The 57,671-nt window shown below is 51.1% G+C and carries 47 protein-coding genes, 1 pseudogene and 1 riboswitch (1 of these 49 running past the window's edge); of the genes and pseudogenes, 5 read left to right on the top strand and 43 right to left on the bottom strand.

Annotation, left to right across the window (positions count from 1 at the left end):
* Window positions 1-2,110: the 3' portion of an alpha-amylase family glycosyl hydrolase gene (locus tag PGL02S_RS24925; protein WP_036640869.1), read on the top strand. It extends 32 nt beyond the left edge of the window; the window shows 2,110 of its 2,142 coding nt (coding positions 33-2,142); its start codon lies off the left edge, out of view; it ends in the stop codon at window positions 2,108-2,110.
* A 12-nt stretch (window positions 2,111-2,122) separates the two neighbouring features.
* On the opposite strand, the gene PGL02S_RS28415 is transcribed toward PGL02S_RS24925, so the two are convergent.
* The 30 genes and pseudogenes from PGL02S_RS28415 to PGL02S_RS24790 all read right to left on the bottom strand — a co-directional run bounded on the left by PGL02S_RS28415 (window position 2,123) and on the right by PGL02S_RS24790 (window position 36,098).
* Entirely contained in the window at window positions 2,123-2,281 is a 159-nt protein-coding gene (locus PGL02S_RS28415; protein WP_155984613.1) for a hypothetical protein, read from the bottom strand.
* A 244-nt stretch (window positions 2,282-2,525) separates the two neighbouring features.
* Window positions 2,526-4,562: a methyl-accepting chemotaxis protein gene (locus PGL02S_RS24920; protein WP_036640870.1), complete on the bottom strand. Its 2,037-nt coding sequence runs from the start codon at window positions 4,560-4,562 to the stop codon at window positions 2,526-2,528.
* A 117-nt stretch (window positions 4,563-4,679) separates the two neighbouring features.
* On the bottom strand, window positions 4,680-5,522 hold the full coding sequence (locus tag PGL02S_RS24915; protein ID WP_006208296.1) for a sugar ABC transporter permease: 843 nt from the start codon (window positions 5,520-5,522) through the stop codon (window positions 4,680-4,682).
* A complete protein-coding gene (locus tag PGL02S_RS24910) occupies window positions 5,522-6,835 on the bottom strand; it encodes a sugar ABC transporter permease (RefSeq protein WP_006208295.1) in 1,314 nt (437 codons plus the stop codon). The genes PGL02S_RS24915 and PGL02S_RS24910 overlap by 1 nt, the downstream gene beginning before the upstream one ends.
* A 97-nt stretch (window positions 6,836-6,932) precedes the next feature.
* Window positions 6,933-8,243 (bottom strand): sugar ABC transporter substrate-binding protein, encoded by a 1,311-nt coding sequence (locus PGL02S_RS24905; protein WP_006208294.1) that lies wholly within the window; start codon window positions 8,241-8,243, stop codon window positions 6,933-6,935.
* 644 nt (window positions 8,244-8,887) lie between these two features.
* Window positions 8,888-10,156, bottom strand: coding sequence for a phosphoribosylamine--glycine ligase (gene purD, locus PGL02S_RS24900; RefSeq protein WP_036640872.1), 1,269 nt, complete (start codon window positions 10,154-10,156; stop codon window positions 8,888-8,890).
* Window positions 10,157-10,196: 40 nt separating this feature from the next.
* On the bottom strand, window positions 10,197-10,358 hold the full coding sequence (locus PGL02S_RS28410; protein WP_157659627.1) for a hypothetical protein: 162 nt from the start codon (window positions 10,356-10,358) through the stop codon (window positions 10,197-10,199).
* 139 nt (window positions 10,359-10,497) lie between these two features.
* Window positions 10,498-12,045, bottom strand: a complete 1,548-nt coding sequence (gene purH / locus PGL02S_RS24895) for a bifunctional phosphoribosylaminoimidazolecarboxamide formyltransferase/IMP cyclohydrolase (protein ID WP_036640874.1) — start codon at window positions 12,043-12,045, stop codon at window positions 10,498-10,500.
* A gap of 148 nt (window positions 12,046-12,193) precedes the next feature.
* Window positions 12,194-12,805: a phosphoribosylglycinamide formyltransferase gene (gene purN, locus PGL02S_RS24890; RefSeq protein WP_036640875.1), complete on the bottom strand. Its 612-nt coding sequence runs from the start codon at window positions 12,803-12,805 to the stop codon at window positions 12,194-12,196.
* Window positions 12,805-13,845 (bottom strand): phosphoribosylformylglycinamidine cyclo-ligase, encoded by a 1,041-nt coding sequence (gene purM / locus PGL02S_RS24885; protein WP_036640876.1) that lies wholly within the window; start codon window positions 13,843-13,845, stop codon window positions 12,805-12,807. Before purM ends, purN begins: the two co-directional genes overlap by 1 nt.
* 115 nt (window positions 13,846-13,960) lie before the next feature.
* Window positions 13,961-15,439: an amidophosphoribosyltransferase gene (purF, locus tag PGL02S_RS24880; protein WP_006208288.1), complete on the bottom strand. Its 1,479-nt coding sequence runs from the start codon at window positions 15,437-15,439 to the stop codon at window positions 13,961-13,963.
* On the bottom strand, window positions 15,424-17,667 hold the full coding sequence (gene purL / locus PGL02S_RS24875; RefSeq protein WP_036640877.1) for a phosphoribosylformylglycinamidine synthase subunit PurL: 2,244 nt from the start codon (window positions 17,665-17,667) through the stop codon (window positions 15,424-15,426). The genes purF and purL overlap by 16 nt, the downstream gene beginning before the upstream one ends.
* Window positions 17,645-18,334, bottom strand: a complete 690-nt coding sequence (gene purQ / locus PGL02S_RS24870; protein WP_036640878.1) for a phosphoribosylformylglycinamidine synthase subunit PurQ — start codon at window positions 18,332-18,334, stop codon at window positions 17,645-17,647. Before purQ ends, purL begins: the two co-directional genes overlap by 23 nt.
* A 4-nt stretch (window positions 18,335-18,338) precedes the next feature.
* Complete coding sequence (purS, locus tag PGL02S_RS24865; protein ID WP_006208285.1) at window positions 18,339-18,584, bottom strand: phosphoribosylformylglycinamidine synthase subunit PurS; 246 nt, start codon at window positions 18,582-18,584, stop codon at window positions 18,339-18,341.
* Window positions 18,585-18,633: 49 nt separating this feature from the next.
* Window positions 18,634-19,524 (bottom strand): phosphoribosylaminoimidazolesuccinocarboxamide synthase, encoded by an 891-nt coding sequence (locus tag PGL02S_RS24860; protein ID WP_036640879.1) that lies wholly within the window; start codon window positions 19,522-19,524, stop codon window positions 18,634-18,636.
* 272 nt (window positions 19,525-19,796) lie between these two features.
* Window positions 19,797-21,092 carry an adenylosuccinate lyase gene (gene purB, locus PGL02S_RS24855; RefSeq protein WP_006208283.1) on the bottom strand — a complete coding sequence of 432 codons (1,296 nt, stop codon included), beginning with the start codon at window positions 21,090-21,092 and terminating at the stop codon, window positions 19,797-19,799.
* A gap of 3 nt (window positions 21,093-21,095) precedes the next feature.
* The gene (purK, locus tag PGL02S_RS24850; RefSeq protein WP_036640880.1) at window positions 21,096-22,283 is read right to left on the bottom strand and encodes a 5-(carboxyamino)imidazole ribonucleotide synthase; all 1,188 of its coding nucleotides are present in this window, start codon (window positions 22,281-22,283) and stop codon (window positions 21,096-21,098) included.
* The gene (gene purE / locus PGL02S_RS24845; RefSeq protein ID WP_036640881.1) at window positions 22,280-22,765 is read right to left on the bottom strand and encodes a 5-(carboxyamino)imidazole ribonucleotide mutase; all 486 of its coding nucleotides are present in this window, start codon (window positions 22,763-22,765) and stop codon (window positions 22,280-22,282) included. Before purE ends, purK begins: the two co-directional genes overlap by 4 nt.
* 190 nt (window positions 22,766-22,955) lie before the next feature.
* Window positions 22,956-23,057, bottom strand: a riboswitch (purine riboswitch).
* 564 nt (window positions 23,058-23,621) lie between these two features.
* A complete protein-coding gene (locus PGL02S_RS24840; protein WP_036640884.1) occupies window positions 23,622-24,056 on the bottom strand; it encodes a universal stress protein in 435 nt (144 codons plus the stop codon).
* 129 nt (window positions 24,057-24,185) lie between these two features.
* Window positions 24,186-24,449, bottom strand: coding sequence for a DUF1294 domain-containing protein (locus PGL02S_RS24835; RefSeq protein ID WP_036640885.1), 264 nt, complete (start codon window positions 24,447-24,449; stop codon window positions 24,186-24,188).
* Between the two features lie 223 nt (window positions 24,450-24,672).
* A complete protein-coding gene (locus PGL02S_RS28405; RefSeq protein ID WP_006208278.1) occupies window positions 24,673-24,810 on the bottom strand; it encodes a hypothetical protein in 138 nt (45 codons plus the stop codon).
* Between the two features lie 103 nt (window positions 24,811-24,913).
* Window positions 24,914-27,049: a DNA topoisomerase III gene (locus tag PGL02S_RS24830; protein WP_036640886.1), complete on the bottom strand. Its 2,136-nt coding sequence runs from the start codon at window positions 27,047-27,049 to the stop codon at window positions 24,914-24,916.
* Window positions 27,050-27,111: 62 nt separating this feature from the next.
* Entirely contained in the window at window positions 27,112-28,278 is a 1,167-nt protein-coding gene (locus PGL02S_RS24825; RefSeq protein WP_036640930.1) for a bis-aminopropyl spermidine synthase family protein, read from the bottom strand.
* Between the two features lie 427 nt (window positions 28,279-28,705).
* Window positions 28,706-29,374, bottom strand: a complete 669-nt coding sequence (locus tag PGL02S_RS24820) for a sigma-70 family RNA polymerase sigma factor (protein WP_063455986.1) — start codon at window positions 29,372-29,374, stop codon at window positions 28,706-28,708.
* Window positions 29,375-29,668: 294 nt separating this feature from the next.
* The gene (locus tag PGL02S_RS24815; protein ID WP_051449226.1) at window positions 29,669-30,490 is read right to left on the bottom strand and encodes an MBL fold metallo-hydrolase; all 822 of its coding nucleotides are present in this window, start codon (window positions 30,488-30,490) and stop codon (window positions 29,669-29,671) included.
* Window positions 30,491-30,580: 90 nt separating this feature from the next.
* Entirely contained in the window at window positions 30,581-32,509 is a 1,929-nt protein-coding gene (locus PGL02S_RS24810; protein ID WP_036640887.1) for an ABC transporter permease, read from the bottom strand.
* Window positions 32,484-33,254 (bottom strand): ABC transporter ATP-binding protein, encoded by a 771-nt coding sequence (locus PGL02S_RS24805; RefSeq protein WP_036640888.1) that lies wholly within the window; start codon window positions 33,252-33,254, stop codon window positions 32,484-32,486. The genes PGL02S_RS24810 and PGL02S_RS24805 overlap by 26 nt, the downstream gene beginning before the upstream one ends.
* Window positions 33,255-33,625: 371 nt before the next feature.
* Window positions 33,626-34,606: a sensor histidine kinase gene (locus PGL02S_RS24800; protein ID WP_036640890.1), complete on the bottom strand. Its 981-nt coding sequence runs from the start codon at window positions 34,604-34,606 to the stop codon at window positions 33,626-33,628.
* Window positions 34,603-35,301, bottom strand: a complete 699-nt coding sequence (locus tag PGL02S_RS24795) for a response regulator transcription factor (RefSeq protein ID WP_036640891.1) — start codon at window positions 35,299-35,301, stop codon at window positions 34,603-34,605. Before PGL02S_RS24795 ends, PGL02S_RS24800 begins: the two co-directional genes overlap by 4 nt.
* Before the next feature lie 63 nt (window positions 35,302-35,364).
* A pseudogene (locus tag PGL02S_RS24790) lies at window positions 35,365-36,098 on the bottom strand (acyl-[acyl-carrier-protein] thioesterase).
* 205 nt (window positions 36,099-36,303) lie between these two features.
* Here PGL02S_RS24790 and PGL02S_RS24785 point away from each other — a divergent pair.
* The gene (locus tag PGL02S_RS24785; RefSeq protein ID WP_006208269.1) at window positions 36,304-36,561 is read left to right on the top strand and encodes a GlsB/YeaQ/YmgE family stress response membrane protein; all 258 of its coding nucleotides are present in this window, start codon (window positions 36,304-36,306) and stop codon (window positions 36,559-36,561) included.
* 169 nt (window positions 36,562-36,730) lie between these two features.
* Here PGL02S_RS24785 and PGL02S_RS24780 read toward each other — a convergent pair whose 3' ends face one another.
* Window positions 36,731-37,624 (bottom strand): SDR family oxidoreductase, encoded by an 894-nt coding sequence (locus PGL02S_RS24780; protein ID WP_036640893.1) that lies wholly within the window; start codon window positions 37,622-37,624, stop codon window positions 36,731-36,733.
* A gap of 129 nt (window positions 37,625-37,753) precedes the next feature.
* Between PGL02S_RS24780 and PGL02S_RS24775 the strand changes: the two genes are divergently transcribed.
* A complete protein-coding gene (locus PGL02S_RS24775) occupies window positions 37,754-38,707 on the top strand; it encodes a helix-turn-helix transcriptional regulator (protein WP_036640895.1) in 954 nt (317 codons plus the stop codon).
* A 95-nt stretch (window positions 38,708-38,802) separates the two neighbouring features.
* Here the strand turns inward: PGL02S_RS24775 and PGL02S_RS24770 are convergent, their stop codons facing one another.
* The 12 genes from PGL02S_RS24770 to PGL02S_RS24715 all read right to left on the bottom strand — a co-directional run bounded on the left by PGL02S_RS24770 (window position 38,803) and on the right by PGL02S_RS24715 (window position 54,935).
* Window positions 38,803-39,774, bottom strand: coding sequence for a ring-cleaving dioxygenase (locus tag PGL02S_RS24770; protein WP_036640897.1), 972 nt, complete (start codon window positions 39,772-39,774; stop codon window positions 38,803-38,805).
* A gap of 376 nt (window positions 39,775-40,150) precedes the next feature.
* The gene (locus PGL02S_RS24765) at window positions 40,151-41,749 is read right to left on the bottom strand and encodes a response regulator (protein ID WP_036640899.1); all 1,599 of its coding nucleotides are present in this window, start codon (window positions 41,747-41,749) and stop codon (window positions 40,151-40,153) included.
* 23 nt (window positions 41,750-41,772) lie between these two features.
* Complete coding sequence (locus PGL02S_RS24760; RefSeq protein WP_036640901.1) at window positions 41,773-43,116, bottom strand: ABC transporter substrate-binding protein; 1,344 nt, start codon at window positions 43,114-43,116, stop codon at window positions 41,773-41,775.
* A gap of 17 nt (window positions 43,117-43,133) precedes the next feature.
* Window positions 43,134-44,855, bottom strand: a complete 1,722-nt coding sequence (locus tag PGL02S_RS24755; RefSeq protein ID WP_036640903.1) for a cache domain-containing sensor histidine kinase — start codon at window positions 44,853-44,855, stop codon at window positions 43,134-43,136.
* A gap of 80 nt (window positions 44,856-44,935) precedes the next feature.
* The gene (locus PGL02S_RS24750; protein WP_006208262.1) at window positions 44,936-45,799 is read right to left on the bottom strand and encodes a carbohydrate ABC transporter permease; all 864 of its coding nucleotides are present in this window, start codon (window positions 45,797-45,799) and stop codon (window positions 44,936-44,938) included.
* Window positions 45,796-46,752, bottom strand: a complete 957-nt coding sequence (locus PGL02S_RS24745) for a carbohydrate ABC transporter permease (RefSeq protein WP_036640906.1) — start codon at window positions 46,750-46,752, stop codon at window positions 45,796-45,798. Before PGL02S_RS24745 ends, PGL02S_RS24750 begins: the two co-directional genes overlap by 4 nt.
* 119 nt (window positions 46,753-46,871) lie before the next feature.
* On the bottom strand, window positions 46,872-48,215 hold the full coding sequence (locus PGL02S_RS24740; RefSeq protein WP_006208260.1) for an ABC transporter substrate-binding protein: 1,344 nt from the start codon (window positions 48,213-48,215) through the stop codon (window positions 46,872-46,874).
* A 325-nt stretch (window positions 48,216-48,540) separates the two neighbouring features.
* A complete protein-coding gene (locus PGL02S_RS24735; protein ID WP_173937148.1) occupies window positions 48,541-49,521 on the bottom strand; it encodes a ketoacyl-ACP synthase III in 981 nt (326 codons plus the stop codon).
* Between the two features lie 248 nt (window positions 49,522-49,769).
* Window positions 49,770-51,086 carry an MBL fold metallo-hydrolase gene (locus PGL02S_RS24730; protein WP_036640911.1) on the bottom strand — a complete coding sequence of 439 codons (1,317 nt, stop codon included), beginning with the start codon at window positions 51,084-51,086 and terminating at the stop codon, window positions 49,770-49,772.
* Entirely contained in the window at window positions 51,083-52,753 is a 1,671-nt protein-coding gene (locus tag PGL02S_RS24725; RefSeq protein ID WP_036640934.1) for an ABC transporter permease, read from the bottom strand. The genes PGL02S_RS24730 and PGL02S_RS24725 overlap by 4 nt, the downstream gene beginning before the upstream one ends.
* Window positions 52,754-52,814: 61 nt before the next feature.
* Window positions 52,815-53,879 (bottom strand): ABC transporter substrate-binding protein, encoded by a 1,065-nt coding sequence (locus tag PGL02S_RS24720; RefSeq protein WP_006208256.1) that lies wholly within the window; start codon window positions 53,877-53,879, stop codon window positions 52,815-52,817.
* Window positions 53,880-53,900: 21 nt separating this feature from the next.
* Complete coding sequence (locus PGL02S_RS24715) at window positions 53,901-54,935, bottom strand: ABC transporter ATP-binding protein (protein ID WP_006208255.1); 1,035 nt, start codon at window positions 54,933-54,935, stop codon at window positions 53,901-53,903.
* Window positions 54,936-55,124: 189 nt separating this feature from the next.
* Here PGL02S_RS24715 and PGL02S_RS24710 point away from each other — a divergent pair, with 189 nt between their 5' ends.
* Both PGL02S_RS24710 and PGL02S_RS24705 read left to right on the top strand, forming a co-directional pair.
* Window positions 55,125-56,021, top strand: a complete 897-nt coding sequence (locus PGL02S_RS24710; protein WP_051449228.1) for a LysR family transcriptional regulator — start codon at window positions 55,125-55,127, stop codon at window positions 56,019-56,021.
* 151 nt (window positions 56,022-56,172) lie between these two features.
* Complete coding sequence (locus PGL02S_RS24705) at window positions 56,173-57,048, top strand: hypothetical protein (RefSeq protein WP_051449227.1); 876 nt, start codon at window positions 56,173-56,175, stop codon at window positions 57,046-57,048.
* The last annotated feature ends 623 nt before the right edge of the window (window positions 57,049-57,671 follow it).

Genomic DNA, 57,671 nt, shown 5'->3' with positions numbered 1-57,671 from the left:
AGCCCTTAGCTTATCCCTTACCTTGAGCCTGTTTGGCCCAGCATACGCGGCCCCGGATACTTCGGTATCCAACAAGCAGAATTTCAGTACGGATGTCATCTATCAGATTTTTACTGACCGTTTCTCCGACGGCAATGCTTCCAACAACCCGACCGGGTCTGCCTTTGACGGTACCTGCACCAACCTTAGACTGTACTGCGGCGGTGACTGGCAAGGAATCATCAACAAGATCAACGACGGCTATCTTACCGGAATGGGCGTTACCGCCATCTGGATCTCCCAGCCGGTTGAGAATATCTACAGCGTCATCAATTATTCCGGTGTTAACAACACCGCTTATCACGGCTATTGGGCCCGAGATTTCAAGAAGACCAACCCGGCTTACGGCACGATTGCCGATTTCCAGAATCTTATCACTGCCGCTCATGCCAAGAACATTAAAGTCATCATTGACTTTGCTCCTAACCATACATCTCCCGCCTCCTCTGACCAGCCTTCATTCGCAGAGAACGGCAAGCTGTACAACAATGGCACCCTGCTCGGGGGATACACAGGCGATACGCAAAATCTGTTCCACCATAACGGAGGCACCGATTTTTCCACGACAGAGAACGGGATTTACAAAAACCTGTATGACCTAGCTGACCTGAACCATAACAACAGCACGGTGGACACCTATCTGAAGGACGCCGTCAAAATGTGGCTCGATCTTGGCATTGACGGCATTCGGATGGACGCCGTGAAGCACATGCCGTTCGGCTGGCAGAAGAGTTTCATGGCCACCGTCAACAACTACAAGCCGGTCTTCACCTTCGGCGAATGGTTCCTGGGCGTGAATGAAGTAAGCGCCGAAAACCACAAATTCGCTAACGAATCCGGCATGAGCCTGCTTGATTTCCGATTCGCCCAGAAGGTTCGTCAGGTATTCAGAGACAACACGGACAATATGTACGGTCTGAAGTCCATGCTGGAGGGTTCAGCGACCGATTATGCCCAAGTGGAGGATCAGGTAACGTTCATCGACAACCATGATATGGAGCGTTTCCACGACAGCAATGCCAACCGACGGAAGCTGGAGCAAGCCCTGGCCTTCACACTCACTTCCCGTGGCGTGCCAGCCATCTATTACGGAACTGAACAATATATGGCCGGCGGGAACGATCCCAACAACCGGGCACGGATCCCTTCTTTCTCCACAACGACTACAGCTTACCAAGTGATTCAAAAGCTTGCGCCTCTGCGTAAATCAAACCCGGCTATCGCTTATGGAACGACGCAGGAGCGTTGGATCAACAACGATGTGCTGATCTATGAACGCAAATTCGGCAACAGCGCAGCTGTCATCGCTGTGAACCGTAACGTGAACACGCCAGCCTCGATTACAGGATTGGCCACCTCGCTTCCTGCCGGGAACTACGCGGATGTATTGGGCGGACTCCTGAACGGTAATTCACTTACCGTCAGCTCCGGCGGGGCTGCTTCCAACTTCACGCTGGCAGCAGGCGGCACGGCAGTATGGCAGTACACAACAGCGACTACAGCTCCAACCATCGGACATGTAGGACCGATGATGGCAAAACCGGGCGCAACCGTCACCATTGACGGCCGCGGCTTCGGCGCAAGCAAGGGTACCGTGTACTTCGGAACGACAGCCGTTACAGGCGCCAACATTACAGCTTGGGAAGATACGCAGATCAAAGTGAAAATCCCAGCGGTTGCCGGTGGCGTATATAACATCAAAATCGCAAACAGCGGTGGCGCTTCAAGTAATGTGTATGACAACTTCGAAGTACTGACCGGAGATCAGGTCAGTGTCCGCTTTGTGATCAACAATGCAACAACCGCTCTCGGGCAGAACGTGTACCTCTCAGGCAGCGTAAGCGAGCTCGGCAACTGGGACCCAGCCAAGGCCATCGGCCCGCTGTACAACCAGGTCATCTACCAGTACCCAACCTGGTATTATGACGTCAGCGTGCCTGCCGGCAAAACCATTGAATTCAAATTCTTGAAGAAACAAGGCTCAACGGTAACATGGGAGGGCGGAAGCAATCACAGCTTCACTGCTCCAGCCAGCGGCACGGCAACGGTCAACGTGAACTGGCAGCCGTAAGCCCCTAATGGGCTAGGCTATTTTCGCAGACTCCATATCAAGCCCACCGGCTCCGGGATTATTCCCGGAGCCGGTCTTCGTGCAGCTAACGACGCGCATCGCGGACAACAAAAATGAGCCGATGAGGGTATTGCCCTTCATCGGCTCGATATTATTACCCTCTATATCCACACCCCGAGAGTAAATTGCTTTTATTGCAATGAGGGTGCAGCGAAATGCATACACAGAGGCGAGGCTTCAACGGAGCAGGCGGAATCATGCTGGAGAAACGAAGTGGTCCCCTTTATCCCCGGAATTCATCATTAGATATGATCTCAATAGAATTCCGGGGATAACAGGGATCGGAAGCATGATCCGTATGCAAAGTGCTGCACGGCCTTCACATCATGCAATGCACATGGTTAACCAAAGCTATTTACGTCCTGAACTTCACCAAGGACTGCCGCAAGCTCTCCGACAGCTCCTCCAATCGCGAGGACAGAACAACCAGCTTCTCGCTTACCTTGAACTGCTCGGATGACATCGAAGCGACCTCCTCTGTGGCGGCACTGGTCTCTTGTACGATCGAGCTTGCCTCCGAGATGGAGTCGGTCAAAGTGAGCTGGGATTCGATCAGGCCCTCTATGGCATGAGTCGATTCGCTAATCTCGGTTAAGAGGGTATCCATCTCGTGCCGCACATTATCGAATACCCCCTGCGCTTCCTGTACCGAATGCAGCTGTTCGTCAAAGAGCGGCGATGCCGACGTTAACGCGTCGACGGAGCCCTGCACTTCCGTCCGTATATCCAGGATCATGGCGCCCACCGTCTGGATCGATTCCTTGGAACGGTCCGCCAAGCTTCTCACCTCATTAGCTACGACCATGAAGCCGCTGCCTGCTGCCCCGGCCCGGGCTGCTTCAATGGTAGCGTTAATGGACAACACGTTGGTCTGATGTGTAATCTCCGACATCAGTTCCAATATTCTGTGAATCGACGAGGTATTATCCTTCAGCTTCTCCGCATTCTGAACGATGGCCCGGTTCACCTGATTGATCCGCGTGGATTTCTCTACCAGACTGTCCATATGCAGTGCGCCTTCTCCCGTCACCCGAAGTACGCGATCCGCTGCGGCCTCGATCACTTGATTGGAATCTGAAACCTTGCTCATCTGGACCCCGATGTTCTCGGCCAGCTGATTCTCCCGTTCGGCTTCCATGGCGAGACTTCCGCTGCCCTGCGCAATCTGCTCCATCGCTGCCGCAATTTCGCCAGCTGTGAGTGAGGTTCCTCTTGACGCTTCTGCCAGTTCCTCCGCGGTAGCCAGCACTTCCTTCGCGGAAGCATTCGTCTGGTCAACCAGGGCTGAGATTTGCCCCATCATCTGGTTGAAGCTGTGGCCGAGGCGGCCAATCTCATCCACACGCTGAAAATCTGTCCGAACCCTCAGATTTCCCTGCTCCCCCTCTTCCATCAAACTGCACATCTGATTCAGTGGACGGCCGATAGTGCGCATCATATAGTATCCGATCAGCACTGCAACCAGAATCGCAGCTGCAATGACAACAAGCGTTACGGTCAGCAGCTTGTCTGTAGCTTTCACGAAATCACTGACAGGAGCAAAGCCAACCATGTACCAAGGAGCCGTCTTCAGAGGCGTATACACGACCATCTGCTCATTCGCAGTATAATAGGTCCCTCCTTCTGCAGCACCTTCAGGAACCGTAATGGTGGACGGCTGCATTAGTTGCGCCGGATCCATATCGTGTACGATTCGGTTATCTGCGGCAACAATTCGCATTTGCCCGTTATGCCCTATTTTTAAATTAGCCAGCACCTCTCCCACGGCCTGATCCTTAATATCCATCAGGAGGACGTATTGCGCATTTGGATTTTTGAGGTTTTTCAGCAATCTCCCCATTGTCATGGTGGGGCTTATCTCATTCTCCATAAATCCTTTGGTTTCCGTAGGGAACCATACCGGCTCGCCATCAGCTTGAATGATCTGGTCGATTTTGGATTTGATGCTGTCCGCAGAAGACAATCCCAACAAACCTGTAGAATTATAGGAGCCTTGTGCACTTAGACTGGGTGCCACCAGGCGCATGCCCTGCATACGACCATCCGAAGAGGCCGTCCCGTTAAGTTTCTCACGGATACGGTTCTCGGCCTCTGTTTTCTCCCGAATACCGATGTCTGAAGAACTGACCGTAACCAGATCCTCACGAAGCACCGTATCCAGCGCCCATTGACGGGAAGTGGCTTCATACTGGGACAGCAGAAAATCCAGCTTGTCCGCCGCCTGCATCATCTGACCCGATGTCGCTTCAGACACCTGATCCATAACTGTATCCTTGGATATGAAATACGATAACAACCCCAAGGCCGAAGATAACAGCACAATTGTTGCAAAAAAGATAACAAACAGCTTCATTCCGACTGCCCTAAATTGAAAGCGCCTTGCCATGTTCATATGTATGTACCCCCTGCGTAGCATTCATAAAATACGAAAAGACACAGCAAGCGGTTACCGGCTGTGTCTCTTCGCTGTTCTGTCTATCTTTAGGTCTGATGATGAGTCCGTTGCATGTTACCCTTTGCTTGCACCTGCCGTCATACCGTCCACCAGCAAACGCTGCAGGAAGATAAACAGAATGGTGATCGGCAGCGCGATAAGCACTGAGGCTGCTGCGAACAGAGTAAAGTTACTGTCCTGGGTGGAGTTGACGAGATCCCACAGACCAACGGCAAGCGTCCAGTTTTCTTTAGTCCGGAGCACAAGTCTGGCAAAGATAAAGTCTACCCACGGTCCAACAAACATCGTCAAGCCCATATACGTAATCATTGGCTTCGACAACGGCAGAATGATTCTGCGGAAAATTTGGAAGTTGGTTGCTCCGTCGATTTTCGCCGCTTCATCCAAGCTTCGCGGTATCGTATCCAGGAAGCCCTTCATGATCAGCGTTCCGCCCAGAGGCGCCCCTGCGGCATACACAATAATCATAGCTGCATGTGTATTCAGCAGATCCAGAGAGTTCAGCAAAATGTACAGTGCGATCATACTCATGAAGCCGGGGAACATCCCCAGCACAAGAATGGTCGATAGTGCATTTTGCCGACCCTTAAACCGGAAGCGGGATACGGCATAACTTGTAAGCAATACAAGAATGGTCCCGATAATCATGGAGAATACCGCTATTTTCAATGTGTTCATATACCATGTACCAAACAGGAAGCTTTGGGATGTGAACAACTCTTTATAGTGACTAAGTGTAAATGATTCTGGAATCAGAGTCTTGCTGTACAATGACTTTCCGGGACGGAAAGAAGCCAGAACAATCCAGAGCGCCGGGTAAATACAGCCGATCGCGATGATAACAAGTGTAATATAACTTGCCGTCAGGCGAATCGCATTTCTCGTTTTAATTCCCATTATTGGATCATATCCTCCTCTTTAAATGATCTGGTTCGGCGATAATTGTAAATCGAGAAGGACGCAATAATCATGAAGATGATAATACCGATTGCCGATGCCATACTGTATCTCTGCTGATCCAAAGTCAGCTTGTAGAGCCAGGTAACCAGCAGGTCCGTAGCTCCCGCGTACTGATAATCTCCCACAACCGGGTTACCGTTCGTCAGGAGGAAGATCAGGTTAAAGTTGTTGATATTACCGGCGAATTGCGTAATCAGAACCGGTGCGGTTGAGAACATGATCATCGGCAGGGTGATGATTTTAAACTTCTGGAACCCGGTTGCCCCATCCACGTCTGCGGCTTCGTAGAGATCCTTCGGAATCGTAGTCAGGACACTCATGACCAGGAGCATGGATACAGGTATACCTACCCACATGTTTACGATAATAACGGTGAATTTTGCCCAGATCGGATCTGTCAGCCAAGGCAGGCCTTCCAAACCGAAATATCTTAAGTATTGGTTGATCGGTCCGAACTGCCCGTTAAACATATTACGCATAACGAGCAATGAAATCAGCTGCGGAATTGCGTATGGAATGATCAGAATAACGCGCCATACGCCTTTGAAGCGAATTCCTTTTTGCTGAATAAGCAGTGCAACGAGCACCCCGCCAAAATACGTGGTTACCGTTGCAAGCACCGCCCAAATGATCGTCCAGGTCAGAACGCCGAAAAAGGTATGGCTCCACGATTTCAATGCAATCAGATTCGTAAAGGTTTGGAAACCAACCCAGTCTACCAGATTTGCCGGTGGCAGGTTGTTCGGAGCAGAATAGTTCGTGAACGCCAGCAAGACCATGAAGATAATCGGCATGACAGTAAAGAATAAAATACCGATGGCAGGCAGGGTCAGGAATGATTGGGCGAATTTCCACTCAAAAATATAATAAAGGGTCTGTCTGAAATTGTTGGGTTTCACACCCTTTTCCCTTTGTTTTCCAGCATTATATGCGTTTCTGATATTGGCATAGTAGCCAAGCAGAAAAATCGCAAACAAAATCAAAGTGATAAGACCTTCAATCAACAGGTTGATGGAATGGTCTCCGGCAACCATCTGAGTTAAGCCGTTCACCTTCTCTAAATGACTTCCCTGTTCCCCTAACGATATCATTCCCCAGATAGCATCACCCAGGTTGTTTATGAAGTAGTACAGACTGAATACACCTACGATAAGTAAAAGAACGCCTTTGATCCATTGCCGGTTGTAAAGCTGACCCAGACCCATACAGATGGCTGATAATATGGCCGCTGTCATACGATGTTGACGCATGCTCCCTCCATTCTCCTCTCCATATAATCGAGGAATCACCCGCCGGTTGTTCGGCGGGTGAACTTCTTCATCTTTCTCGTATTATATAAGAACGCTATTACTTAGCAGCTCCACCACTGTTAAGATCTTTAACTTGACTCACAGCTTTATCCAGTGTTTCTTTAACGTCTTTGTTGTTATCCCAAATCTCAGCCAGTGCAGCGCCTACAGGAGACCATACGTTAGCCATTTCAGGAACGGATGGCATCGGCTGGGAAGATTTGAACTGCTCCGTGAATGCCGATACATACTCGTCATTCTTGATTTGATCGTCTTCTTGAGCTTCATTGTTTGTTGGAACCGATCCAACCAATGCGCTCAGCTGCAATTGAGCTTCCTTGGAAGTTGCAAAGTCAGCGAACAGACGAGCCGCTTGCGGATATTTCGAGAATGAGCTTACGTACCATGCTTTGATACCGGAGAACGATACGGCAGGCTGTCCGCCAATCGTTGGGATTGGAGCAACGCCGAGTTTGTCGCCAAGCGCTTCTTTGTATCCGCCAAGTTCCCAAGGTCCGTTGATGTCCATAGCCAGGTCGCCGGCTGTGAACAATCCGCGCTTGATATCCGGTGTAATGTCGCCAGATTTAACGGGAAGAATTTCTTTCAGGCTAGCGTATACTTCCATACTCTTAACCGCGCCGTCATTGTTAAGACCGATATCGTTGACATCTGCACCGCCGTTACCGAAGATGTATCCGCCGTTGGAAGCAAGGAACGGATATGCAAAGTACAGGTTGCCCGTTTCGAACATAAATCCGTATTTGTTCTTGGATTTGTCGGTGAACGTTTTGCTGAATTCGATAACTTCTTCCATCGATGTTGGAACTTCTTTTACCAAGTCCTTGTTGTAGTACATCAGGTAAGTTTCAGCAGCGCGCGGGTATCCGTACAGAACGCCGTCATAGCTTACACCTTGGATGGCAGCTTCCGTGTTGCTGCTCTTTGTTTTTTCTTCGTAAAAGTCATTTGGCAGAACCAGGTTTGTAGCTACTGCTTTACCCAGGTTATCGTGAGGGAACAATACTACGTCAGCGCCCAATCCGGATGGACCGTCTTGTGCAAGCTTGGTTACTTGATCGGTTGGAGACAATTCTTCGATGGTCACTTCAACGCCGTATTTCTCGGTAAATTCTTTAGCCACCGCGTCCGTGTAGGCTCTTTCGTCCCGGCTTTCCCATACGATCAATTTAGCGCCTTCTTCTGGCTTAAGTTCCTGTGCTTCTGTATTTTCAGCCGGCGTTTCCTGTGCTGGTGGATTCTCAGCAGGTGCCTCTGTAGCAGGAGCAGCTGTGTTTCCTCCACATGCTGTAATGGAGAACGCCAACGTGAAGGTTGCAGCTAGCGTGAGTAACTTCTTCATCTTCATTCCATGATTACCCCTCTCAAATAAATGATCAGAAAATGTTGGAAATCTGCGCAAACGATTTCAGAAAATTTTCAGTGTCTCTTTTTTTATGTAGCATCTGGCGAGATACTTTGGAAAAATCCCGTTGAGAAAGCGCTTCATTCACTGAAAACATCATACAACATTTAATCTCGAATGTAAAAACGTTTGCACAGATCATTTTTCCTCGAAATAGGCATTTAATCCTATATTATCTTCCATTATCGCTGTGTTTCGTAAGTTATCATAAAAATAGTTGTGCATTCGCTGTGCAATCCTGTAGTTATGCTCGCTAATTAAGACAAGAATTCGCAATAAATGATGATCAATTGAACAAACGTTTGCACACTAATGCGATAGGCGTTAATGAGGCTCCTCATACATCTATTGCTTGCGAAAAAGACCGTTCCTCCAGCATTTATGCTCTCACAGTTACGGAACGGAAGGAGCGCCGATCGTGATCTAAAAAAGATCCAAGGCAGTCCTTCGGTTTCCTCTAAATGATCACACAAAACAGAAGGACTACCGATCCCGATCTAAAAAAAGATCTGCGGCAGCCCTTCAAATTTTTCTGATAGCTGTTCTTGTTCGTTAATGAATACTTCTGCTATTTAGCATTTCCGTTATCATCTGAGTGCCTTGAGTGCAATATCCGTCCGGTTAAACTTGCCTTCAAACGTGATGCCTTCTGCCCGTTCATATGCCTTTGCCCGTGCAGAAGCGATATCTGCGCCTAGACCGACAACGCCGAGTACGCGTCCGCCGTTCGTTCTCCACGTTCCTTCCGCGTCGCGTGCGGTTCCCGCATGGAATACTATGGTGCTGTCCTGCTCGTCCTCCAGACCCGTGATAGCAATCCCTTTCGGATACGATGCCGGATAGCCGCCAGAGGCCAGGATAACGCATACAGCCGCTTCATCGCTCCACTCCAGCTCCAGATCAGCCAAGGTGCCATTTACAGCAGACAGGAACACCTCCAGAAGATCCGTCTTCAGGCGCGGTAATACTACCTGCGTCTCTGGATCACCAAATCTGGCGTTAAATTCAATCGTCTTCGGCCTGCCGTCCGGTGAGATCATCAATCCGGCAAACAGAACCCCGCGGAACGGTCGCCCTTCAGCTACCATCGCCTTTGCTGTCGGCTTGATAATCGTTTGAATGGCCTCTTCAATAATGGATGGCTGAATATGAGGCAATGGCGAATAGGTTCCCATTCCTCCCGTATTCGGTCCCCGATCATCATCGTATGCCGGCTTGTGATCCTGGGCTGCCGACATCGGCTTCACGGTCTCACCGTCGACAAAAGCCAGAATCGACATTTCCTGGCCTTCCAGAAACTCCTCAATGACGACCCGGCTTCCGGCATCGCCGAATACCTTCGATTGCATGATGTCGCTGAGCGCCTGCTCTGCTTCTTCCAGCGTGCGTGCAACGGTAACACCCTTGCCTGCTGCCAGCCCGTCCGCTTTCACAACGATTGGCGCGCCTTGCTGGCGCAAATAAGCAAGTGCAGCTTCGTAATCGTCAAACTTCGCATAAGCCGCTGTCGGAATGCTGTACTTGTGGAGCAAATCCTTCATGAAGGTTTTGCTTCCTTCAATCTCGGCAGCATTTTTACGTGGACCAAAGACAGGAATGCCTGTCTCATCGAACGCATCGACAATGCCGTCAGCCAGCGGATCATCTGGACCAACGACGATAAGTCCCACTTGCTTCTCTACCGCAAATGCAGCCAGCTTCTCAAACTCCGATACCGCGATGGGCACGCACTCAGCCAGCTGCCCGATTCCGGCATTGCCAGGTGCACAGTATATCGTGCCAGCCTTCGGACTCTTCGCCAGTGCCCATACGATGGCATGCTCTCTGCCGCCGCCTCCGATCACCAATATATCCATGGATCTTCCCTCCCGGTTCATCTCAGGTATTCACATCGTTTCATTGCATGAATGATTCATAGTGCAAAATCAAATGTACCATGACGGCCGCCTTCTCGGGCTCCAAGTCCCGAAAAGGGACTTGTGCTGCCACCTTGGCTGCCTTCTCGGGCTCCAAGTCCCGAAAAGGGACTTGTGCTACCTCTTCGGCAGCCTGGCTCAACGCCCAACGTCCACTTCATCCCCTAAACTTAAAGGCGGCGCCCGCTAAGCGCAGCGTCGCCTCAGTCTGTGTTGGGATTAAGGGGTCCCTTGAACTGCACCGGATGGCTGCAACAAGAGAGACTTTGTTGCCATCCTCATTAGTGTTTGAAATGTCTCACGCCGGTGAAGACCATGGCGATGCCGTGTTCATTGGCTGCCTTGATGGATTCCTCATCCTTAATGGAGCCGCCCGGCTGGATGATCGCCGTAATGCCGGCTTTCGCTGCAAGCTCAACCGTATCTCCCATCGGGAAGAATGCATCGGATGCCAGTATAGCCCCCTTCGCTTTCTCGCCGGCTTGCTCAACCGCAATGCGTGCCGAGCCGACGCGGTTCATCTGACCTGCGCCAACGCCAACGGTCATGTTGTCCGCAGCCAATACAATCGCATTGGATTTCACATGCTTGACAACCTTCCATCCGAAGAGCAGCTGCTTCAGCTCCTCTTCAGTAGGCTCACGGTCCGTCACGACCTTCAGATCGGCAACATCCAGAGAATGCACGTCGCTTTCCTGGACGATCATGCCGCCTTCAATCGTCGTTACGGCAAGCGTGCTCTGACGCTCCTTGGCAGAACCGAACTCGCCCATCTTCAGCAGACGGATGTTCTTCTTCTTTGTCAGAATTTCCAGCGCCTCCGGCGTGAAGTCCGGTGCAAGGATGATTTCGAGGAAGATCTCCTTCAGCAGATCAGCTGTCGGAGCGTCAATTGTCCGGTTCGCTGCCACAATCCCGCCGAAGATGGAGGTTGGATCGGCGTTATACGCTTTTTGATAAGCCTCCAATACGTTGGTGCCAATGCCAACACCGCAAGGATTCATATGCTTCACGGCCACTACCGTCGGCTCGTCAAACTCCTTCACGATCTGCAAAGCCGCATTCGCGTCGTTAATATTGTTATAGGACAGCTCCTTGCCGTGCAGCTGTTCCGCTGTCGTCAAGGTACCCGCCGGAGCCAGCGGTTTACGATAGAAGGCCGCCTTCTGATGCGGGTTCTCGCCGTAACGAAGATCCTGGATTTTCTCATACGTCACGCTGAAGCGCTCAGGAAGCGGATCGCCCATCACATTCGACAAATAGTCGGAAATGAGTGTATCGTAAGCCGCTGTATGGCGGAATACCTTGGCTGCCAGACGTTTGCGGGTTTCCAACGTGGTGTCGCCACCACCGCGGATTTCCTCGATCACACTGCCATAATCCGCCGCATCGACAACCACGCTTACAAAAGCATGGTTTTTTGCCGCAGAACGCAGCATGGTTGGACCGCCAATGTCGATATTTTCGATGGCATCTTCATACTCGACATCCGGCTTCGCAATCGTTTCCTGGAATGGATACAGATTAACGACAACCATATCGATATAATCGAGACCGAGCTCCTGCATTTGGCGCTGATGCTCCTCGCTGTCGCGAATAGCAAGCAAACCGCTGTGTACCGCAGGATGAAGGGTTTTTACACGTCCGTCCAGAATCTCCGGGAATCCCGTCACATCCGAAATACCGATAACAGGTACTCCTTCCTGTGCAAGAAGATTCTTGGTTCCCCCAGTCGAGATGATCTCTACACCCAATGAAGACAACTCACGGCAAAATTCCACGATGCCGGTTTTATCCGAAACGCTGACCAAAGCTCTTTTGATACCCACGTCCATACCCCCTATATTGAATGAAAATCATAATAGCCTGTCTTGATTCCTTAGATGCTGTCGAACATCCATAATTGCAAATTATTTCCCGAGAAATATCGAACATGTCGATTCGCCGCAAGACCTTGTCCGCTATTATTACAAAAGGCTATTCCGCAATCGTCACATTCCGCCCATTCAGCGAAATCCGCCTCTGAGCAAACCAGGATACGACCTCCGAGTACAGCCTCTGCTCCACATGATGAATGCGCTCCGCCAACACTTCCGCGGTATCGCCTTCCTTGATCTCAACGGCCTTCTGGGCAATAACGGGCCCGGTATCCATGCCGCCATCCACGAAATGAACGGTAACTCCGGTCAATTTCACACCATAGGCAAGCGCTTGTCCAATCGCGTCTTTACCGGGAAAAGCAGGCAGCAGAGAAGGATGAATGTTGATGATTCGGCCGCTGTAAAACTCCACAAAGGACGGACTTAATAATCGCATATATCCTGCAAGCACAATCAATTCGACACCGCGCTGCTGAAGCTCTACTGCAATATTCCGTTCATACTCTTCCTTCGAGGCATACTCCTTCGGCTGGAATACAAAGGTATCCACATTCGCCGCTGCCGCCAGCTCCACCACGGGAGCCTGCGGCTTGTCGCATACCAAAATGCAGATATCGCCGCCCAAGGCACCGCTTAACTGCGCATCCACCAATGCCTGAAAATTGCTGCCCTTCCCGGAAGCAAAAACGGCTATGCGAAACGGACTCATTAAACCTCAGCTCCCGTGAAGGTTACGATACGCTCGCCTTCCGTCACTCGGCCGATCACGTAAGCCTCTTCGCCAGCGGAACGAAGGAATTGAAGCGTCCCGTCAGCATCCTGTTCCTTAACGACAAGAACCATGCCGATTCCCATATTAAATGTCGTAAACATATCCTTGTTCGAAATCTTGCCTTTCTCCTGCATCAGCTTAAAGATCGGCAGAATCGGCCAAGCGCCGTATTCGATGTCGACATTGACGCCATCCGGCAGCATGCGCGGAATATTCTCGATGAATCCGCCACCCGTAATGTGCGCCATGCCCTTCACTTCGATCTCGTTCAACAAACCAAGCAGCGGCTTCACATAGATTTTGGTTGGCGCGAGCAGCACGTCGCCAAGGCGTCCTCCCAATTCGTGAATCTCTTGCTGCAGCGAATAGCCCGCATCCTCCAGAAGCAGCTTGCGTACAAGCGAGAAGCCGTTGCTGTGCACGCCGCTAGAAGCAAGTCCAATCACCGTGTCACCCGCTGCGATATTCAACCCGTTGATCATTTTGCTTTTGTCGACAATCCCGACGGTAAAGCCTGCAATGTCATACTCGCCTTCACTGTACATCCCCGGCATTTCCGCGGTTTCGCCGCCGATCAGCGAACAGCCGGCCTGGTTGCAGCCGTCAGCAATTCCTTTGACAATGGATTCAATCTTGGATGGAATGACCTTGTCACACGCCAAATAGTCGAGAAAAAAGAGCGGTTCTGCGCCTTGCACCACAATATCGTTCACACACATCGCCACTGCATCGATACCGATGGTATCGTGTTGATCCATCGCAAATGCGAGCTTCAGCTTTGTGCCGACGCCATCCGTGCCTGAGACGAGTACCGGCTCTTCATATTGGTCTTTATTCAGCTTGAACAGTGCGCCAAAACCACCCAGATCTGTCATGACCTCCGGTCGGAAAGTCGTTTTGACATGCTTTTTCATCCGCTCTACCGCTTCGTTGCCTGCTGCGATATCCACGCCTGCTTGTTTGTAAGTATCAGACACGCGCTCAACACTCCTTTTTCGTTATGACGAAAGTATCCGTTCACACAACATTTATGGCCTTAATCAATAATCAGCTTAAAGGGTCTTCCCAAGAAAACGGCTGTCCGCTGCAATTCTAGCAGCTGCAGCCCATTTTCTCTTCCCCGTTAAAATCAATCTGTGTCGGGTAATCATTGTCAAAACACGCCATACACAAGCCGCCCTTATGGCTGTGCTCATCATAACCGCCAATAGCAGATATGAGTCCATCCGGGCTCAAGAACGACAGGGAGTCCGCATTGATCTCACGGCAAATCTCCTCGACGCTTTTCTCAGATGCAATCAGTTCTCTGCGATCCGGTGTATCGATACCATAGAAGCAAGGATTCTTGAATGGCGGCGACGTAATCCGCACATGCACTTCGGTAGCGCCTGCCTCACGAAGCAGGTTGACGATCCGGCGGGACGTCGTACCTCGCACGATGGAGTCATCAATCATCACTACGCGTTTGCCTTCCACCACGCGCCGTACAGCGCTCAGCTTCATCTTCACGCCCTGTTCGCGCAGCTCCTGGCTCGGCTGGATGAACGTACGTCCAGTGTACTTATTCTTGATCAATCCGAGCTCATACGGAATGCCCGTCTGTTCGGCATAACCAATCGCAGCTGAAATGCTGGAGTCTGGCACGCCTGTGACCACATCCGCATCCACGAACGATTCCAACGCCATCTTGCTGCCCATCCGTTTACGGGCTGAATGCAGATTTGAACCGTTCAGATCGCTGTCCGGACGGGAGAAATAGATGTATTCCATTGCGCATAGCGCTTTGCGGCCGGCTTCCGTGTAACGCTCTTCACGCAGACCGTTTCTATCCAGAATAAGAAGCTCCCCTGGAGCGACATCACGTATGGCTTCCGCCCCGATCACTTCAAGCGCGCACGTCTCGGACGTGAAGATATACGCATCGCCAAGACGTCCCATCGTCAGCGGACGGAGTCCGTTCGGGTCCGAAGCGACAAGCAGCTTGTCGTTTGTCATGAGCAGGAAGGCGAATCCGCCGACCAGTCGCTTCAATGCATCCTTGGCTGCCTCGACAAAATCCTTGGGCGATCGTGCAATCAGATGCGCAATAACTTCCGTGTCACTCGTCGTCTGAAAAATGGAGCCCTCCATCTCCAGCTCACGCCGAAGCTTCGGCTCATTCACGATGTTGCCGTTCGTGGCAATCGCCAGATTGCCCTCACGGTATTTGAAGACAAGCGGCTGCGCATTCGTCAGCCGACTGTCGCCGCTGGTCGAATAACGGACATGCCCGATCGACATCCCGCCCTTCAGCGATTCCAGCTTATCCTTGTCAAACACTTCCTTCACAAGCCCCATGCCGCGGTGATAATTGAAGTTCTCACCATCGGCCACGCAGATCCCTGCGCTTTCCTCCCCGCGATGCTGGAGGGCGTGAAGCCCGTAATAGGAAAGGGAGGCGGCATCGGGATGCCCAAACACCCCGAATACGCCGCACTCTTCTTTTAATGTATCAAATATATCGCTCTGACCTGTTCCCTCATTGTAGTAATCCCCTGTCCACAGTCCTTCGGGCATCAGTTCATGAGACATGGAATGGCATCCTCCCAGACGGATTTCAAAGCCTCCACGGATTCTTCCAGCGCAGAAGCACCGTTAATGTTAATGCTAAGCTTGCTTCCGCCAACGAAACCAAGTGCCGTAAATGGTACGCCGGCTTCTTGCAGAAGCTTCTCAAGCGCGTTCTTATGATCAGCCGATACCGACAGCACGATCCGGGATTGACTCTCGCTAAACAGCGCCACATCGCTGCGAAGCTCGGTCGACCATTCGACCGTTGCACCGACATTGCCGCTGATGCAGCTCTCGGCGAGTGCTGCTGCAAGGCCGCCCTCCGACACGTCATGCGCGGATTGAACCAGACCGGATTGGATCGCCTTCAGTACGCCGTCAAGCAGTTTCTTCTCGGTACCGAGGTCAAGCTTCGGCGGTCTGCCTTCCGACACCCCATGAACAACCGCTTGGAACTCACTGCCGCCCAGTTCTGCAAGGGTATCGCCCAGCAGATAAATCACATCGCCTTCCGCCTTGAAAGCTTGTGTCGTAATATGATCCGTATCATGGATCAGACCGACCATACCGACAACCGGCGTCGGGTAAATCGCGCCCTTCGTGTTCTCGTTATAGAGGCTGACATTACCGCCAATGACCGGAGTTCCGAGCTCGCGGCAAGCCTCGGCCATGCCGTCAACGGCTTTTTCCATCTGCCAGAATATTTCCGGCTTCTCCGGGCTGCCGAAGTTCAGGTTATCCGTAATGGCAAGCGGCTCTGCGCCGGAGCATACGATATTGCGCGCAGCTTCGCTGACCGCAATTCTGCCGCCCCGCTCGGGATCGAGATAGACATAACGGCCGTTGCAATCCGTTGTCATCGCCAGCGCTTTGCGTGTTCCATGAACCGTCACGACAGCGGCATCCGAACCCGGACGAACCGCCGTGCTGGTACGAACCATGTAGTCGTATTGATTGTATACCCATGCTTTGCTTGCAAGGCTTGGTGAGCCCAGCACCTTCTTAAGGGCACCGCCCAAATCCTTCACTTCTTCATAACGAAGTGTATCCACGGCCGCTTGCTCTTTATAGTAAGCCGGTTCCTGGGATGGTTTATCATAGATCGGACACTCGTCAACAAGTGCTTTCACCGGCATGTCGCCCACCACTTCATCATGGTGGATCAGCTTCAGGCGGCCATCGTCCGTTACCTTGCCGACTTTGGCACAGATCACGCCCCACCGGTCGAAGATTTCGCGAGCTTGAGCTTCATCCTTCGGCTCTACCACGAACAGCATCCGTTCCTGGGATTCCGACAGCATCATTTCATAAGGCGTCATGCCCTCTTCACGCTGAGGCACCTGGTCCAGGTACAGTTCAAGACCATTGCCGGCTTTACTTGCCATTTCCGCACTGGAGCAAGTCAGTCCAGCCGCGCCCATATCCTGAATGCCCAGCACGATGCCGGAATCGATCAGCTCCAGGCAGGATTCCATGACCAGCTTCTCCATGAACGGATCGCCGACCTGAACGGCCGTACGGTTCGCTTCGGATTCCTCCGTCAGCTCAACGGAAGCGAAGGTCGCGCCGTGTATGCCATCGCGTCCGGTTGGAGGTCCAACATAGAAGACCGGATTGCCTACCCCTTTTGCCACACCGCGCTGAATCTTGTCATGGTCGATAATGCCGACACACATCGCATTGACCAGCGGATTGCCTTCATAACTCTCATCGAATACAACCTCGCCGCCTACCGTCGGGATTCCGATGCAATTGCCATAACCTGCAATACCGGATACAACGTGCTCGAACAAATATTTCACGCGATCGCTCTCGAGCTTGCCGAAGCGAAGCGAGTTCAGGATCGCAACCGGTCTTGCCCCCATAGAGAAAATATCGCGTATAATGCCGCCCACACCCGTTGCTGCGCCTTGATAAGGCTCAACCGCAGACGGATGGTTGTGGCTTTCGATTTTGAATACAACCGCCTGGTTGTCGCCGATATCCACGATCCCTGCGCCTTCGCCCGGTCCCATCAGGACGCGCGGACCGCTTGTCGGGAAGCGGCGAAGAAGCGGCTTGGAATTTTTATAAGCACAATGCTCGGACCACATGACACTAAACACGCCGATTTCCGTGTAATTCGGTTTGCGTCCCATGAAGGAACAGATCAGCTCATACTCGCTGTCCGAAACTCCCATCTGCTTGTAAATCTGAAACTCTGCGATCTGTTCTGCTGTCGGTTCCTTAACGGACGTTTGCTGCGCCATGAGTATCCCTCCATGCCTGTAATATGGATGTGAACATTGCCTTGCCGTCATCCGAGCCGAGCAGACTGCTCACCGCGCGCTCCGGATGCGGCATCATGCCGATTACGTTGCCGCGCTCGTTGCAGATGCCTGCGATATCCTCTACCGAGCCGTTCGGATTGTCTTGATACGTAAATACGATTTGCCGGTTGTCCCGGAGCTTTTGAAGCGTTTCTTCATCACAGTAATAGTTGCCTTCACCATGGGCGATCGGAATAACAATCTCTTGTCCTTCTGCATAATCGCGCGTAAATGGCGTCGTATTATTGTTCACTTTCAGCACACTGTCATGGCAGCGGAATTTCATCGAATCGTTGCGGCGCAGAGCCCCTGGAAGGAGTCCCGCTTCCGTCAAAATCTGAAATCCGTTGCAGATGCCAAGAATATACTTGCCCTCTTCCGCCGCCTTCGCCACTTCATTCATAACCGGGGCGAACCGGGAAATCGCACCACACCGCAGATAATCTCCGTAGGAGAATCCGCCGGGTACCAAAATACAATCATATGGGGAAAGATCGGTTGCCGTATGCCATACGTAATCCACCGGCTGACCAATCGTCTCTTCTACCGCCTTATAACAGTCAATGTCGCAATTCGAGCCAGGAAAGACCAGCACTGCAAATCTCATCGGTTTAGCCCTCCAATTCATAACGGTAGTTCTCAACCACCGTATTGGCCAGAAGCTTCTCGCACATTTCTTTCACACGCTGCTCGGCTTCCTCACGGTTATCCGTACCCAGCTCAAGCTCCATATATTTACCGATGCGAAGACTCTCTACTTCCTTATATCCGATTGAATGAAGTGCACCCTGTACCGCTACCCCTTGAGGGTCCAATACGCTCTGTTTAATCGTGACGTAGACCTTTGCTTTCAACATTGTTTCCTGTTCCTCCTCGGTATATATGAATGAAATGGTTTATAAAAGCTTACAAGCTGACACCCGTGATTCGGCTGTAAATATCAGTGTAGCGGCGTGTTGTTTCCTCCACCACGGCTTGCGGCAGGGGACCCGGTTCACTGTTCTTATCCCAGTCGGACGAAGCGAGGTACGTGCGCACCGGCTCCTTATCCATACTGTCAATTTCAATGTCGAGCGCATAATGGTTCACATCCCAGAAACGGGAGGAATCCGGCGTAAAAATCTCGTCGATCAGCACGATCTCTCCATCGATCAAACCGAACTCAAATTTGCAATCTGCCAAAATAATGCTGTGCTTGCTGCAATAGTCGCGGGCGAACTTGTAGAGCATGAGACTGCGATCCTTCAGCTGCAATGCCAGCTCTTCACCGACAAGCTCTTGCATCCGATCAAGCGAAATATCTTCATCATGACCGACATCGTTCTTGGCAGCCGGCGTGAAGATCGGCTCGGGAAAAGCCTCATTCTTGCGCAGGCCCTCCGGCAGCTTAATCCCGTTAATCTCGCCCGTGGACTGATACTGCCTCCAGCCGCCGCCGGTAATATATCCGCGGACGACGCATTCGATATCGATGCGCTCGGCTCTGCGGCACACCATGATTCGGCCATCGAGCAGCGCCTTATCCTTGACGGCATCACCCAGGAGATTCACGTCCGTATGCACGACATGATTGCTGATAAGCTGTTCCGTTTGCCCAAACCAGAAAGCGCTCAGCTTGTTCAGCACGGTTCCTTTGGCCGGTACAGGCGGCTCCAGCACATAGTCAAAAGCGGAAATGCGGTCGGTGACGACGATGAGTACATGCTCCCCCAGGTCGTACAATTCACGCACCTTGCCCTTGTACAGCAGCGGTACGTTGACCAGATGAGTGGCGGTCGATAATGCCGGTAATGTCATGTGTTCCTCCCCTTGGGGCGACGTATATCTCAATCTGAGACTGTCGCTCCCTGTATTTCTGTCGGATGAAAAATAGAATGCTCAGTATCATGTGGACTAAAGATCTTTAGCTTGTTCATCACTACGAATGCGGATTGTTTTTCCGATCCCTGTTGCCCCCAGATTTCCATGAATATGATTCAAAGGTTAAAATCCGGGGACAAAGGGGACCGCTATCGCTTCTACAAAACAATTCCGCCTTCTCCGCTGTAGAACTTCTTATACCGACATCCTTACTCCAGCCCCAGCTTGGCAAAAATCGTATCCACATGCTTCAGGTGCCAGCTTGGATTAAATGCATCCTCAATCTCCTCAGCGCTGAGCACCTCGGTGATCTCAGGCGTGGCTTCCACGATCTCGCGGAATTGGCGCTGCTCTTCCCATGCCTGCATAGCGCGCGGTTGAACGGTATCGTACGCTTGCTCGCGGCTGAAGCCTTTGTCGATCAGCTTCGTCAGGATTCGGCCCGAGAAGGGAACACCATAGGTGCGAGCCATGTTGCGCTTCATGTTCTCCGGGAATACCGTCAGGTTCTTCACGATGTTGCCAAAGCGGTTCAGCATGTAGTTCAGCAGCATCGTCGCATCCGGCAGGATGATGCGCTCTACCGAGGAGTGGGAGATATCCCGCTCATGCCAGAGCGGCACGTTCTCGTAGGCGGACACCATGTGACCGCGAATGACGCGCGCCAGGCCCGAGATGTTCTCCGAACCGATCGGATTGCGTTTGTGCGGCATCGCAGAGGAACCCTTTTGACCTTTAGCGAATGCTTCTTCTACTTCGCGAACCTCACTCTTCTGCAATGCGCGAACTTCAGTTGCAAACTTCTCAAGCGATGTAGCGATGAGTGCCAGGGTTGCCATGTATTCCGCATGACGGTCACGCTGCAGCGTCTGGGTCGAGATCGGCGCTGCCTTCGTGCCGAGCTTGCGGCATACGAATTCTTCTACGGAAGGATCAATGTTGGCATACGTTCCGACTGCCCCCGAGATTTTGCCGTATTGCACGCCGTCAGCCGCATGGCGGAAGCGCTCCAGATTGCGGATCATCTCTTCATGCCACAGCGCCATTTTCAGACCAAACGTTGTAGGTTCTGCATGAACGCCATGCGTTCTGCCCATCATCGGGGTATGTTTGTAGGCCAGTGCCTTCTCTTTCAAAATGCCGATAAAACGCAGGATGTCCTGCTCCAAAATATCGTTGGCCTGCTTGAGCAGATACCCCATCGCGGTATCCACCACGTCCGTCGAAGTCAATCCGTAGTGGACCCATTTGCGTTCCTCGCCCAGGCTCTCCGATACCGCGCGGGTAAAGGCGATGACATCATGGCGCGTTTCCTGTTCAATCTCATATATCCGATCCATATCAAAAGTCGCATTCTGGCGAAGTTTAACGGTGTCTTCCTTCGGAATGACGCCAAGATCTGCCCATGCCTCACATGCGCACAGTTCCACTTCCAGCCACGCTCTGAATTTGTTCTCCTCGGTCCAAATCGCTCGCATTTCCGGTCTGCTGTAACGTTCAATCATCGTTTAATCCTGCCTCCAAATATTCGTTTTCTCTATCCATTCCAGGGCGGCATCCACATCCCCGCACAAGAGGTTGATATGTCCCATCTTGCGGTTAAGCTTCGCCTCGCTCTTGCCGTACAGATGAAGCTTAGGCACAACACCCAGAGACTCTGCCAGCGTATCCTCATTCCCGAAGCGCTGCACGACCTCCTCCAGATGCTGGCCGAGCACGTTCACCATAACAACCGGGCTCAGCAGCGTGGTATCTCCGAGCGGCAAATTACATATGGCTCTCACATGCTGCTCGAATTGGGAAGTTGAGCAAGCCTCCATCGTGTAGTGGCCCGAGTTGTGCGGACGTGGTGCAAGCTCGTTCACATACAGCTCGCCATCCTCGGTCACAAACATCTCCACGGCCAGCAGGCCAACCGCTCCTAAGCCTTCAGCCACGCGTTCCGCGAGCTGACAGGCCCTGCGCTGAACGTCGCTTTGCACGCGCGCAGGTACAACCGACAAGTGCAAAATATTGTTGACGTGCACGTTCTCTGCCGGCGGAAAGCTCTTCACAATACCGCTTGGGGTGCGTGCAGCGATCACGGAAATCTCGCACGCAAACTTCACGAACTTCTCCAATACGAGCTCCGTTCCGCTGGCTGCCAGCTCCCTGTAAGCCGACTCCAGCTCATCCTCGCTGCGGAGAACCGCCTGCCCTTTACCATCATAACCTCCCGTAGCGGTCTTAAGCACGCACGGAAGTCCAAGCTCAGTGGCGGCGGACTGCAAATCTGTAAGGCTTGTTATCTCACGATACGGCGCAACCGGCACGCCCGCGGCTTCAATTGCCGCCTTCTCACGCAAACGGTGCTGCGTGATATAGAGCAGCTTGCTTCCTTGCGGAACATAAGACTGCTCCTCCAGAAGCTTGGCCACGCCCGCATCGACATTCTCGAATTCGTACGTAATGACATCAGCACTCTCTGCCAATTGACGTGCAGCTTCAACATCATCGTAACCTGCCGTAATCTGCTCAGCCATCTGACCGAGCGGCGAGTTCGGCGCCGGGTCCAGCGTGACGAACGAATAACCCATCCGGATGCCGTACAGCGCGATCATTCGTCCAAGCTGGCCGCCGCCCAGAACGCCAATGACGGAACCAGGCAAGAGCTTTTTACCGGATCCGGTTGTCTGCTGTGTTCCGTTCTCCATCATATGTTATTGCTGCTTTCCAGCACTTCGTCACGAATTCGGTCACGACGCGCCTGCACTCTTTCACGAATCCCTGCATCCGAAGTACCCAGTATTTGAGCTGCGAGAAGTCCAGCGTTAGTGGCCCCCGCTTTTCCGATGGCTACGGTGGCTACCGGAATGCCCCCTGGCATCTGTACGATCGACAGCAATGAATCCAGACCCTTCAGCGCTTTGGATTTAACCGGAACGCCGATGACCGGCAATACCGTCTTTGATGCAACCATGCCAGGCAGGTGCGCGGCTCCACCAGCTCCGGCGATAATGACGCGAAGCCCCCGGCCCTCCGCTTCCTCGGCATAACGGAACATCAGGTCCGGTGTGCGGTGAGCAGATACGACTTTTTTCTCATACGGAATTTCAAGCTCGTCTAACACCTCGCATGCATGGGACATCGTATCCCAATCCGATTTGCTTCCCATAATAACTCCTACTTGTGCTGACATGAGTTACCCCCGCTTTCATCGAAATTCGACAATTCGTTGCTGACCACTGAAAAAAAAGTCCGATCCCGTAAACACAAAATCTGTGCAGGTCTCGGACATACAAGGATTACGAACGCTGCTGCTACAAGCAGAAGAGTCATGCGCATCCGCCGCCAAAGAGGCAAACATGAAGTCAATCCCCGTTGTTGCCGCACCGTTTGTATTCCCTCGTAGTCCGAAAATTTACGGTTTTCGGGTAGAGACTTCCGGGCCATATCCCCGGTTTTATACGAGAAATATTAAATTTCATCAATCACGCTTCATAAGTTATTTTGAACCTCAACATCCTCAGTTTATCAATTTCTGACACCCAGTGTCAACCTAAACACGAACAATCAGATTTGCATAAAAAATAATGTTCGTATCTAGCGAGTGAGCAATGAAGACAGCTAACGGTTATTAGCCGTTAGGGCACGCTCAACATTGTGCGCGATGCAGCGCTGTGCTGACGCATCGTAATTCCAATCGCTGTTAAACACGGGAAACTGGATTAAACAATATAGGGATGTTTCCCGTGTTTAAAGGCGAACGCTTCGCTTCTCCATCAACGATTCGTCCGCTCCGCTGGAGCATATTCAATGGAGATTTTTTTGCTGCTGCATTGAGGGTAAGGGATTAGTATTATCGCAGAATAAAATAAGACCGTATTCTGCTCTTTAATTGTAGTTACTTACACGAAAGATGGGGGCGAGTGTCGAAATCTTATCATCCGACATCTGGGGGGAGTTTATCTTGCGAGATAAGAATGGAAAGCCTCTGACGTTTATACTGTCTTATCTTTATTAAAAAAGGGACGCTCTCAGCGTCCCCAACAACATTATTTCACGACCAATACCGGAACCGTTGCATGCTGCACCACGTTATGGCTGACACTCCCGAGCACAAACTCGCGAATACCGCCAAGACCGCGGCTGCCGATAACAATCAGGTCACTGCCGTTCTGATCTGCATACTCCAGAATAACTTCAGCCGGTGGACCCTGAATCATCTCCACTTGACCAGGCACGCCAGAATTCTCAATCCGCTCGCGGATCTCCTCAGTCGTCTGCACGGCAAGATCATAAACATCTTTATTGAGTGAAGCTGGAATCGGAGCTAGCCCTTCCCCAACGAAAAAACGCGGAAAATCGTAAGCATGAATGACATCCAGCGTAGCTCCCGGCGTTACCTTCGCAAGTTCAACCGCACGTCCGAGTGCTTTATTTGCTGCCTTGGAGCCGTCGTAAGCTAGAAGAATTTTAGTAAAAAGCATACAGGCCACCTCTTTCTGTTGTTAAAAGACCTACTACTTATTATTAAACAACTTCATACCCCTATGAAACGAGCTAACTGACTTGCTGTTCGGCTGTCCCCTTATGTAAAAACCCAGGCTAATCCGACTTCAACCCCAGAAGTACGTGTACAGCGCAACGTTCACGATTAATAACAGCGGTACTCCGATTTTAAAAGATAAATGCCGTGTCTTGTGACGTTTGCGGTACATCGCAATCCATACGCCCAAGGCACCGCCAATTGCAGCCAGCAGAAAGAGCGTTTTCTCCGGAACACGATCCCGTCCCAACCGGGCACGCCGCTTATCCTCGGACATGACCAGATAGGCTACCGCATTGATAAAAATAAACCAAACGATCAGTGCAGGTCTCACGTTGGCTCACGCACCCCCATTTCAACTGATCGATGCTGCTCAATCAGCCATTAGTTCTACCATCATTATAAAACCGCAGGCTAATGAAGACAATGCCCGGCTAATGAGCCCTGCCGCCGCTCATTCGCGAATGCCATCACGAGGACACCGGTTTGCCGGCAAGAACCGACTCCCCGATGCCCAGCACAATGACAACTAAGATCATCGAATCATTCGACAAAGCTCAAGATTCATTCTTGGGTATTTCGTTCAGGCTTGGAACATAGTCTGCAGCCTTTTTCGGTTTGAGGGTTTTACTCTCCTCAAGAATGCTTGATTTGTTCTGCTGATTTTCGGTTTTTCTCGCTTTATGATTCGGCATGCAAATCACCTCCTGTCCGTAGAATGGGCCATTGCGCCGGAGGTTATGCTAACAGCGACAAGAAAAAAGCATTTCGAGCATCTGAGGTCTCATAAACAGTCGACTACTCCTTGCCCTTCTGTTCAAGAGCTGCTTTCAACAGGTCGCCCAGATTCGAACCGATCGACTCCTGTTTGCTGAATTGCTGCACGAGCTTCCGTTCCTCCCGTTTGTTCACATGCTTGGCGTCCTGCTTCAGCGTTTCGGTAATGCCGCAGCCAAGGCACTGCACAAACATTCCCGCCTTGCCTTCTTTCATCTCCATCTTCTTATGGCACTGCGGGCAGCGACGGTTTGACAGACGTTTCTCACCGGAACGCTTATAACCGCAATCTTCGCTCGGGCAAACCAGCAGCATGCCGCGCTTGGTCTTCTTCTCCAGCAGCCTTGTACCGCAGTCCGGACAGTGGCTGTTCGAGACATTATGCGGCTTATATTCCGCGTCGCTTCCCTTAACGTCGGTGACCAGTTTCTTGGTCATGTCCCGAATGCCGCGCAGGAACGGCTCCGGCTTGCCTTGCCCCTTCGCGATCCGCTCCAGCTCAGCCTCCCAGCGTGCCGTAAGCTCCGGTGTTCTCAGCTCTGGAGCGACAAGCTCAATCAGCTGCTTGCCTTTACCTGTCGGATGCAGAGATTGCCCCTGGCGTTCGATGGTGTCGGAGCTGACCAGCTTCTCAATGATGTCCGCCCGGGTCGCAGGTGTTCCAAGACCGTGCTTCTCCATCTGTGAGAGCAGTGCCGCCTCGTTGTAGCGTTTGGGCGGCTGTGTCCGTCCCGGTTTCAGCACGCAGCGGACCTCCTTCACCGTCTCTCCTTCCTTCAGTTCAGGCAGGAGTTTGCCTGAGGAGGCACCCTGAGCATCCTCAGGCTCATCATCGCCGTCATCATCATAATCGCCGCCATAGACCTCACGCCATCCGCTGTCCTTGATCGTTGTCCCTTTCGCGTAGAGCAGCTCCCCTTCAATCTGCACGGTTACCGATACGTTATCGTACCGGGCAGGAGGATAGAATAGGCTGATGAAGCGGCGAACGATGAGATCGTACAGCTTCCGCTCATCAACAGATAACTGGTTAAGCAGCACGGTTTGCTCGGTTGGAATGATTGCATGATGGTCCGTTACCTTGCTATCATCCACGACCCGTTTGCCTGGCGATATATTTTTGCGCAGCAATGGACGTGCAAGGGATGCATAAGGTCCTATCGCAATGCTCGACAATCTCTCCTTCAACGTCCCCACCATATCGGATGTCAGATAGCGGCTGTCCGTACGCGGGTAAGTGACCAGCTTATGCTGTTCATACAGGCGCTGCAGCACATTCGAGGTCTGCTTGGCCGAGAACCCGAACCTGCGGTTGGCATCCCGCTGCAGTTCGGTCAAATCGTAAGCCAGCGGATGCGGCTCGTTTTTCTCGCTCTTCTTCACGCTGGTGATTTTCCCGGTGCTGCCTTCCAGCTTCGACTTCAGCTTCGCGGCCTTATCCTTCTCAAACAGACGACCGTCTCCGCCCGCCGGACGCCACGAAACCTCGAAGCTTCCCAGATCGGCCTGCAGTGTCTCATACTCTTGGGAGCGGAAATGGACAATCTCCTTCTCACGATCCATGATCATTCCGAGCGTTGGCGTCTGAACCCGGCCGGCCGATAGCTGAGCATTGAATTTGGTCGTAAGCGCACGCGTCACATTAAGGCCAACCATCCAATCGGCTTCCGCCCGGCAGCGTGCGGACTCATACAGTCGATCAAACTGCTGTCCAGGCTTTAGCGATGCGAACCCTTCCTTGATTGCCTTATCGGTTTGGGAAGAAATCCATAACCGCTTGAACGGCTTGTTCCACTTCGCCATTTTCAGAATCCAGCGTGCAAGCAGTTCCCCTTCGCGGGCGGCATCGGTAGCAATGATCATCTCCCCGACATCCTGGCGCTTCATCAGATGCTGCACCGTCTTGAACTGGTGGCTGGTTTCCTTAAGCACTTTAAGCCTGGTGTTATCCGGCAGGATCGGCAAATCCTCCAGCACCCAGGTCTGATATTTCTTATCATAATCCTCGGGTTCTGCAAGACCGACCAAATGCCCAAGCGCCCAGGTCACAATATATTTCGGTCCTTCAAAATAATTCTTCTGCTTCTCTCGGCTGCCCATCACTCTGGCAATTTCCTTCGCGACGGACGGCTTCTCAGCCAATACTAATACTTTCATAGCCCTCCCCTTCCTCTGTTCCCTTATTATAACCTCCCTTCGTTTATTTCCACAAAAATGAATCAGATCGTTCGCTTCGCGAGCCAGGCAAACGTATGGCTGGCACATATCGGGCAGCCCTGGTTCTTCAACTCCTCAATCGTGGGGAAATCGCCCTGGATGCCCACCTGCAGCACGCCGCCGCATTGAATGCATCTGTAGGTGCGGACCGTTCGCCTCACCTCGCCTGTATAGAGCTCATCTTCAAAAAAATCCGTAATATGCGGCGCTGTTAATTCCGTTGTTTTCAGTACAATCATTTGCCCGCTGTTCCCGATCATCTGCGCTCCGATATACTGATTGAAATGAAGCAGCACTTGTTTCACCGACAAGCCCATCCGGACAAATTCGCGCTGCATGGATAACGTAACATCAGGAGACTTATGCGCGAAGGACAGAAAGATGGGGTTTCCCTTTACTTTTTTCAACGTTTGAATCCCCCGGGACAAGAACAGGATCATCCCTTGAAGCGTGTATGGTGGGTCTGTGAAGAAACAATCATACTGTCCACTCCATTCCCTGGGTAGTGGCTGTCTGAGATCGATACGTCGACAGGCAATCGATAAGTCCTCTCTCTTAGCCATGCCGCTTATAAATTGCAGAAATCGCTCATCGATATCGATTACGGTTATACCCGCTCTTTGACCCTTCATGTTCGGGAACAGACGTTTAAGCAACAGACCGAGCGAGATGCTCACAAGATCGTCGTCTCCAACACACATAATGTTCTTACCGATCAGACTATGCTCCCTCAGACACAGAACAGCCCTTCGCAGACTGGTTTCCACCGTGCATTGGGACTGATCAATCTGAACATCAACCTGCGGTCGCAGCTCAAGAATTTCCGTGAGCCTTGTCAGCACATCCGAAAGCTCCGTCTGCCAATCGTTCTCCTCTGCCATAAGGCTCCGATACAGCTCCTGATCCAAGCCGCCGTATCCAAGCTCATGCTCAACATACAGCTTCCCTGAATGGGTGCAGCGCACACCTCGCTCCTGGACCAAAACTCCTGCCTTCATAAACTCCTTCTTGATCGCTGCGGCAACGGGTACAGGGAGATAAGTGTGCCGGGCCAGCTCTTTGGTGGAAATACCGGGCCGCATATAACTCGCTATCAGCAGCTGTTCAATTACCTGTGGACCTTCCTGCAGGCGAACTCTTGATTGTACAGCCTCTATATAATTGATCACGTGAATCACGCTCTTTTCCTTGAGAATGGACTTGCCTTTACCCTGGAAAAAGAACACACGCGATCCCATACACGCTTCTTCAGTAAACGAACAAAAGGACAGAAGTCCATGAACCATCGTCCACCTCCTGTCCCTTATGCGGGGAGCCGCGCCAATCGCACAGCTATGTACAGTCAATATATAATGGATGGGTTGTTGTGTTCTTAACCAGGTTGACTCCATTCCTTGCGCCACAGCAAAATAAACCTCGCATCAAGCGGGCTTTTTTTCAATAAAATGCACAAGTCAAGAGTCTATAAAGTTTGGTTAGTTAAGAACACACACCGACATCATAACATCTCCTAAATTTCATAGTGGAATCACGCAGACCACAGCCTGCCGAACATACAATAGTTCATACTTCGCTTTTACTGCTTGTTCATATCGACTACGCAGCTATTGCTGTTGCCCTAACATTCCCCACATTTCTCATCGGCATGGAGAATGTCTGAACCGTCCGCGCGCTGACCCTATTGGGGATAGGAGCAAAGTCATACAGACTAAACTCCTTACCTAATATCGGGTCATGGTTCACGTTCCTTTCAGAAGAGGGATCCAGTCTGCTCGCCAAAATGCCGCGAGCCCGATGCAGCCGGGATTTCACCGTACCTTCCGGTACTCCTACGATTTTGGCGATATGCCGAATCGGCATATCCCTGTAATAGTGAAGCTGAATGACCTTGCGTAAATCGTCTTCCAGATGCGCCACAGCTTCCTTAAGCTCAATCGCTTCATACGGAAGGGCATCAACGTCCTTAATCGTGGTTTCAGCCGTTCGCAGCCGCTTCTGGGAGCGCAGCAATTGAAGGCATTCATGTATAAGGATGCGGCACAGCCAGGTTTTGAAATAAGCAGGCTCCTTCAAGGTAGAAATGGCTCTGAACGATTTGAGGATCGCTTCCTGTACGGCATCCGCACAATCCTCATCCTGTCTCAGGTACATCCGGGCTAAGCCATATAAGCTGCGTTCGTAAACCCTTATCAATCTGCTGAAAGCTTCACGATCCCCGTATTTGGCAAGCTGAACATCGCGCTCTATATTAGGTTTCTTATTCACATTGCGAGACCTCCTCTGCTGCATAACATTGCTTTCTATAAGTTTAGATACCTGAGGGTCTAACTAGGTTCACGTAAAAATAAATTTTTATTAAAAAAATGACGGATATGTTGTGGACACCTTCATTTTTGCACATTTTCGTTCATCGTTTCCATACGAAATCATAACACGGAGCTTCACTTGCTTGTATTTATAACAAAACACCGCAGGGAGCTTGTCCCAACGGTGTCCACGTAACCCTGTTAATATTTCATATCATGAAGCTGAATCCTATCCTATAGATTTCCATCCCATTCAGTTCATATCTTTATTAACGTATCGTCCATGATCGGGAACGGCAAGGTGGTTGAACTCTCGGGCCAGCCGATCCAGCGAATCCCTCATCTCATCCCCGTGCATCGACACGCCGTGTCCAGTTATTAGAATCCGGGGTTTTAATTCAGCCAGGCGGCGAACCGATTCCCTTGCAAGGTCCCAGTCCGGTGTAAAGTACATCGGTGGGCCATGCAGCTCCTTCTCCTGCCTTATGACAGCTAATGCGGATTCCTGCTTCACCGTAATGACAGCATCTCCGGCAATAAGAACGCCGTCTGTAGCGCGATACAGGGAGATATGACCGGGACTATGCCCTGGTGTATGAATCCACCGCCAATCAGCGAGATTCGGCAGCGTGCCATCATGGGGCAATGGACGAATTCGTGAGCCCAGATCGATCGCTTTATGAGGATACATCGGGGCGACACGGGCCATTAATCCACCGCCCACGCTTGGATCTGCTGGAGGATAATCCTCATCTCCAGTCAGGAACGGCATTTCGTTCCGGTGAGCGTAGACAGGTACGCCCCAGCGGTCCGACAATGCCTTCACATTGCCCACATGGTCAAAATGGCCGTGCGTAAGCACAATACAGACAGGCGGACGAGCGAACCTTTTTTCTGCTGCCTCTGCAATCGCATCTTCAAAATTACCCAAGCCGCTGTCCACCAATACCCAATCACCTGAACTCGGCAGGCCAATCATCTGGATGTTCACCATCACGGTGCGCATAGAAAGGATATCCGGCACAATCTCTTCAGACTCTATCGCACCCGTCTTTAACATACTCTGATCATTCATTATGAAAAGTCGCCCCCATCCTCGTTATAAAGTGCTTCTTGTAATAACATACCCGTTTTGACACTTTTCAACGAGGAAACAGGGGGAATGCTACTGAATCATTTTGTTGAGACGCTCCAGGTAACGCCATCGAGTAATAAAGAAATACATAATCTGTATGCTCAGGAAAAAGATAAAAATCTTTAAACTGTGCCCTACAATGGAGAAGTCGACCAGCTGCTGAAGGGCAACGAAGGCAACGCCACTATGGATCAGTGCAATGAGCATCGGAAGGAAGAACATGATGACAAGCTGCTTGGTGATGATGATGCCAAGCTCTTTTTTACTGAGACCGACCTTGGCAATCATGCGATATTGCTGTTCATCCCGCGCAAGATCCGCATATAGGCGAAAATAGACAAAGCTTGCTGCAAAGGTAAAGAAGACGATGCCAACCAATCCGCTTACCATGAGTAAGATGCCGTTCTGCTGCTGGGCGTTTTTCCAATCGAAATACAACGATTTTAGATAATAACTGTTGTCTTCATTCTCGTTAAAACGTTCCAGAATCGATCTGGACACGTCCCCGGTATTCTTCCAATCCTGCACGTAAAATGTATGGTAGGCCGCATAGCCGTATTCTTGGTCCTGCTGTGCCTGCAGCGCATCCTCGTACAAGCGGTCGGATACAACCAGCGTCTCCCCGTAGCTTTCGGGTACCGCAATGAACGTTTCGGCCTTAAGCACCTTGACGATTTCTGAGGTTTTGCCGTTTAATACCTCGAACTGATCAGACAAAGGACCGTCGATGCGGTAGCTGTTCTTCTCCGAGACCGTTCCCGGAGTCAGAATTCCTTCCAGATCGCCCAATGTTTCTGCCGGGTAACCCAGCGATTGAATGAGACCGTTATATTCGCTCAGCTTAATCAGCTTAACCCCGTTATCCGTGAAAATCGGGGTAACCTCTGCCTCCTTGTAATCCAGTCCTCCCTTCTTAAGCTCCTCCCTGATGATATCCAGATGCCGATTCCCTTTATCCTCATCCTCGTCATACATGGAATATGTGTATGCATAAGGGTTCTCCATCGCAGACAAGCCCGGATCCCCAATGGCCAGCGTGGTCCCAATGCCGGTAAAGGCGGATGCCGAAATGACCGATACAAGGAAAAACATCACCGCATTGTCCTTGATTCTGTACAGCAGCTCCGATACCGTCAGCAGGTTGGTTTTGCGAAAAAAGAATCGTTCCCTCTTCTGCAAGTACCGCATGAAATAAACGCTGAACTGGGTGAAGAGAAAATACGTGCCAGTGATGACCAATACAACACCGCCCAGCAGCAGCAATAGATTGAAAATTTGGAGAATGGCAAAGACCATAACCATGCCGTATCCCGCAGCAATCAAGAAAACGGCGAGCACAGCCAGCCAGGGTGAGGCTTTCGGCTGGGGCTTGGGGCTTTCCTCCGCTTTGACAAGAGCAAGCAGCGTCCCCTTCCGCAGCATAAGCGAGGAGAACAGGGCAATGAGCAAGAACAACACGGCGTAAGCCACTGCCGTCATCACAAGCGCTTGGAGTGGAAAATAAAACGGCAGGCCCTGATCCACAGCCATCAGCTTGGCGCTGATTAACAGAATGAGCTTTGAGAACAGCATGCCGATTCCCATACCGGCGATGATCGCAGCAGCGCCAATCAAGATATTTTCGATAAACAGCATCCGATTCAACTGTTTGCGGGACATTCCGAGTATCATCAGTATGCCGAATTCCTTCTTCCGAACCTTGATAAAGGCCCCAACGGAATACAGCAGGAAAAAGAATGAAAAGACAAACACAATATATTGGGATACCGTCATGCCCATGGTTCCCAGCATGCTCAGGGTTCCGCTGGAGGAGACCAAGCCGTCCTTGAGCTGCGGGTGAAACGAGAGCAGGCCATAAGTAAAGAAAATCATGACAGAGAAGGCACTGCTCAGAAAGTGGGCGATATATGTGCGCTTGCTGCGCAGGACATTATTAATGGCGAACTGGCGAAAATTCATGTCCCGAACCCCCCAGCAGCGATAACACGTTGATAATTTTCTGATAAAAAGCGGACTGGCTGTCACCGTACGTGATCTCGTTGTACAATTGACCGTCCTTGATAAACACCACCCGATTGCAGTAACTTGCGGCCACCGGATCATGGGTGACCAGCAGCATGGTCACTTTGTCTTCCTTGTTTCTGCGATCCATGATCTCCATGACGTCGCGCGCGGATTTGGAATCCAGATTCCCCGTCGGTTCATCCGCAAGCACCAGCTTCGGAACGTGGATCATCGCCCGCGCTACAGCTGTCCGCTGTGCCTGTCCCCCTGAAATTTCATAGGTCCGCTTATCCAGAATCGATGTAATGCCCAGCTTCTCTGCCAGCACGCCGACCCGTCGGTTCATCTCGTCCAGATCGACACCGTCCAGCGCCAGTGGCAGCAGAATATTCTCCTTCACGGTCAGTGTATTAAGCAGATTGAAGGACTGGAAGACAAACCCGAGCTCGCGGCGGCGGAACATCGCCAATTGATCCTGTGACAGACGAAACGGATCTTTCCCGCCAATGCTGATCTCACCGGAAGTGGGACGGTCGATGGTGGATATCATGTTAAGCAGCGTCGTTTTCCCGCTGCCGGAAGGTCCCATAATGCCAACGAACTCCCCTTCGTTGATGCTCAAATTGATATTGGAAAGCGCCTCGTGGGACACCGCGGCCTTGTAGACTTTGCCCAGATTGCGGACGTTCAATATTTCCATCTTGTTAAACCTCACTCTCGTTATTTCGTAATCTTGTAAGGTTAGTGTATAGCATCCCCCGGCCTTCTCCTATCGATCACTCTTTCACCAGTCTTACATCGGTGTAAGATTCACTTTTCCCCAAATCTGAAAGACGTCAATACATACTTAACCATAAGAAAAAACCTTATCTCTGACAGATGTCTTCAACCGAAGGCATTTCCCCGAGATAAGGCTCCTAGCTTAACAGCTTGTATGCTATGGCTTGCTATGGCTCCAGTACAACCTCGATATGACAAATCCGGGGCGCAGAGCGGAACAGTATCATGCTTGATCTTCCCGCAGCTGCATCTCTAACGAGAATAACGCGATCAATGAAATAAGCCTCATCCCTAGAAAATCAGCCTCACGGTTGTGCCTTTCCCCGGCTCGGATTCCAGCTCAATCCGGTGGTTCATTTTCTGGACGACCTCCTTGACGAGGTATAAGCCCATGCCTGTGGACTCCTTCAGCTTGCGGCCGTTCTCCCCGGTATAGAACGGGTCGAATACCCGGTTCATATCGGACTTTGGAATTCCCATTCCCCGGTCCGTGATCTCCATCATCACATGACGGCCATCCTCCGAGCGGCGGGCTTGAATCGTCACCTTGAATCCGGTACCGGCAGAATATTTAATGGCATTGGAGAGCAGCTGCAGCATAATAAACCGCAGCCACTTGGCATCCGTCTGAACCATAAGGTCTGGATCCACCAACAGTTCGGGATATACATGACTATGGATGAAGAAGCGCTTGTTCTCATGAACCGCGTCGACAGCTATCTGGTTCAGATGTACCGGCTCTACGCTGAAATCCTGCTCGAAAGTTTCGAGCCTGGACATATACAGCACCATCTCAAGCCCCCGCCGGATTCGGTCGGATTCCTCGGAAATGCTCTTGAACGAATCGTTATCGTCCTCCTGCGTGATCATCTCAATGACCGAGAGCGGCGTTTTCATCTGATGCACCCACTGATTCATGAAAATCATGTGCTCTTTGCGCCGTCGCTCCCACTCCTCCATGACCGTGCGGTATTGACGGTACTGCTCTTCCATAAGCTCGCTGAGAGCGGTTGGCAGGGGAGCGGATTCATTATGCTTTATCGATTCCTCCAGCGATCGGATGGGCTGTGACAGCCGCTCATAGAAATCCCGGTGCGTGAAATACCGGAAAGCCAAGTATCCCCCCAGTATGGTTAAACCAAGAAAAACCGCATAGGCAGCTGTTACCGGATGATCATAACCGTCATACCAAAAGACGAGCAGCACCACAAACAGCGCTGCAAGCGTGAACATAATCAGCGGCAGATGCTCTCGCCAGAACAGCTTTTTCATGACTGCCTCTTCCACACCGTATGAAGTCGGTATCCCGAGCCGCGGACCGTTTCAAGGGCATCCTCAATGCCCAGCTCGGCAAGCCGTTTCCGTACCCGGTTAATATTGACGCTGAGCGTATTATCATCAACAAAAGTATCATCCCATAACTTCTCCAGAATGGTCTCGCGCGTGACAAGTCGGGGACTCCGGCTCAGCAGCGTCTCGAGGAGAATCGTTTCCTTTTTCGTGAGAACGGAGGTCCGTTCGTCCAAACTCATCTCCATTCGCTCGGGATACAGGACAAGCCCGTCCTTCTCCACCGTACGTTCGGCGGATGCTGCTGCATAATCGCCATATACGCGCCGCAACTGACTGTGGATTTTGGCAATGACGATATCGTAGGCAAATGGCTTCGTAATATAATCGTCCGCTCCGTTCTCAAGGGCTCTTAATTGATCCGGGGTTCCGCTTCTGGCAGATATGAAAATAATGGGGCAGGTGGATAACGACCGAATTTGACGACACCAATAGTATCCGTCAAAGCTCGGCAGATTCACATCCAGCAGAACCACATGCGGCTTCAGCTCCTGGAACTGTTCCAGCACCTGATCGAAATCCTCAACAATAATCGCTTCGTTGCCGTACCTTTCGATATGCGATTGCAGCAACCCCGCCAGCTTCGGGTCATCCTCTACGACCATGATTTTGTACATCCGGCTCTCCCTCCGTGCAGCGTCAGGCACTTCCCCTCCTATCCGGATTAGCAGCCTGATGGTTTATGGTTCCCTAACGATAGCCGCTTCAAAAAAGTTTATCCCGTCAGGTGAAGTGCCTTGCACATACACCCTGCTGTTCTCTTCAGCCGAACGGCTGAGGAGCATCGTATCTCCGAGTCTGGCCTCGTTGTGATATGTAATCTTGAAGCCCGTCACTTTCCCTTCCCGTAGCTCCTGCTCGTCCAGCACATCGAAGCACAGATCGCATACCGGGCATTATTCAGATGCCCGTTCACATCAATTCCACTGTATCGAACTCTATACGTATAGGCCTCTGCAAGCTGCACGCCTTCAGCCAATACGGCTTTGTTTGGCAGCTCTCCTACCGATTCTTTACCGATCGGCACCTCATACGGGAACATGGAGGGACGCAGGATTTTCCGTTTGTGAATATCCACCAGCGCCCATACCGAGCGGGCTTCACCCAGCTTTTCTCCGTCAGCATTTTTTATCCGATAATCCCGATGCCACAAAGCCCCCTTGGAGCCGCGGCTCCAGGTTTCAACATGGACGGTCTCCATATCCCTTGGCATTCGCCCCATATCAAGCTCAAGCGTAATGAGCATCCAGCCCATCCCCCGCTCAATCATCTCCTCGCGACTGATCCCAAGCGCCTCGACATGCCGGTCTGCCGCCCGTTGCAAAATACTGAGCAGCGAGGACCAGCGGCAATCCCCCCGATAATCCGCATCAACGGATTGAATGGTATATTCTTCTATCCATTTCTCTGCCATGAGCCTCATGCCAACTCCTTTATAATTTTCACGTTCATGATACTTCAAGCATAATCAAAAGCCCTCTATTTATCAAAAGAACAACTCCCTTTTGTTAGCTGGAAAAAAATGATTTTATCAATGTTCGGGATCAATCCGGTTTAAAAGTCACTTCTTTGGTTAATAGTAAGGCACAAACAACTATAACTTATACGAGGTGATAAACATGAGTTTTCTTTGGTCATTAATTGTCGGCGGTATCATTGGTTGGATTGCAGGTTTGATTATGGGCAGAGACATTCCCGGCGGTATCATCGGTAACATCATTGCTGGTTTTGTCGGTGCTTGGCTGGGTGGACTTTTGCTCGGGTCTTGGGGACCGGAAATGGGAGGTTTCTTCATCTTGCCTGCCCTGATCGGTGCCGTCGTCCTTGTCTTTATCGTCAGCCTGATCATGGGCTCGATGAGACGCGGCCGCTCGTAATGAGCTGAAGTCTAAAACCTTGACTTCCACTGCGATGTACCGCTATTGCCGATACAGACATTCTCACAGCGGTACCGCTAAATGCTAAGTCAAAGGAACATTTTTACCCATCAAAACAGGGTGCCTATTCGCCGCCATGGCTATAGGCACCCTGTTTTTACGTATCTTCTTACGATATGGGAAGCCCCTGCTCCTTCGCATAATGGCCCCAATGCGGCCTGCGGCCGTCAATGTCGCGGAAGCCGTATTCATCCGACAAATCCCAGCTGGTCAGCGCTTTACCGCTCTTGGCTGCAACATCCGGATCAGCCGCCAGCGCCGCAACCCCCTGCGCCAGGAAATACGGCGTCTCCGACGCGATGAAATGCGGTTCTTGCGTTGCGGCATCCTGCCAATTCTCTTCTGTAACACCGAAGTGATCCAGCATTTGTTCGGAACGCAGAAATCCGGGTGTAACGGATAACGCGGTTACATGATAGGGGCGCAGTTCCTCTGCCATTGCTTCTGCCAGATGAATCGGCGATATTTTGGCCAAACTATAATACAAGTTCCCGCGATATCGGTAAGTAGAGCCATCCGTCACCTCAATGACCAATCCGCTTCCATTCTCTACCATGAGTGGAACACCGTAATAGCTTGTGATCATATGCGTGGTAACCGCACGCTCCTGCATTAACAACCCATCGGACAGGAACTGTTCCCAGAACGGAACATTCCAGTGTGTAAGATGCTCGCCACCCCATATATCATTGACAAGAATGTCGAGTCGCCCATCCTGCTCCTCACGAACTCGCTCAAACAGAGCCTTCACCTGCTCTTCCACGGTATGGTCACATTGCACGGCAATTCCGGTCCCTCCCCGCTCTGTCACCATATCCGCCGTATCGTTAATGGTCTCTGATCGCTTAATATCCGATGCTTGTCCCCGTACGCTCCGTCCTGTGCAGTACACCGTTGCCCCCGCCGCACCCAGCATAACCGCAATAGCTCGACCCGCACCGCGCGTCGAACCTGCAACGACAGCAACCTTGCCTTGTAGCGGCTTACGATTTTCGTTAATCATAGCGTAACCTCCATCATATAACAGATTTTCTCAACACCTTCATCCTATCAGGCTTATATGACATCCATTGTCTTATATCCATGCTACAATACATTTATCTTCTACAGTTCTTAAAAGAGGTGACACGATATGAGAGCCGACCGTTTACTGTCCATCATGCTGATGCTTCAGAACGGTGGTAAAAAGAACACCCGTTATTTGGCGGAGCAGCTCGAGGTATCGGAGCGAACGATTATACGCGATATGGAAAGCCTCAGCTCAGCCGGAATTCCCGTTTATGCGGAGAGAGGCTCCCTCGGCGGCTGGGTGCTGGAGGAGAGCTATCGAACAAACCTGACGGGCATGACGCCTGACGAACTCATCTCTCTTCTGGTTTCCAGCCATAGCCCGCTGATCGGAGATTTAGGCATAGGCAAACAGTTTGATGCCGCTTATCAGAAATTATTGGCTTCTTCCCCGCGCTCCATTCGGCAGGATGCCGAAATCATTCGGGAGAAAATCCATATTGATGGCGCTGGCTGGCACGCTTACCGTGAATCGCATCCGTACCTTACGGTGCTTCAGGAGGCAGTATGGCTGGATCGCGTACTCCGCATTCATTATATGAAGGGAGAGGAGCGTGTCGAGAGAATCGTCCTTCCCCTCGGACTGGTTGCCAAGCGGAGCACATGGTATGTGGTGGCGGAATCCCAAGGCGAACTGCGGACTTACCGCGTATCCAGAATCGTGGATGCCGTGATGACTGATGAGACGTTTCATCGTCCGGCTGATTTTGACTTGGCCCAGTATTGGGAGGAATCATTGGCACGATTCATGCAGAATCTACCGCAATATCCCGCACAGGTTCAAATGACCGTTTCTCTAATCAAACGTTTTGAGCGGGAGCGATATGTGAAAATCATTCATTGCGACACGCGAAACCCGCATGAAGGGTGGATAACGGCCGATTTGGAATTCAATACGTTGGAATCTGCGTCCGCGTTTCTCTTAAGCTGCGGGGCGGAAATCGAAGTGCTTGCACCCCAGGAGCTCCGTGAGCATGTCAGCTCGGCTGCGACTGCCATTGCTCGGCTCTATCAATAGTGAATCCATAAGTAACATGAAAAAAAGCATCAGGAAGCCCATCAAAAATTGCGGCTTGCCTGATGCTTTTTTAGGTTAATCCCGTGAGCCCGGATTTATTGAATGGTATGGATGGGCTTCAGGTTGGCTTCGATCTGCTCCCTCTTCGGCTCCAGGAACGGCGGCAGCGCCAGGGATTCGCCAAGATGATCGATATGCTCATCCGTGTCAAATCCAGGTCCGTCGGTAGCCACCTCGAACAAAATGCCATTAGGCTCCCGGAAATACAAGGAACGGAAGTAGAAACGATCGACAAATCCCGAATTTGAGAATCCCACATCCCCAATCCGGTCAATCCAGGAACGAAGCTCTTCCTCATCCTCGACGCGGAATGCAACGTGATGAACACCGCCTCGTCCAAGGCGTTCCTGCGGAAGGTCTGTTCTTTCCTCGACGTGAACTTCAGCGCCCGTACCGCCTTCCCCGGTCTCGAATACAAGGATATCCGGCTGCCCGTCTGCAGGCGAGGCATACTGCCCTTTATAACGGAAGCCCATCAGCTCCGTCAATACCTTAACCGTCTGTAACACACGAGGTACTGTCAGCTGCACCGGACCTAAACCGATGATGGCGTATTCTGCCGGAACCGGCCCCTTTTCCCAAGGAATGCCCCCAGGAACTCCTTTGTTATTTTCGTCCGAAACCAGAATGATCCGCTGGCCCTCGAAATCTCTGAATAGCAGTGTCAATCGGCCGGCACGTTCCTGTATCTCCTCACGTTCTACGCCGTATTCGTCCAGTCTCCCGGTCCAATATTCCAACGCGCGGTCACTGGGCACTCGCAGGGAGGTTGCCGAAATACTGTTGTTTCCCTCACGGGTCCTACCGGCCATCGGAATTTCGAAGAAGGTAAGCTCTGTCCCGGGATTTCCTTTCTCGTCACCATAAAACAAGTGGTACACGGAGACATCATCCTGGTTTACTGTCTTCTTGACCAGCCGCATGCCCAGCACCTTTGTATAAAACTCGAAGTTCTGCGAAGCTGCTGCTGTAATTGCGGACACGTGATGAATTCCTTTGAACTTCATGACCTCAACTCCCATCTATAATGTTTTTTCTCTAATAAACGAAATCATGTTCACCATTGTAAGCACATATACGCTAAGACTAGACGATGCTTCGAAAACAATCTCTTTATACAGGCAGCTGCGCTTTGGCCGCTGTTTTCTTCTATCGCTGCTCCATCGCAGCGGCTGGATCTTTGCTAATTTCAGTTTAATATTTTACTTAGCCATCGTCAAGTCTTAATATTAAGATATTTAAAATGAAAATAACAGACTCCCCTTTTCCCGTCATTGCAGCCGGAAAAATGGATCTGTTATTTATTCCTTGTTACGTTATTTGGGATCCGAATGCTATCCTCACAAGTTTGGATCTTGAACTCCATGGAGGATCCTTGCGCTTTTATGTTTTGGATGTCGCTTCTTCCCGATACTCGGAAGGGGTTTTGCCTGTTATTTTCTTAAATACCTGCGTGAAATACCGCGGATCCTGGTACCCTACAAGCGGTGCCACCTGGTACACCTTCACATCCGTATTCAGCAGAATGTTCTTGGCCTTCTCGATCCGGCACTCCGTCAAGTATTCCAGAAACGTATATCCCGTTGTTCCCTTAAACAAGTTGCAGAAATGGCTGATGCTCAAATCCGCCAGCTCCGAAACCTCTTCAATGCTGAGATCCTTCTGATAATTGTCCGCAATGTACTCCTTGGCTTTCCCCATCACAGCCTGAACATTGTCCTTGGCCTGCCCCGATCGACTCTGTGCAATCCATTTGCTGAAATGATTCTTGATGACATCCATCAGCTGCTGCAGGGTGCCGGAAGCATGAAGCTCCTGCAGCAGCTCCTCTAACGACCACTCAAACAGAACCTTCATATGCTCAAACTGCCGATACAGCACAACACTCATCTCCAGCAATACCCGCTCGGTCATTTCCCTGCTGAATGCATGCTCCTCTATATAGGCCCTGGTCTCATCAAAAAGCTCCAGCAAACGCTCCTTATGAAGCGTGCGGATGCTTTCGACCATCAGCGACTCCAGATGTTTCGGGTATCCTGCTTCGCTGGCCGTTTCCATAACTGAATCCGCAGTACCGATAAACACACCTTCTTCACCGGAATAGAAGCGCTGATATAACGCGCGTACTGCCGTCTCATAAGCCGTTCCCAAGCGGTCGATCCCCGCCATGCTGGAACTGAAGCCAACAGAGCAGGACAGCTTGGTGTTGCGCTTGATCAATTGAACAAGATCCCGGCCAACGTCCTCCTGTCGCTCCCTCGCAAGACTCGGAAACAACAGCACCCATTCCCCGCTGCGGAAAGGAAATACCGTCAGCCCTCCATGCTGCACGGACCATTCCTCCAGAACATTGCGCACAGCAAAGAGCCATAGACGCTTCTCATCCATGCTCCACTGCTCATTAAGCCGCAAATAGTGATCCAGTTGAATGACAGCCATCGTGTAGCCATGCTCCAATTCGCTGTCTTCCAGCCACTGCATATGCTGGAGCGGACTCCGGTTGCCCTCGATGAACTCCGTTAGCATCCTTTCCCGAGCCAACAGGGATAATACCTTGATCGAGTGAAGCATTTGATCATCCGCCATTTGCTTCTCCAGGGTTCTGGCTGCTCTGGCAATCGTTTCGGTCAGCTCATCGTGATCGATCGGCTTGAGCAAATAATCAAAAGCCCCTTCGCGCAATGCTTCCCTCGCGTATTCAAATTCACCGTAGCCGCTAATAAATATGATCAACCGACGCGCCTGATCCGCCTTCAGTTCCTTCATGAGTGTGATGCCGTCCATTCCCGGCATGCGAATATCGCTAATGATCATATGCGGCGATACCTCGCGCGCCAGCTTCAGAGCGCTATCCCCGCTCTTCGCCTCCCCTACGACCTCCAGTTCAAGCTCATCCCAGGGAATCGCTGCCTTTAGACTGCGCAGGATGATAGGCTCGTCATCGACCAGCATCACTCTGAATTTACCGTCCGATCCGCTCATGGCTTCTCCCCCTGTCTTTATGGTTACTCCGTCACCGTGTTCCGTCTAAGCTGCCAATAGCGTATCGAGGACTTCTGAATTTGCTCCAGCGCATTGTCAGCATCGATCCGTCCTCCAATCATGTCCTCGATCACTTTAAGGAATGAACTGTTCACTTCAGGCGATAGCTTGTTGTCATACGGGAGGAAGGTACTCGCAGAATCCTCCATCAGCTCCGTAACCTGGGCAAATACCGGACCGGTTTTCTTGGAATCATAGGTTATCTTCATGGAAGGAACGCGCAGCCCTTCATACACCAGCCGGGTCTGTACCTCCGTGGTATAGAACATGCCCAGCAGCTCCAGGGCCGCTTGCTTTTTCGGCTCATCCAAATCCGAGGAAAGTCCGATGCCAATGGTGTAACCACCTGCCAAGGACCGTTCCTCTCCGGAATGCAGGGATGGGAAGGGGATAACCCCCACCTCATTCTGAAAATCCGGATGATCCTCATTGCGAAACAATGTAATATCCCAGCTGCCGTTCAGATACATCGCTGCCTTCCCTTCCGTAAACTGAGCGATGGCTTCCTCGGTGGAGAGATCGTTGGCATGGGGACTGAACGCCCCTTCGCTGATCCACTGTTCCAGCTTCTCAAAGGCCTTCAAATACGACTGATGCTGAAAGCTTACGCCATCCTCTCCTTCAACCAGCCTGTCAATGAGTTCCGGTCCCGCATAACGATCCATGAAATAATGGGCAAAAATCCCTGCCGGCCACCGATCTTCATTCCCTAATGCAAAAGGGATCTTATCGTTCGCCTGGAGTACCCGGATCACTTCATCCAGCTCTTCCATCGTCTTCGGAGGCTCCAGATGCAGCTTCTGGAATAAAGCCCGATTATAATAGATCGGCTCCGCATGGCCCTCAAAAGGCAAACCATAGACCCGGTTATTAAAGGTCCAGTGGTGCAGATCCTTGAACTGCTCCCTCAAGCCGGCATTCTCCAGAAATTCCGTTAAATCCATCAGCCGGTTGGATCTGGCATACGGCACAATTTCAGCTCCGCCAAACAGGACAAACATATCCGGCGGCGTCCCGGTGACCATCTCGCTCTTCAGCTTTTGTTCCCGATGGATTGTTTGATCGATGCTTTCAAAGTTCACCTTCACATTTGGATGCGCTTTCTCATAAGTGCGGACGACACTCTCAAAAATAGCCAGCACCGGCTTGTCATGCTCCTTGTTCCAGAAATGCCGGAATGTCAGCGTGATTTTCTCCGGCTGCGCCTCCTGAGCCGGTCCCTGGTTCTGCACTGTAACCCACACAACAGAGAGCGCGAGCAGAGTGGCATAGCCTACAATCCAGCCCCAATTCCAAAACCATCTCACGCCGCGCCGCCTCCTTGTCATGTCAGTATTTTCGGAATACGAATTCGTATCAATGAACCGTGACCGGGGGAAGAACAGATCATAAGTCCGTAACGGCTGCCAAACCGTATCCGCAGCCGCTCGTGCACGTTTTTCAGCCCAACTCCGTTTTCCCGATACTTCTTCAGCTGTCCCTGATCCGTATTCCACAGCTTGATCAATGTCTCCGGATCGAACCCCGGCCCGTTATCCTCCACGTCAATTACGATATCCTCATGGTCCTCCAACACCTTGATGGAGATATAGCCGCTGTCCTCCATCGGCTCAATGCCGTGGTATAAAGCGTTCTCCACAATGGGCTGTACAATCAGCTTCTGCGTAACGTAGTGCTTCAGCGAATCCGGAAGCTCAATTCCGTATTCAAACTTCTCTTCAAACCGGAATTTCTGTATCCGCATATAATGCTGGACATGCTCCAGCTCCATATGGAGGGGGATCAGCTCATGATGCTCGCTGATGCTGATGCGCAGCAGCTTACCCAGGGAGACCACCATTTTGCTGATATCCTTGTTGCCCTGAAGGACAGCCATCGAGTTAATCGATTCCAGTGAATTATATATGAAATGCGGATTGATCTGAGCGACAAGCGCCTGCAGCTCCGCTTCCTTCTTCCGGGCCTGCTCCATCTCGACCTGACCAATCAGCTCATGGATCTGCGAGCTCATCCGGTTAAATCCGTCGATTAACAGATCCGTCTCATCCTCTGCCGCATGATGCGATGGGATCGGAACGAATATTCCCTGCTTCACTCGCTTCATCCCGTTCACCGCACTGATGATGCTGCGGACCATTCTGCGCACAAAAAAACGGTCGAACAGAAACGCCGACACAAGCGAGATCAATCCCAGGATCAAGGCAAGGTTGCGGATGGAGACCGATTCGGCAGAGATGAGTTTGCTTGGCGTGATAGCGACGAGAAACCATTCCTTATTGTGAGAAGGGGAATACGTGATGAGCGATTTTTCATCTAAATATGGATCGACATAGTATCCTTTCCCATTCGTATAACTGTCCGAGAGAAACGGAAATTCCGTCCGCTCCCCGATATGCTCGCCTGATTTCGTAAATACGATATAACCCTGCTTGTTGACCAGCAAAATATCGCCCTGCTTCAGCGTTGCCGCCTCCCAGAAGACCTGGTCGAGGAGATCCGGCTTCACGTAAATCACAGCCGTCCCGATATCCTCCAGAGAGTAATAATCCTTAATCACTCTGGACTGAATCAAGACGGGAGCACCGGATGAAGCAGAGCCGTTCTCTCCGGGACCGACCCATACGGGGCGACCCTCTGCCTTCACCACCGCTTCATACCAATCCTGCCGCCTCAGCTCAGCAAGCTCCATTCCGCCATCTGTATGATAAATCAATTGATCATTCGAATAAAAAGCAAACGAGGCAATCATCGGATGATTGATCAGATTGTTGATCTCCTGCCTCCGGTCATAGGTTACCGCGTAGTCCGGCTGCTTCAGCATCTGCTGAACCGATTGCTGGGTAATCGCGGAGTTCGAAATCGTCGTAATTTCGTTCAAGGCAAACTTCAGCTTCCGGTCCGTTTCCAAGAGCGAAATCCAGTAGAAATCATTCGACTTCTTCTCCATCGCTTCCGAAAAGCTGTAATAAGAAACACCGCCCAGCGCGATGACCGGAATGAAGACCAGAAGAATAATAGCCAGCAAAATCTTTCGGCGGAGTTTCATGAACCATTTCCTCCCTCCACTCTACTATGTCTATTATTCTTCATGGCAGGTGGCATTCCTTGTCAAAGTTCCCGCGCCTTTTAACTTTTTATGGCGCCTGATGTCAGACCCGCGATGACATAGCGGCTGAACAGCAGAAAAACAATAAGCAGCGGCAGTGTTGCCGTGAAGGTTGCCGACATGATCATCCCGAAGTCGAGGCCGTCCTTATTGGTGAACAGCTGCTGCAATGCTATTTGAATGGTGTAATTCTCTCGGTTTTTCAATACGACGAGCGGCCAGAAGAAATCATTCCACACATTCATGAAATTCAATATCCCAAGCGTGGCCATCGCAGGCGTCACAACAGGAATGGCAATATTCCAGAAGATCCGGAAATGTCCGCCGCCATCGATCCGCCCCGCTTCGATCAGCTCGGTATGAACGGCAGATGTGATGTACTGTCTCATCCAGAAAATACCGAAGGCATTGACCATGGCCGGCACGATCAGCGCTTTGTAGCTGTCGATCCAGTGCAGCTTGGCCATAATGACATACTGTGGAAGCACGCCTAACTGAGCCGGCACGAGCATGGTTGCAATGACAAATACAAACAGCGTCTTCTTCAAAGGAAACTCGTACTTCGCAAAAGCATACCCTGCCAGCGTGCAGAGGAACACAACGGACACTGTAACCGATGTCGACACAACGACGGAATTCAACAAGGCTCTGAAGAAATCCGTGCGCTCCAGCACGCGTGAGAAGTTATCCAGGAACTGCGTTCCTGGCGTGAGCAGCGGCGGAATATGGAATGCCGCATCCTTGTCATTGGTAGCCACAACGAACATCCAGTAGAACGGGAAGATCGATACAAGCGCACCCAGAATCATCAACAGATAGAAAAAGAATTTTGCGATTACACCGGGTTCATCCGGTTTTTTACGGCTTATGGCAACTGAACTCATGCTTTTTTACCTCCCGTCTCCCCGCCTTCACGGCCCAGCATCATGTTCAAGACCGAGAATAGGATGGTGGCGACAAACAAGAGGACCGCCGTTGCCGCAGCCGTACCGAAGAAACCGTTCTTAAATGCTTCGTTATACAGATACGTTACCATCGTTACTCCTTCCTGACGAGTAGAGCCTGTGCCGGACTGACCGAGGAAGACATAGGGCTCCGTAAACAGTTGAAGCGCGCCAATCGTCGATATCAGGGTAACGAACAGGATAAACGGACGCAGGAGCGGCAGTGTAATATAGCGCAGCTGCTGGCCCCGGGTTGCGCCGTCGATTTTGGACGCTTCATAGATATCAGTCGGAATGCTCTGCAGCCCCGACAGAAAAATAATGGCGTTATAACCCATCCAGCGCCACATCACCATGGACGAAATCGCGATTTTGACTCCCCACCAGCCGGAATTGAACGGAACGCTCTCCGCACCGAAGGTGTTCAGCATCCAATTCACCATCCCGTTGTTGCCGAACATGGTACTGAACACCAATGTGACGGCTACGATGGACGTGATATTCGGCATAAAATATAGAATGCGGAACGTGTTCTTGAATTTGTTCAGGGCCGAATTGAGCATAACCGCAACAAATAATGCCACAATGAGCTGCGGCACGGTTCCCATCAACGCCATAATGAGTGTGTTGCTGAAAGCGATCCAGAATGTCGGGTCACTTGTAATCAGCTCGTAGTTCTTGAACCCAACATATTTCATCGGTCCGAGTGCGTCCCACTTGAAGAAGGATAGATAGATGGTAAATACAATCGGATAGAGTCCAAAGATTGCAAACAGTATAAAAAATGGAGATATAAACGTATACGCCGTAAATCGGCTGCGCACGGTCTCCGTCAACAAGCGCCGCTTCTGCGGCACGGATTGCGATGACTTTGCCGTTGCTGTGTCTGCCATAAATGCACCTCCAGGTGGGTAAGGATAAATCCGAAGCCGAGGGGAGGGCTATATCCCATCTCGGATTCGGATGCATCACTTGATATGAACGAGCTAAGCGAAAGCTTATCCTCAGTTTCTTAGCTGCGATCGACCAGTGTCTTAATTTGTTTCATTGCGCTTTCCCACTCTTTTTGCGGGTCCGCTTTCTTCTCCAGCACGTTCTTAAGCGCGTTCTTGATAATGGTATCGGTCTGGTCATGCAGCGGTCCGTAATACACCGGCTTGATACGCTCGGCTGACTTGGCATATGCTTCGGAAATAACCTGACCGCTGAAGAATTCATCCTTCTCTTCCGTGAAGGAAGGCTCGCTGTAAACCGCAGGAATGGACGGGAATAAGCCGCTATCCTTAAACGATTTCAGCTGGTTCTCCTGGTTCAGCACCCACGAGATAAATTCATACGCTTCCTTCGAATGCTTGCCTTCCTTCGGCAAGGTCAGGAACGATCCGCCCCAGTTGCCTGCTCCTTCAGGGAGCTGGGCAATTTGCCATTTGCCTGCGGTGTCCTTGGCATTACGAATGGTACCGGCAATCCAGGCCGGGCCGAGCATAACGCCGAAGTCTCCATCATTAATCGCTTTTTGCCATTCAGGGGACCACAGTATCCAGTTGCCGATCCAGCCCTCCTGAATCCCTTTGACCGTAAAGTCATAAGCTTTTCTCACTTGCGGGTTCGTATCTCCTATAAAGGAACCGTCTTCTTTGTTGAAATAGATTTGATCCGGCGATTGGTCGCGAACCCCGTTGTATACCAAATCCGTCAGGTCAGCAAACGGTTTACCCGTTTTGCCTGTGAATTCCTTGGCCACGCTTGCGAATTTATCCCATGAATCAATCGCAGCGCTGAACCCGTCCGGATCCGTAGGCAGTCCCGCTTGCTCAGCCAAATCGGTACGGTAGTATACAACCGTAGGGCCGATGTCTGTAGGAAGACCCAGTTGGAACGAGCCATCCACCGATGTGGCTTGCTTCCATTTCCATTCCAGATAGTTGCCTTCTACATCTTTGGCACCGAGATCATACAGGTTATAGAACTTATCCTGGTTGTTAATAAAGCGTTCCATAAAGGCAATCTCAAGTTGAAAAATATCAGGTGCGCCAGAGCCTGCGGACAACGCCGTTGTCAGATTGTTGTGATGCGCCGTCTGGTCCGACGTATTCTGGAATTTGAACGTGATGTTCGGATGCTCTTTGGTGTATTCCTTAGCCAGATCCTCATAATTGGTCGTACCCAATGACCAGAAGGACAGCTCGATTTTCTCTGTAGATGGTGCTTCTTCCTTCGTATTGTCCTTCTCTTCGGTGCTGCCTCCCCCCGGAGATTCAGCCGTTTTGCTTCCGTTGCCGCCTCCACACGCCGCCAGCGAGAACACCATGATGATACTCATGAGCAGCAAGCTCCATGATTTAAACCTTTTCATTCTTCTACCCCTCTTCCATCAAACGTATTTTTCTTTTATAGTCTAATGAAAGCGGAACCAAATTTTGAGGAGGCAAACTTTCGAATTTGAGTTGAATTTATTACGATTCACGTTTGTCCACTTCGTAATTCCACCACAAAAAAACCGCATATCGAATGTCGATAGCGGTCTTACGGATATTTTAGATGTGAAACTCTCGGACTGATGAGCCCTTTGACAGCCGGATGATTCCTGCGGTGGTGGTTTTACCTATGCTGCCTTTCCGTATTCCTTCGGAACTTGGCGCCTGTCCATGACAGGTCGATTTCTTATATCATGCAAGAGATCATATCGTCCATTTAACGATGGAGCCGGCATAGGTCATTCCCCCGCCAAATCCATAGAGCAGCACATGGTCTCCTGCTTTCAAGCGTCCTTCATCTACGGCCAGCTGAAGCGCAAGCGGAATGGAGGCTGCCGATGTGTTTCCCCGGTACTCGACGCTGGTTAACGTTCGGTTCATTGAAAAAGGCCCTCGCTCGTTGATCGCTTCGATCATGCGAAGATTGGCGCTATGCGGTACGAACCAATCCACTTCGTCCGCGGTCATGCCCCCTTTGGACAGTAAGGTACGGACACCCTCCGGAATGTTCCGAATGGCCCACTTATATATCTCACGGCCATTTTGAACAAGACACCCGCTCTTTAACTCCGCTCCGTCCATCTGCTTGGAAAGGGCTGTCTTGTACAGATGAATGCCGCCTTCGCCAAACGTGCCTGATATGGAAGCTGCAATGCTCGGCGAATCCTCATCCCGCTCCAGCAGTACAGCGCCAGCGCCGTCCCCAAACAGAACGCATGTCGTTCGGTCGGTGTAATCCGTAATCTTCGATAAGGTTTCCGCCCCGATGACGAGTATCTTGTTGTAAGCTCCCCCGGATATTAATCCGTCGGCCATCTGAAGTGCATATACAAATCCCGCACAAGCTGCATTCAGATCGAGTGCCCCCGTACTGGTTATGTCCAGCTTCGATTGCACGCGAGAGGCCGTGCTTGGAAAAGAATATTCCGGCGTGCTTGTAGCCACAAGAATCATATCGACATCCTGCACGGTAACACCGTACCGATCAACCATATCTCGCACAGCACGAATGGCAAGGTCAGACACGAACTGATCCGGAGCAGCTATCCGGCGTTCCCGCATGCCTGTGCGCTGGATAATCCATTCATCGCTGGTCTCGACCATCTTCTCTAAATCCGCATTGCTTAATATCCGTTCAGGTACATAGGTCCCGATTGCTGTAATCCTTGATTTTGATTGGCTCATCATTCACACCTCCAAGTTTATAATCATTATATCACCAAGTACTAGTACTTGGTACTAATTTATTATTTATGCAGGTTTTGATTACCCTTCACCAACTTCACATCCCTCTAAACACAGGCGAATGGAGGCTGTGAGAATCCCGCGCAACAGCCTATAAGGCCATGAGAACCCTATGTGGTAATCTATGAAACACAAGCAAAAAACCTCCATCGCCAATGAAGCGATAGAGGTTCCTGGATTCCCAACTATTAGAAGTGTACTTCCTCACCCACCGAAATGGAGTGAATGTGAATATGGGGATCGGTTAATTCCTCGACCAGACGGACTCGTAACCGGTCCGTTTCTGCTTTGTCTGCATGAACAAGCACGGTATGCTGCGCCGGTATAGCGGTTATCATCTGCCGAACGTCCGCCAGACCCTGATGCACTTTATACCTGATTTTCATAACAGAACAATCCCCGTAATCCTCTGGATGCTGAAGGAGACGCTGTCCAAAGGTTCCATTAGAAACATGCCCAGTGAGCAGAACCAGGTTCCGGGAATCTCTGGAAAACCGATGGTAGTACCACTGTGCCAGATCCGACTGCATCATTCCGTCGGTTACGAACCACAACGAGGCTCCCTGTTTATCAAGCCATGACTCGCGTTCTGCATCGCTACCGGGTACGATCCAATTATTTTGGCTCAGCAATAACTCAAGCTCGCTTTTCATTCCCTGATCGGAATCCGTGCTGCGAAGCCACTCCGAACGGCAAAGCAGCCGCTTCATCCCTTCGATCAGCGGAGCTTCAGTCACGATCGGGATATGCTCCCAATTTCGGGATGCCCAGAGAATCATTTCTTGACCCCGACCCACAGCCGGGACCGGCAATAACACTTTTCCTCCGCTTTGCAGCGTGCTCTGAATCGTTTGCTCCAATTGCATCAGCCTGTCGGCCTGTGAATGAGCATCCGTCCCGTAAGCTGCATCTACAATAGCCAGATCCAGCAGCATGGCGGATGACGTGTCTGCAAGTGAGGGGTTATCGTCCTCCAGCAGCAGAGATTCCGAGGTATAATCGCCCGAATAGAAGATCCGTTTTCCTTCGGCCTCTACCAGCAACCAGACAGAGCCCATCAAATGTCCGCTTCTCCCCCACATCACCTTAACACCGGGGAGCGCGTCAAACCATGTCAACCTCTTCGCCTCTTCCTCCAGAAACCGATAGCGGATAGCACGCTGATCTTCTTCCCTATAGGGAAGTTTCTCGCCCACCCGTTCCGTATACTCCCGCCAGGAGGCGAAATAGGCCGTTAATTGTGCCGCCGTCTCCCGGGTCGTCCATACCTCCCCCTGATATCCAAGGCGATACAAGAGCGGAATCGCCACCGAGTGATCCTCATGAGCATGAGACAGAAACACCGCATTAAGCTGCGGAACCTGCTCCGGCTGTATAATCGGATAGACCCCGGTTCCTTCCTTCATTACACCGCAATCCAGCAGCAAATGGACCCGATTGCCGCTCAGCAAATAGGCGGAGCGGCCATGCTCGCCCGCACCGCCCCACACTGTCAGTTTCATCATGATGCATTCCACTTTCTTTTAGAATTCATGGCTTCGACCATCAGCAGCAGCACCACCGTCATTCCGACGGAGACCACCGCCATAGCCATGCCGAGAGACACCTGGCCCTGCTCAAACTGGGCAAATATATACGTAGCCGATGTCTGCATCGAGGGCGGCAGAATGAGCAGTGACCCAACCAGCTCCCGCGACGCAATCGTGAACGTCATAATCCATCCCGCCAGCATGCCCGGCATAATCAGCGGCAGCAGAATCCGCCGCAGTATAAGCAGCGGACCGCCTCCGAATACCTGGCCTGCTTGAAACAGGGTGCCATCTATCTGCGTAAAGCTGGCCTTCACATACTGCACCGTGTACGGCAGGAACAATACAACATAAGTTAGAACGACCATTCCATAGGTATTATAGAGCGTCACCGGCATCCATGGTGCATTCCAGAACAGGATCAATCCGACCACCATCACGATCCCAGGCACCGTGTTGGGCAGGAGGCTAAACAGATCAATGACCCGCTGCATCCGCCCCTGGGACTTGCCAATCGTTAGGGCAAATCCAGTACCCAATACAACCGCCACCGTTGATGCCGCAAGCGACAATCCCAGACTATTACCAAGCGCTTTCAGGCTGACAGATCCCCATGACAGCAGTTCCTTATAATGATCGAGCGTCAAATTATCTATAGATAATCCGGCTCCCCGGAGCTTCATCAAGGAAGCGGCAATGACGGAAAAATAGGGGATTCCAACCGACAATATTAGCAGCAGCCCGATATATAGCGCGCTGACTGCGCCTTTGCTGCCGCGCAGCGAATATCTTTTGGAGCGCTGGCCTTTACCTCCGACAAGGCGATAGGTAAATCTCCGGCTGACCGTGGACTGCATGTACCACATCACCAGACAGACGGACAGCAGTACTGAGGCAAGCGAGGTGGCTTTACCGAAATCAATCGGCCAGCTTGATATATATTTGTGAATTTCCGAAGTCATCACATAATATCCGATGCGTCGTCCGAACGTTGCCGGTGTGCCGAATTCAGCAATGGTTTTTACAAACACCAGCATTGCACCCATGCCGTAAGAGGATAACAGCAGCGGCAGGATAATTTTTCTGAACCGATACCCTGCGCCTGCGCCGTGAACCGCGCCGGCCTCCTCCAGATTGCCGCCGATCCGAATCAGCGCATCCCGCAGCAGCAGGTACAGGAAAGGGAACAAGTGCAGGCTCATAATCAGCACCATGCCCCCGAAGCTGAAGAATGACTCGCTCCACCTCGCTGCTCCCGGCAGCCATTGCTGTAAATATCCGCCCTTCTGCATGAATAGAATCCAGCCCATCGAACCGATATACGGCGGGGTCATGAACGGTATCATCAGAATCACATCCACCCACCGATGCTCTCCCAGCCGGGTCTTGGCCATGATCCACGCGAGCGGAAGCGCGAACAGTGTTGATCCTGCCACCACACATACCCCGAGCCAAATGGACTGCAGCAATATGCCGGACAGCTCATGGCCCGCTATCGTTCGTATCGGAGCCAGCCAATCCAAGTGCTGTTCCGGGTATATGCTTTGCCAGAATATAAGGAGCAGTGGCACGCCAATGCTTATGATAAGAAGAAACAGGGCGAGAATAACGCCCAGTTTCCGAAAAAATGTCTGACTGTCCATGATGACAGGTCTCACCGCTGTTCACCTCACATGCCTTTTACGTGATTCACTTTTAAACGATTTATTTGAATACTTCGGAAAAACGAGCGGCCGTTTCATCCCCGTGATCATTCATCCAGGACCAGTCCACCTTAAATACCGGAATATCCTTCAGATTGGTGCGTCCCTCAGCCTCCACATCCTCGCGGCCCGGAATCAGATAAGCTTCTGCCACCAGTTTCTGTGCCTCGTCAGACAGCAAGTAGTCAATAAAGGCCTTCGCATTATCCACATTCGGGCTGGATTTCAGAATCGCCGCAGGTCTTGGACTCACAACGGTTCCTTCTGCCGGATATACGATATCAAGCGGCTCCCCTTTGGCTTTGGCCGAATATGCCATATAATCCACGCCGGCAGCAACCATACTCTTGGCACCGGTGATCACCGGGTCGAGCGCTTCCTGATTCGCCCCAGCCATCGCGGTGCCATTGGCTTTATAACTCTCGAACAATTCCCAGCCTGCATCGCCTTTTACACTCAAATACCCGGTGATGAAATCAAGCGCGGATCCCGACAGCGTTGGATCAGGAATGTTGACCGCATCCTTCCACTCCGGCAGACCCAGGTCCGCCCAGCTTTGTGGTGGCGTTGATACCAGATTAGTGTTGTATACAATCCCCAGTGCAGATGCGCTTGTGCTGAAATAGTTTCCTTCCGCGTCAGACCAATCCTTATTCAGCTTGTCCGCATTGGCGGCTTCCGGATAAGGCAATGTCAATCCATCCGCCTTCAAAGCTTGTGCGGACGGAAGCGAAGCGAGAATGACAACGTCCGCGACCGGATTTGATTTTTCCGCTTCCATTCGCGCCAATATTTTGCCTGTTGTGCCTTGGAACATCTCGACCTTCACGCCGGTCTTGGCTTCAAATCCGCTCACGATATTGTCGGCAAGCTTCTGCGGTCCTGCGCTGTACAATACAAGCTTACCGCTTGCTGCAGCCGTACCCGATTCGGACGGCTGGCTGTTATCCTGAGCCGGCTTAACCGAATCGCCGCTCGGCGCGCTCCCGCATCCAAACAAACTCAAACTCATTACCGATGTCAATAATAGCAGCGTGCTTTTTTTCCCCAACTTCAGACCCTTCATCTCCCCAACTCCCTTTCATCATTAGCCTGCGACAACAGGCGTCTGTTCTGCTGTATTTTGTTGCGTACTTCTACCTTGAAATGAGCCTTCATCCATCCGGCATATACAACGGGGAGAAACGTACAGATTAACGCGTTCCCCAATGACCACTCTCTTGTCCAGATAAGCTGTCCACTTGTTATCCGACTCGTCCAACTGCAGCCGGATTTCATATCGCTCGCCTACATAGCTGACACTCAGCACCGTTGCCTGATAGCATAAATCCTCTGTGCTGCTTCTGTTCCAGGTCACATGCTCCGGCCTCACCATCGTCTGATCAGGCGTCAGCCAGTTGGACTTGCCGATAAACGAAGCCACGAACGGGTGGCTTGGCGCTTCATATATGGTCTCCGGGGTTCCCCGCTGCAGCACCTCCCCCTTCCTCATGACCACAATTTCATCCGACATCGACATGGCTTCAACTTGATCATGGGTCACATAAAGCGCAGTCAGTCCCATGTCCTTCACCAGTGACATCATTTCGATCCGCATCTCCTCCCTAAGCACCGCATCCAGCGCGCTTAAAGGCTCATCAAACAATACGAGAGCTGGACGTATAGCTACCGCTCTGGCAAAAGCAACCCGCTGCTGCTGTCCGCCGGACAGCTGGTGAGGATAACGGTTCTCCATTCCCTGTAAGCGGACCATAGCCAGCGCTTCGGTTACCTTTTGCCGGAGATCCGCTTTATGCTTCGCCGCCTTTAATCCAAACGCCACATTCTCGTATACCGTCATATGAGGCCAGAGGGCGAAATCTTGAAAGACCATCCCAAAATTCCGTTTGTGCACAGGAACGTCAACTCTTTGGTGCACCGAGTAAATACACCGGTCTTCCGCGTAGATTTCTCCTCCGTCCGGCTGTTCAAGCCCTGCAATCATTCGGAGAAGTGTCGTTTTGCCGCAGCCGGACGGCCCCAGCAATGTTGTGAATTGACCATGACGCAGCGTTATATCGGTAGGCAGCAAAGCGGCTGTACCTTGAAACGACTTATGAATACCCCTGATTTCAATCTCCACTTTCGATCCCTGCCTGTCTTCTTAAGCTGTTTCCAGTGTAATGCTCACGTTTAAGCGTTGTATTAGACTAATGTAAACACAGAATTAACTTTTTGTTTGAATTCTGTTGATACTCATAGATTAAATCTATATAGAGAGCATAAATAAGGAACAACTAACACCCAAGGGAGAGATGCAAACGTGAACCTGATGAAGCTGCAAATCGTGGAACTGATCGACCGTCATCATCATATGACCAGCGTTGCGGAGATACTCGGCATCAAGCAGCCAACCGTTACTTTTCATATGAAGTCACTGGAGGAAGAGCTGCAAGTCCGATTGTTCGAATCCCGAAGCGGAAAAACATTTCTCACCGAAGCCGGACAAGCCCTGCTGCATTATGCGGTTAAAATAAATTCACTTGCCAGGGAATCCGAGCGGGTCGTCCGGGAGTACGACAGCTTGTATCGCGGAACGCTCCATATTGGAGCCAGTTATGTCCCCGCGACCTATCTGCTGCCCGCGATCTTGAATACCTTTTCCCGTGAATTTCCTGGCATTCGGATATCCTTATCCGTTAAACCTTCGCCGGTTATCCGTGATATGCTGGTCCGGCACCAGATTGACATGGGCATCATCTCGTCGGAGCCCTTTACGGGTTCCGGCCTGCAAGCTGAATCCTTGTGCAAGGATGATTTAACCTTGATATGTTCCCCAGGCCATCCACTCATACAATCGGATATGCTTCAGCCCGAACACATTGTTCGCACGCCCTTTGCCCTGCATGGAAGCGAATCCAGCACAAGGCAGCTGACGGATCTTTGGCTGCAGCAGCACAGCCTGCATATGCGGAGTCCCGTGGAGCTGGACTCACTGGAAGCGATCAAGCAGCTTGTGTTATTGGGCGATCATGTCTCCTTTATGTCGCGAATGGCTGTGCAGCGGGAGCGGCAGCAGGGATTACTGCACGTCCTGCCGATTCCCGGTCACAGGGCATCCCGGCATATTTACAGCGTTCATAACCAGGACCGTCTTCCTTCCGTGCAAATTCATCGTTTTCAGGAGGTGCTGCGGGAGATGGGCAAACAATTGGAGCAGGCACTCTAATAAAGCGAGGATATTTATTTCGGGCAGCGAGCGAATATAAAATGGATGCAGCTATTCAATAATTCTATGGATATTTTATACAGTTCATCCTCTCCGTTAACAGCTAACAATCAATCGACGCTTAAAGTAGGATTGAACCTAAATCCAGCTTATGGGAGTGATTGTATTGAGAAGATGGAAAAAGCTGACATTGTCTTTCATGGTAAGTTTCGTGGCCCTGGGAAGCGGTGTGACCGGACTCCACGCATCACAAGTTTCAGCCGCTGCCAATGCCGTGCCTTCCTATGAAGTGAAGTTCCTTGCCAAACCCGAAGCCGTTCTAGGAACCAGCGGGAGTCTTCGGAATGACGTCATTCAGACATTCGGACTGGCTTCTGTTCCCCAAGCAATCGGGGTAGCTTACTATGACACGAACCATCTGGAACTGGATGCCGAAGGCTGGAATGTCCGTTTCCGCAAAAAAGAGGACAAGGATAACTACGAGCTTACCTATAAAAAACGGTATCCCATCCTAAACGGAGATATTAACGCCGCGCTAAGCTTGGCAAACCGTGAAGGCTTTAATGCTTCGGATGACAACTACGAGGCAGAGATTGATTGGGGATACGGCAAACAAACGCTTAGCTTCTCTAACACCAAGAAGGTGAACACCACAACAACCGGCACACAGCTTCCATCGGAGCAGGAATCCTTGGCTTTGCTGCTAGATAAACTGCCCGGTAAACTCAAAAAATGGTCCTCCCCCGATTGGGGTCAACAAAAGCTTTCACAGTCCCGCCTGCATGGTCCGCTGACCTTCTATCGTTACGAAGGCACGTGGGAGGGGCAGAAGATGAGTCTTGAAGTATGGCCTATTCGCAACGCAGAGGGCACAGGAACCGAGAATCTGATTGAAATCTCATTCAAAACAGCTGATGCTTCGATTGCCTCCCAACTTCGAACCGAACTTATGGACACGCTGGTGTCTAACGACTGGCTTCTCCCCATTGATGGCTTGAAAACTCAGCTGATCTTGGAAAGATATTAATTTTGGAAAAAAAGGACGTCCGCAAAGACCTTAGGTCTTGTTGGGCGTCCTTCTGTTCGTTGCCATCTCCTCCATGTAACCACCTCATAATGACTAACGTACGCAGTGAGTTTTGTTAGTGGAGGTTGGGTTTGGGGACTGCTATGGGAAAGTGTTACGGATGATCTACTTTTGGAAAACTGGTTGCAAGTACTGCTGAAGACTTGTTACTGAAGACTTGTTACTGAAGACTGTTACTAGAAACTGCTGCCGAAATCGACTACTGAAATCGACTACTGGCCCCCTCTACTGCTGATGAAGCCCATCTTTTCAGAAAATCATTCTCGGGGTTCTTGATCTCTACAGACGCAAACCACTACTGTAAAGCCACTTTTGGTGTTCTTTCTTCTTGATCGCTAACGGACTCAGAGGACACTATTCGCGGAAAAATGAAGCTATTGAAATTCTAACGGACCGGATTGAGCTTATATCATCAAAAATGTGATCAAAACCGACTCATAGCCTAATATAACATCTGTGGGGTCCGTTACATTTGAAATCATCTAGTTTATTGCTGTATAACGCTCCTACGGTCCGTTAGATGGGGAATACGTGCATACTAGGGAATCTGCCATTGATAATCT

Origin of the sequence: Paenibacillus glucanolyticus NBRC 15330 (genome assembly GCF_004000885.1) — a bacterium.
Taxonomy (GTDB): domain Bacteria; phylum Bacillota; class Bacilli; order Paenibacillales; family Paenibacillaceae; genus Paenibacillus_AQ; species Paenibacillus_AQ glucanolyticus.
This window is presented reverse-complemented; position numbering and strand designations above follow the sequence as displayed.

Bases quoted from the DNA above. Each gene is read 5' to 3' on its own strand.
- PGL02S_RS24920 (WP_036640870.1), bottom strand. From the start codon at position 4,562: ATGAACATGGCAAGGCGCTTTCAATTTAGGGCAGTCGGAATGAAGCTG.
- PGL02S_RS24915 (WP_006208296.1), bottom strand. From the start codon at position 5,522: ATGGGAATTAAAACGAGAAATGCGATTCGCCTGACGGCAAGTTATATT.
- PGL02S_RS24910 (WP_006208295.1), bottom strand. From the start codon at position 6,835: ATGCGTCAACATCGTATGACAGCGGCCATATTATCAGCCATCTGTATG.
- PGL02S_RS24905 (WP_006208294.1), bottom strand. From the start codon at position 8,243: ATGAAGATGAAGAAGTTACTCACGCTAGCTGCAACCTTCACGTTGGCG.
- purD (WP_036640872.1), bottom strand. From the start codon at position 10,156: ATGGATATATTGGTGATCGGAGGCGGCGGCAGAGAGCATGCCATCGTA.
- purN (WP_036640875.1), bottom strand. From the start codon at position 12,805: ATGAGTCCGTTTCGCATAGCCGTTTTTGCTTCCGGGAAGGGCAGCAAT.
- purF (WP_006208288.1), bottom strand. From the start codon at position 15,439: ATGTCTCATGAACTGATGCCCGAAGGACTGTGGACAGGGGATTACTAC.
- purL (WP_036640877.1), bottom strand. From the start codon at position 17,667: ATGGCGCAGCAAACGTCCGTTAAGGAACCGACAGCAGAACAGATCGCA.
- purQ (WP_036640878.1), bottom strand. From the start codon at position 18,334: ATGAGATTTGCAGTGCTGGTCTTTCCTGGCTCGAATTGCGACATTGAC.
- purS (WP_006208285.1), bottom strand. From the start codon at position 18,584: ATGTTGAAAGCAAAGGTCTACGTCACGATTAAACAGAGCGTATTGGAC.
- PGL02S_RS24860 (WP_036640879.1), bottom strand. From the start codon at position 19,524: ATGACATTACCGGCATTATCGACCGCCACTCATCTGGTCAACGTACCG.
- purB (WP_006208283.1), bottom strand. From the start codon at position 21,092: ATGATTGAACGTTACAGCAGACCGGAAATGCGAGCGATTTGGACCGAG.
- purK (WP_036640880.1), bottom strand. From the start codon at position 22,283: ATGATGGAGAACGGAACACAGCAGACAACCGGATCCGGTAAAAAGCTC.
- purE (WP_036640881.1), bottom strand. From the start codon at position 22,765: ATGTCAGCACAAGTAGGAGTTATTATGGGAAGCAAATCGGATTGGGAT.
- PGL02S_RS24840 (WP_036640884.1), bottom strand. From the start codon at position 24,056: ATGCTTTTTACTAAAATTCTTCTAGCTTACGACGGCTCCAAGGCAGCA.
- PGL02S_RS28405 (WP_006208278.1), bottom strand. From the start codon at position 24,810: ATGCCGAATCATAAAGCGAGAAAAACCGAAAATCAGCAGAACAAATCA.
- PGL02S_RS24830 (WP_036640886.1), bottom strand. From the start codon at position 27,049: ATGAAAGTATTAGTATTGGCTGAGAAGCCGTCCGTCGCGAAGGAAATT.
- PGL02S_RS24815 (WP_051449226.1), bottom strand. From the start codon at position 30,490: ATGAATGATCAGAGTATGTTAAAGACGGGTGCGATAGAGTCTGAAGAG.
- PGL02S_RS24810 (WP_036640887.1), bottom strand. From the start codon at position 32,509: ATGAATTTTCGCCAGTTCGCCATTAATAATGTCCTGCGCAGCAAGCGC.
- PGL02S_RS24805 (WP_036640888.1), bottom strand. From the start codon at position 33,254: ATGGAAATATTGAACGTCCGCAATCTGGGCAAAGTCTACAAGGCCGCG.
- PGL02S_RS24800 (WP_036640890.1), bottom strand. From the start codon at position 34,606: ATGAAAAAGCTGTTCTGGCGAGAGCATCTGCCGCTGATTATGTTCACG.
- PGL02S_RS24795 (WP_036640891.1), bottom strand. From the start codon at position 35,301: ATGTACAAAATCATGGTCGTAGAGGATGACCCGAAGCTGGCGGGGTTG.
- PGL02S_RS24785 (WP_006208269.1), top strand. From the start codon at position 36,304: ATGAGTTTTCTTTGGTCATTAATTGTCGGCGGTATCATTGGTTGGATT.
- PGL02S_RS24780 (WP_036640893.1), bottom strand. From the start codon at position 37,624: ATGATTAACGAAAATCGTAAGCCGCTACAAGGCAAGGTTGCTGTCGTT.
- PGL02S_RS24775 (WP_036640895.1), top strand. From the start codon at position 37,754: ATGAGAGCCGACCGTTTACTGTCCATCATGCTGATGCTTCAGAACGGT.
- PGL02S_RS24770 (WP_036640897.1), bottom strand. From the start codon at position 39,774: ATGAAGTTCAAAGGAATTCATCACGTGTCCGCAATTACAGCAGCAGCT.
- PGL02S_RS24765 (WP_036640899.1), bottom strand. From the start codon at position 41,749: ATGAGCGGATCGGACGGTAAATTCAGAGTGATGCTGGTCGATGACGAG.
- PGL02S_RS24755 (WP_036640903.1), bottom strand. From the start codon at position 44,855: ATGAAACTCCGCCGAAAGATTTTGCTGGCTATTATTCTTCTGGTCTTC.
- PGL02S_RS24750 (WP_006208262.1), bottom strand. From the start codon at position 45,799: ATGAGTTCAGTTGCCATAAGCCGTAAAAAACCGGATGAACCCGGTGTA.
- PGL02S_RS24745 (WP_036640906.1), bottom strand. From the start codon at position 46,752: ATGGCAGACACAGCAACGGCAAAGTCATCGCAATCCGTGCCGCAGAAG.
- PGL02S_RS24740 (WP_006208260.1), bottom strand. From the start codon at position 48,215: ATGAAAAGGTTTAAATCATGGAGCTTGCTGCTCATGAGTATCATCATG.
- PGL02S_RS24735 (WP_173937148.1), bottom strand. From the start codon at position 49,521: ATGAGCCAATCAAAATCAAGGATTACAGCAATCGGGACCTATGTACCT.
- PGL02S_RS24730 (WP_036640911.1), bottom strand. From the start codon at position 51,086: ATGATGAAACTGACAGTGTGGGGCGGTGCGGGCGAGCATGGCCGCTCC.
- PGL02S_RS24725 (WP_036640934.1), bottom strand. From the start codon at position 52,753: ATGGACAGTCAGACATTTTTTCGGAAACTGGGCGTTATTCTCGCCCTG.
- PGL02S_RS24720 (WP_006208256.1), bottom strand. From the start codon at position 53,879: ATGAAGGGTCTGAAGTTGGGGAAAAAAAGCACGCTGCTATTATTGACA.
- PGL02S_RS24710 (WP_051449228.1), top strand. From the start codon at position 55,125: ATGAAGCTGCAAATCGTGGAACTGATCGACCGTCATCATCATATGACC.
- PGL02S_RS24705 (WP_051449227.1), top strand. From the start codon at position 56,173: ATGGGAGTGATTGTATTGAGAAGATGGAAAAAGCTGACATTGTCTTTC.